Here is a 53,808-nt window from a genome sequence, read left to right as displayed (position 1 = left end):
GACGTTCCCCACCATCGCGGCCATCGCCGACGTCCTCGGCCTCTCCCTCGACGAGGTGTGGTCCGAGATCAACAGGTCCGACGGCGCGGTGCGTCTCGCGCCGTCCGAGCGGCGCCTGGCCTCGTAGGGCCGCCCTGCCGACCCGGGGAGCATACTCAGTATGCTCCCACGCATGCCACCCACACGTCGCACCGTCGCCCTCGTCGTTCCCGTCGCCGGTCTCCTGCTCGGCTTCGGAGACTTCGTCTGGATCAAGTGGGTGCCGTACCCGTTCGCCGAACTCGGCAACTCCACCGCCACCTGGGCGGTCGCCGCGTTCGCGCTGGGCTGGTGGATCCGGTCGGAGGCGGTACGCGCCGCCGTCGCGGCCAGCGTCCTGCTGATCGTCGCGGTGCCCAGCTACTACCTCGCGGCGACGCTGCTCCAGGGCGACGACCTCGCCGTGATCTGGTCGCCCACCTCGATCGTCTGGATGGCGCTCGGCGTGGTGGCGGGCGTGGTGTTCGGCGTCGCCGGAATCTGGGCGCGGACCGAGGGATGGCGACGCGTCGTGGGGACCGCGCTGCCGGTGGCCGTGTTCGTCGAGGAGGCGCTGCGGTTCGCGCTGAGGTCGCGGTCCGGCTATCCCGGCGCCTGGTGGAACGTGGCCATCGACCTCGGGCTCGCCGCGCTGCTGGTGGTGCTGATCGGCCGCTCCGCCCGGGTACGGCTGCTGGCCGCCGCGGTGGCTGTCCCGCTGGCCGCGGCGGGTGCGGTCACGTTCTCCGTCGTCGCGGGCTGACCCGCCCCGTCGGCCGGCGGACCACCGCGCCGGCCGAGGCGGCGGCCACCCGCTCGACCGGGATCGGCGACAATGATCCGAGAACGGTGCGGTCCGGACGACGGGGGAGGAAACGGGTGATCCGACGGCACGTGCTCGTGGCGGCGATGCTCACGACAACGGCTCTGGTGGCCGGCTGCACCGAGGACCGGCCCGAACCGGCAGCGCCCACGAGTGCCCCGGCCCCGTCCGCCGCTGAGGCGACGCCGAGCGCATCGCCGGTGCCACCGCCCGCGGAACTGGCGGCCCTGGAGCGGCGCTTCGGCGCCCGCATCGGCGTCTACGCCGTCGACACCGGCACCGGGCGCACCCTCGCGCACCGCGCCGACGAGCGGTTCGCGTACGCCTCGACGTGCAAGGCGCTCGCGGCGGGCGCGATGCTGGCCGCCACGTCCGACGCCGAGCGGGACCGGGTGGTCCGCTACCGGCGGGCGGACCTGGTGGCGCACTCCCCGGTGACCGAACGGCACGTGGCGACCGGGATGACGCTGCGGGACGCCGCCGAGGCGGCGGTGCGGTACAGCGACAACACCGCCGGCAACCTGCTGTTCGACGCGCTCGGCGGCCCGGCCGGCTTCGCGCGGGCGCTACGGGAGGTGGGCGACCGGGTCACCAGGCCGGCCCGTAACGAACCGGAGCTCAACGCGGCCACGCCCGGCGACGAGCGCGACACCAGCACGCCCCGCGCGCTGGCCGGCTCGCTGCGGGCGTACGCGCTGGGTAAGGCCCTGCGGCCCGCGGACCGCGACCTGCTGCTCGGCTGGATGCGGGCCAGCACCACCGGGAGCGGGCTGGTCCGGGCCGGCGTGCCGGCCGGCTGGCAGGTGGCGGACAAGTCCGGCACCGGCGGGTACGGCACCCGCAACGACATCGCCGTGGTGTGGCCGCCGGACCGGGCGCCGATCGTGCTCGCGGTCATGACCAGCCGCGACAGCCGCGACGCGGAGCCCGACGGCGCGCTGGTCGCCCAGGCGGCGCGGGCGACGGTGACCGCGTTGCGCTGACGGGAGGCCCGGCTCAGGGGATCGGCCACTCGTGCACGGGCCGGTTGCTGTGCATCAGGTCGACGTAGTGTCGGACCACCTCGCGCAGCGCCGCCGGCCGGTCCATGTGGTCGGCCGACTCCAGCCGGTGCAGCGTCTCCACCTGCCAGGTCGCGCCGTTGCGGCCGGTCAGGCAGCGCTGCTCGACGATGCCGAGCAGCCGGTCCCGTTCCGCCGGGTCCAGGCCCCACCGGTCCAGCCCGTGGTGGGCCATCGGCAGCAGCCGGCGCAGCACCAGCTCGGTCACCGGCAGGTAGCCCAGCCCGGGCCAGTACACCTGGGCGTCGATGCCGTGCCGGGCGCAGGCGTTGAAGTTCTCCTCGGCCGCGCTGAACGACATCTGCGACCACAACGGACGGTCGGACTCGGCGAGCGCCCGCACCAGGCCGAAGTAGAACGCGCCGTTGGTGACCGTGTCCAGCACCGTCGGCCCGGCCGGCAGCACCCGGTTCTCCACCCGCAGGTGCGGCCGGCCCTTGAGCACGTCGTAGACCGGCCGGTTCCACCGGTAGATGGTGCCGTTGTGCAGCCGCAGCTCGGCCAGCTTCGGCACCCCGCCGCTGTGCAGCGTGGCCGCCGGATCCTCCGGGTCGCAGACCGGCAGCAGCGCCGGGAAGTAGCGCACGTTCTCCTCGAACAGGTCGAACACCGACGTGATCCAGCGCTCGCCGAACCACACCCGCGGGCGTACGCCCTGGGCCTTGATCTCCTCCGCCCGGGTGTCGGTGGCCTGCTGGAACAGCGGCACCCGGGTCTCGCGCCACAGCTCCCGGCCGAAGAACAGCGGGGAGTTCGCGCCGAGCGCCACCTGGATGCCGGCGATGGCCTGGGCCGCGTTCCAGTAGTCGGCGAACTGCGCCGGGCTGACCTGGAGGTGGAACTGGGTGCTGGTGCAGGCGGCCTCCGGCGTGATGGTGTCGGCCGTGGTGGCCAGCCGCTCCACCCCGCTGATCGCGATCGGCAGGTCCTCGCCCCGGGCGGCGAAGATCTGCTCGTTGAGCAGCGCGTACCGGGGATTCGCCGACAGCGTCTCGGCGGTCAGGTGCTCCGGGCGCAGCGTCGGCAGGATCCCGACCATCACCATGTGCGCGCCCACCGTCCGGGCCTTCTCCTCGGCGGCGTTCAGGCTGGCCCGGACGTGCTCCTCGAACGCGGCGGTGCCGGTGCCGGCGAGCCGCCGCGGCTCGACGTTGATCTCCACGTTGAACTGGCCCAGCTCGGTCTGGAACGCCGGGTCGGCGATCGCCTCCAGCACGTCGGCGTTGCGCATGGCCGGGTCGAAGCCGTCGTCGACCAGGTTCAGCTCGATCTCCAGGCCGGTCATCGGCCGCTCCACGTCGAACCGGGACTCGCGCAGCATCTCGGCGAACACGTCCAGGCACCGCCGGACCTTCTCGCGATAGCGGGCCCGGTCCTCCCGGCTGAAGGTACGCACGCCGACGTCCTCGCCCATGGTCACCACCCTGTCACCGTTGGTTCTCCCCAACCTCGCACGGAGTGGCGGGTCAGGAAAGGCCCGGAGGCCCTTTTCTGTACCCCGTGGCGGCCCCGGTGATCCCCGTCGCGGGGCGGCGGGTTCCGTCCGGGCGGCCCGGCCCGGGCGGCTAGCATGGCCGCCGACGGCGAAGGGGAGTGGCTGATGCGCGACGGGTGGATCCGGGCGTTCGTGGCGGCGGCGTTCGCCGAGGGATGCTCGTGGGCGGCGCTGCTGGCCGGCATGGCGGTCAAGTACGGCCCGCCCGGCAACGAGATCGGCGTGAAGATCTTCGGCCCGATCCACGGCGCGCTGTTCGTGGTCTACGGCGTGCTCACGCTCGTGGTGGCCGTGCGGCGCCGCTGGACGCTCGTGCAGACCGGGCTGGCCCTGGCCAGCGCGGTGCCCCCGTTCGCCACCGTGCTGTTCGAGCGCTGGGCGAACCGCCGGGGCCTGCTCGACGCGCCGGCGGAGGCGCAGCGGCCGCTCACCCCCGCGGGTCGCTGACCGCGGCGACCTCCTCCACGAGGAGGCCGGCCGGCACCTCGGGGCGGCGGACCGGGCGTCGCAGCGGTGCCCGCCGGCGGCCGGACCCGCCCTACGTCAGTGCCGAGCAGGCGGCCACGCCGAGCAGCAGCACGGCGCCGAGCATCGCCTGCAGCAGCAGCGCCGGACCCAGGTGCGACCAGAGCGTCGCAGTACGCGGCGTGAGCAACTGACCGGTGGTCAGGTTGACGATCCGCTCGATCCGCGGCGGCAGCTCCTCGTCGCGTTGCGCCCGCAGCGTGAGCTGGACGTGGTCGCCGGGGTGCAGGGCGCTCTGCGGCAGGTGGCCGTGCAGTTCGACCTCGACCAGCCGGCCGGTGGTGTCGCGTACCCGGACCGGGGTGACCAGGAACTCCGGCCCCTTCTTCAGCTCCTTGAAGCTGCGCCGGGCCCCGCCGCCGCCACTGCTGAGCAACGCGCGTACCACCTTCAGCAGCAGCCCCACCACCCCCGCGGCGGTCAGCACCGCGACCAGCGCCGGCTGCCCGACCCGGACCTCCCGGGCGTAGCCGTCCATCAACCGGGCCAGACGCCCGGTGACGACGCGTTCCGTCGGGTGGACGACGCGTCGGGTGTACAGCTCCGTGTTCATGTTCACCACCGAGAGTTCCGTTCCGTGCACAGATGGTATCGGCCCTTCGGGTTGAACGACGTGAATGAACGGTGGTCACGCCCGGGGAGCCGGCAGGTGAACTCCGCCGGGGCGCGGGTATGCGTGCGGCCGAGCCGGAAAGGGGTCGAGCATGCAGCTGTCCTTCCTGCGCCCGCTCTACGACCGTCCCGGGCCCTGGTGCTCGGTGTACATGGACGCCTCCCGCGACACCCAGGACTCGCGACCGCAGGTCGACCTGCGCTGGCGGGCCCTCAAGGGCGACCTGCTGGGGCAGGGCGCCGACCCGGTCACCGTCGAGGCGGTGGAGGAGGTCGTCCGCCGGCACCGGCCGATGCCCGGCGACTACGGCATCGCCGTGTTCGCCAGCCGGGGCCGAGTGGTGCTCACCGAGTACCTCTCCGCGCCGCCGCTGCGCGACCTGGCGAGCTGGTCGGCGCTGCCGCACACCATGCCGCTGGTGGCCCAGCGGGGCGAGCAGGTGGCCTGGGTACGGGTGCTGGCCGACCGTACCGGCGCGGACGCGATGGCGGTCAGCGCCGGCGGGGTGCCCCGGCGGGCCCAGGTGAAGGGCGGGCAGAGCCGCCAGCTGCGCCGGGTGCAGCCGGGCGGCTGGTCGCAGTCCCGCTACCAGCGCGCCGCCATGGAGGCGTGGCACCAGAACGCCGGTGACGCCGCGGCGGCCACCGCCGACCTGGCCGAACGGGTCGGCGCGGACGTGGTGGTGGTGGCCGGCGACGTCCGGGCCACCGGCATGATCGCCGCCCAGCTCCCCGCGCGCTGGCAGGACGTGCTGGTGCGCACCGACGCCGGCTCCCGTGACGTGGGTGCCGACGACACGCTGATGGACGACATCACGGTGCAGACCATCGCCGAGGTCGCCGACCGGCGGGTCGCCGCCGCGCTGGACCGTTTCGGCGTCCAGGAGGACGTCGGCGCCGGACTCGACGCCGTGGTCTCCGCGCTGCAACGCAACCAGGTCGACACCATGCTCATCGTGGACGACCCGTCGGCCGACGGCGAGCTGTGGGTGGGCCCCGAGCCGACCGAGATCGCCACCGACCCGGCGCAGCTGGCCGGCATGTCGGTGGCCGACCCCCAGCGGGTACGCGCCGACGCGGCGCTGCTGCGGGCGCTGATCGGCACCGACGCGGACCTCACGGTGCTCGCGCCGGAGGAGGCGCCGGAGCTGACCGACGGGGTCGGCGCGGTGCTGCGCTACGTCGACGCGAGCACGCCGGGGCGGGGTAATGGCTGAGCGCATCGTCGCCGACCTGGTGGTCGAACGCCTGCGGGCCTGGCGGGTGCCGCGGGTCTTCGGCTGTCCGGGCGCGGCGATCGCCCCGCTCGTGGGCGCGCTCGACGACGCGGGCGGGGATCCGGCGTTCGTCCCCGCCCGGCACGAGGAGACCGCCTCGTACATGGCCACCGGGCACGCGAAGTTCACCGGCGGCGTCGGGGTGTGCCTGGCCACCCAGGGGCCCAGCGCGGTGCACCTGCTCAACGGGCTCTACGACGCCAAGCTCGACAGCAAGCCGGTGGTCGCGATCATCGGCGAGGACGTCACCGGCCCGCTCGGCGGCGCGCACGAGGAGATCGGACTGAGCCGGCTGTTCGGCGACGTGTGCAACCAGTTCGTCCGTTACGGCCGCAGCCCGGAACAGGTGCCCGCGCTGCTGGACCAGGCGTTCCGTACCGCCGCGGCGACCCGCAGCCCGACCTGCGTGGTGCTGCCGCGCGGGTTGCAGGTCACCGCCGTACCGGACCTGCTGCCGCAGACCGCCGGGGTGCTCACCGCGACGCCCGGTGAGCCGCTGGCCCGGGTGCTGCCGCACGACGCCGACCTGGACGCCGCCGCCTCGCTGCTCGGCAACGGGCGGCGGGTGGCGGTGCTCGTCGGGCAGGGCGCGCACGGCGCGGCCGAGGAGATCGTCGCGCTGGCCGACCGGCTCGGCGCCGGCGTCGCCACGTCGCTGCTGGGCAAGCCGGTGCTCGACGAGCGGCTGCCGTTCCACACCGGCGTGCTCGGCGAGGTCGGCACCACCGCCGCCGCGCAGCTCATGGGCGGCTGCGACACGCTGCTGATGATCGGCACCAACGATCCGTGGACCGACTGGTTCCCGTTGCCCGGACAGGTACGCACCATCCAGATCGACATCGACGGCCGGCGCATCGGCACCCGCTACCCGGTGGACGTGCCGCTGGTCGGCGACGCCGCCGAGACGCTGCGGGCGCTGCTGACCCGGGTGCCGGAGAATTCCCACCGCGAGTGGCGCGGCATGGTGGAGAAGATGGTGGACCGGTGGCGCGAGGCCGCCGCCGAGCGCGCCGCCACACCCGCCGAGCCGGTCGACCCACGGCTCGTGCTCCGCGAGCTGTCGACCCGGCTGCCCCGGCACGCCTCCGTCGCCGTCGATGTCGGGTCGGTCGTCTACTGGTACGCCCGGCACCTGGAACTGCCGCCGGGGGTGCAGGCGCGGCTGTGCGGCACGCTCGGCTCGATGGGCTGCGCGCTGCCGTACGCGGTCGCGGCCAAGCTGGCCCGCCCGGACGAGCCGGTGCTGGCGCTGCTCGGCGACGGCGCGATGCAGCTCAACGGCCTGGCCGAGCTGATCACGGTGGCGCACCACTGGACGCGGTGGCGCGATCCCCGGCTGATCGTGCTGGTGCTGAACAACCGGGACCGGTCCGGCGTCGGCGGTGGCCGGACGCCCGGGGAGCGGCGGCCCGAGGTGCCGTACGCCGGGTGGGCCCGCCTGCTCGGGCTGCACGGCGTACGGGTGGACCGGCCGGACCTGGTCGGACCCGCCTGGGACGAGGTGCTGGCGGCCGACCGGCCCGCCGTCCTGGAGGCGGTGGTGGACCCGGCCGTCCCGCTGGACGCGCCCGAACCGGCGCTGGCCGACCTGCGCGGCCTGGTGGCCGACGGGGACGCCGCCCGCCGGGTGCGGGAGCGGGTGATCCAGACCGAGGCCATCGCGGCGGACGAAGTCGTTTAGCGGCATCCGGGCGGGGCACTGCGACCGGGCGCAACCCGTCCCAGGAGGTCACATGTCCGTCGCCGCCGACCGTCGTCACGGCCCCGCTCCGCTGCCCGCGGCGCGCGGGCCGGTCTCCGCCGCGCTGCTGGCCGCGCTGCGCGACGCTCCCCGCGAGCTGCCGGCCGGCCTGGGCGCCGGGTTCGACGCGGTCGCCGCGCCGCTGACCGACGAGGATCTCCAGCTCACCCTGTTCCTCTGCTACGAGCTGCACTACCGGGGCTGGTCCGGCGTCGACGAGGCGTGGGAGTGGGAGCCGTCGCTGCTGGCGCTGCGCGCCCGCGCCGAGCGGCCGTTCGAGGCGGCGCTGCGCGAGCTGACCGGCCCGCCGCCGGCGGTGCTGCCGGCCGCCGTGCCGGGCGCGCTGGCCGGCCTGGTGGCCGCCGACGACGGCCCGCCGCTCGCCGCCGCGCTGCAACGCCGCGCCGACCTCGGCCGGTTCCGCGAGTTCGTCACCCACCGCTCGATCTACCACCTGCGCGAGGCCGACCCGCACAGCTGGGCGCTGCCCCGGCTCGGCGGGCCGGCGAAGGCGGCGCTCGTGGAGATCCAGACCGACGAGTACGGCAACGGCCGGCTGGACCGGATGCACGCCGAGTTGTTCCGCACCACGATGGACCGGCTCGGCCTGGACACCGGCTACGCCGCCCACCTGGACCGGGTGCCGGCGGTGACGCTGACGACGAACAACCTGATGTCGCTGTTCGGCCTGCACCGGCGGCTGCGCGGGGCGCTGCTCGGGCACCTGGCCGCGTACGAGATGACCTCGTCGCTGCCGAACCGCCGCTACGGCAACGGACTGCGCCGGCTCGGCTTCGACGCGGTCGCCACGCGCTTCTACGACGAGCACGTCGAGGCCGATGCCGTGCACGAGCAGATCGCCGCGTACGACATGTGTGGCGGGCTGGTCCGGGCCGAGCCGGCGCTCGCGTCCGACGTGCTGTTCGGGGCCGCCGCCGCGCTGGCCGTGGACGCCCTGTTCGCCGCGCACCTGCTCGACGCCTGGTCGGCCGGGGAGCCCTCGCTGCGCCCGCCCGCCCAGGTCCTGACCGCAGCCTGACCCCGCCCCCGCCCACCCCCCTTACCCCGCGATCTTGCGGTTCCGGCCCTCAGGGTGCCCGGTTCGCGAGGTTTGCGGGGTGCCGAAGTGCAAGATCGCGGGGGAGAGGGGCGGTGGGGGTCAGCCCTCGCGGTCGCTGCCGGCGTGGAAGCCCGCCACCTTGTGCGTGCCGTCGCAGAACGGCTTGATCGCGCTCTTGCCGCACCGGCACAGCGCCACGGTGCCCCGGCGCGTCTCGATCGGTGTGCCCTCGGGCGTGACCAGCGCGAAGTCGCCGCGTACCAGCAGTGGTCCGTCCTGGTACGGGGTGATGGTCGCCGCCGGGGTGCTCTCGTCGTCGGGCATGCGCGGTGCAGTGCCCGTCCCGGTCCGGCCCAAACCCGCACCCGAGCGCCGTTGCGCCCGCGACGGCGGGCACGCGGCGCGACGGCGTACCTGGGTGTCGCGGGCGGTGCCGTTACCGGGCGGGCCTTGGTCCTCACCCGTGGGGAGATGCCCCGTTTAGACCCCAGAGGGACGGGAAGCCGGGCCGCGTGGTGAGCGAACGAGTCGAACGGACGCCGGTCAGCGGCGCGGGGCTGCCCGTGGAGCGGGTGGTGGCGGCCGGCAGCGCCGCCCGGATCCTGGTCGCCGCGACCGCCCGGGCGCTGCGCGGCGACGACTGCGGCGACCTCGGCCACCCGGGCCCGCTGTCCCGCCTCACCGGCGCGCCCGAGCCGGTACGCCGCGCCGCCGCCGTCCGGGCCGCCGGGCGGGCCGCGCTCACCGCCGGCCAGATCGCCGCCGTGGACGCCGAGCGGGTGGCCGGATGGTTCGCCGGACAGTACCCGGACCGGCGCTGGCCCGGCGTGGTGCTCGGCTCGCCGCACGGCGCCGCCGCCCACCTCGCGGTGGCGCTCGGCGTGCCGTGGCTTCCGGCCGGGTTCGAGCTGGCCGGGCAGTGGGCCCGGGGGGCGGTGGACCGTCCGGACGCCGCGTACGCGCACGGGGCCGCGCTGGCCGCCCGGCTGCTCGACGGCAACCCGCGCGTGCACGTACGCCAGGTGCACTGCCCGGCCAGCCGGGGCGCGGCGGCCGGCGCGGCGGTGACGTTCGCGGTGCGCTGGCGCACGCTGCCGGCGGCGTACGCGCGCTTCCTGGCCGACCGGCTGGAACCGGCCGCGCCGGTGCTGCTGCTGCACGACGCCCGCACCTGGCCGGTACGCGACTGCGGCGACGGGCACAGCTTCCAGGCCGGCTGCCCGGCCGGCGGACTGGACCCGGTCGACTTCCACCCGGACGCCCGCGCGCTGGGCCAGGTGCTGCGCGCGGCGGGTGGCGAGGAGACGCGCTGGCTGGCGCCGGAGGTCACGGTGGCGGGCGCGTTCGCCGAACACGGCGTGGAGTCCGGTTTCGAGCACGACGCCCGCTCCTGGGGCGACCGGCACGGGCATCCGCTGCACCGGGTGGTCGTGCCGCAGCCGGACGCGCTGAGCGCGGTGACCGCCGACCTGTACCGGGGCTGGCTGCGGCGGGCCGGCAAGACCGGGAACCGGCTGGTGGTGGAGTGCGGCCGGCTGCTCGACCCGGGGCAGGTGCTGCGGGCCGGCCTGGTGCCCTACTGGTGCGAGAACGCCACCGCGCGCCGGATCGCCGGCGTCGAGTGGTGGCTGGCCGGCAGCGAGCCGTTCAGCTCGGTGGACGTACTGCCGGAGCCGCCCGGCCTGCGCTCGCCCGCGTACGCGGGGCTGCCCCAGTGGCTGGCGGTGGCCGGCTTCGGGCGCCGCAGGCGGGCCCTGGACCGGGGCGCCGCCCGCGGCTACCCGGTCGCCTCGGTACCCACCCGACGTGCCACGGAGGTGTTGCGCAACCAGCCCTGCGACCTGCCCGCGCCGCCGCCGCTGCGGATGGCCGAGGCTCTCACCGCGCTACGTGACGCGGGCGCGCACCAGGGTCTGCTGGTCTGCTGACCGCCGCCGGGACCGGCTGCCGGCCAACCTGGCGAAACTTCCTCGCGATCCTGCGGTCCGTGATTGAGTACCTACGGAGCGGGAAGACCGCTCGCCGCGAAACGGCCCACGACGCCGTGCGGCGGCAGCCACCGCTTTCGACGTATCCGTCACGTAACCCAACTTCCTCACCCGGTGCGTGGTCCGACCACGCGCACGACCGGTTCCGACCGGGCGGGGGCTCTTCGGCGAGGGGGCGCGGATGTTCGGACAGACCACCACAGCCACACCACCGACCACCGACCGGGGTCTGGAGGACCTGGACGCGGCGGCGCTCGCGTACGCGGCCCGGATCGAGGGCCTGCCACCGGAGCGGCGGCAGGAGGCGCGGGACGACCTGGTCCGGTTCGCGCTGCCGTTCGCCGGCCGGCTCGCCCGCCGCTACCGCGGGCGCGGTGAGCCGCTGGAGGATCTGGAGCAGGTGGCCCGTCTCGGCCTGGTCAACGCCGTCGACAGGTACGACCCGGAACGCGGCTCGTTCACCGCGTACGCGGCCATCACCATCGTCGGCGAGATCAAACGGCACTTCCGCGACCGCACCTGGGGCGTGCACGTGCCCCGCCGGCTGCGGGACCTGATCCTCGAGGTGGGACAGGCGACGGCGACGCTGACCAGCGAGCTGTCCCGCGCCCCCACGGTGGCCGAGCTGTCCGCCCGGCTGGAGACGCCGGAGGAGGAGATCCTCGCCGCGCTGGAGTCGGCCGCCGGGTACAGCCCGGCCTCGCTCAACGCGCCGGTGGGCGGGGAGAGCTCGGCCGAGTTCGGCGACCTGGTCGGCGAGTCCGACCACGCGCTGGAGTCGGTGGACGACCGGGTCACGGTCAGCGGCCTGCTGCACCGGCTGCCCTGGCGGGAGCGCCGCATCCTGGCGATGCGCTTCTACGGCAACCAGACCCAGGCGGAGATCGCCGCCCGGTTCGGCATCTCGCAGATGCACGTGTCCCGGCTGCTGTCGCGGGCGCTGACCTGGCTGCGTCAGGCGATGCTCGCCGACGCGCCGCCGCCCTGGCAGAACGGCGCGGCCGAGGCGGAAACGGGCAAGGCGCGGATCTCGGTGAAGCAGAACGGCGACCGGGTGGTCGTGGAGGTCGGCGGCGAAGTGGACCGGGCCGGCGCGGACCAGTTGCGCCGGGCGGTGCTCCAGGCGGTCACCGGGCAACCCCGCGAGGTGGTGGTCGACCTCGTCGGCGCCGGTGGCTTCGACGCCGGCGGGATCGCCGCGCTGATGGCCGGCCGGGAGGCCGCCGCGCGTACCGGGGTGCCGCTGCGGCTGACCCGGGTGCAGCCGGCGGTGCGCCGCTCGCTCACCGCGGCCGGACTGCCGGCCGCCGACTGACCCACCGCACGTACCGCGCCGGCGCCCCGCAACGGGGAGCCGGCGCGCGGCGTACGACGAGAGGGCCGGCGCCCGGCGGCGCCGGCCCTCGACCCGGTGTCTCAGTTCTCCGGGGTGTCCCCGTGCCCGCGCGGGTGCCGCCACCTGTCGTTCGGCTGCTCGCCGCGCTCGGCGTTGAGCGCGCTGCCCTCCGGCTCGTCGGTCTCCTCGAAACTGGGCCGGCGTACCTCCTCCGGCTCCGGCACCTCCACCGGCCGTGCGCCGGACTGCGGCGCCGGCTGGTAGTCCACCGCCTCCGGTGCGCCGTACGCGCCACCGGCCGACGGCGACTCCGGCACGTGCCGCTCGTGGTGCAGCTCCTCGCGGAAGGTCTGCGGCGGCTTGGTGGTGCGCTGCGGCAGGTCCCGGCCCAGGTCGGAGACGAGCGGGCCGTACTTGAGGTCGAAGGCCGGCCGCTCGGAGCGGATGCGCGGCATCCGGTCGAAGTTGCGCAGCGGCGGCGGGCAGGTGGTGGCCCACTCCAGCGAGTTGCCGAAGCCCCACGGGTCGTCCACGGTGACCATCGCGCCGTACCGCCACGACTTCCAGACGTTCCAGATCACGAACAGGGTGGACGCGCCGAGCACGAACGAGCCGATGCTGGAGACGGCGTTCAGCGTGGTGAAGCCGTCGCCGGGCAGGTAGTCGGCGTACCGGCGGGGCATGCCCTCGTTGCCCAGCCAGTGCTGCACCAGGAACGTGGCGTGGAAGCCGATGAACATGGTCCAGAAGTGCATCTTGCCGAGCCGCTCGTCGAGCAGCCGTCCGGTCATCTTCGGGAACCAGAAGTAGAGGCCGCCGAACGCGGCGAACACGATGGTGCCGAAGAGCACGTAGTGGAAGTGCGCCACCACGAAGTAGGTGTCGTGCACGTGGAAGTCCACCGGCGGGCTGGCCAGCAGCACCCCGGTCAGGCCGCCGAGCAGGAACGTCACCAGGAAGCCGATGGCGAACAGCATCGGCGTCTCGAACGTGATCTGCCCCTTCCACATGGTGCCGATCCAGTTGAAGAACTTCACGCCGGTGGGCACCGCGATCAGGTAGCTCAGGATGCTGAAGAACGGCAGCAGCACCTGCCCGGTGGCGAACATGTGGTGCGCCCAGACCGTCATCGACAGCACCGTGATGGCGATGGTGGCCAGCACCAGGCCGGTGTAGCCGAAGATCGGCTTGCGGGAGAACACCGGGATGATCTCGGTGATGATGCCGAAGAACGGCAGCGCGATGATGTACACCTCGGGGTGGCCGAAGAACCAGAACAGGTGCTGCCACAGCATCGGCCCGCCGGTCGTGGAATCGTAGACGTGCGAGTGCAGGATCCGGTCCGAGGCGAGCGCCATCAGCGCGGCGGCGAGCAGCGGGAACACGAAGATCACCAGGACGCTGGTGAGCAGCGCGTTCCAGGTGAAGATCGGCATCCGGAACATCGTCATGCCGGGCGCGCGCAGCGTCACGATCGTGGTGATCAGGTTGACCGCGCCGAGGATCGTGCCCAGACCGGACACGACCAGGCCGACGACCCAGAGGTTCCCGCCGACGCCGGGGGAGTGCTGCGCGGTGCTCAGCGGCGTGTACGCGGTCCAGCCGAAGTCCGCCGCGCCGCCCGGGGTCGCGAACCCACCCATGACCATCAGCGCGCCGAGGAAGTAGAGCCAGTACGCGAACCCGTTGAGCCGGGGGAACGCCACGTCGGCGGCGCCGATCTGCAGCGGCACCAGATAGTTCGCGAACCCGAGGAACATCGGTGTGGCGAACAGCAGCAGCATGATCGTGCCGTGCATGGTGAACATCTGGTTGTACTGCTCGGGGGAGACGAGCTGCATCCCGGGCTGGGCCAGCTCCACCCGGATGACCATCGCCATGATCCCGCCGACGATGAAGTATCCGAACGACGTGATCAGATAGAGCAGGCCGATCTGCTTGGCGTCGGTGGTCCGCAGCAGCCGCCACAGCGCGTTGCCCTTCACCGCCTCCCGCACGGGCCCGGGGTAGCCCCCGAACCGGGCCGGCGCGAGGATCGCGGGCCCCCGGTCTCGTGCCGGTTCCGTGACTACCCGCTTGGGCATGGCATCTCACCCCGTGTGACGACAGACAGGACGGGCGGGCGTACCCGGCCCTCTGCCCATGTAACCAGGCGAGAGCGGAGAATTCGGTCAGTTCGCCGGGAGCATGGCCCAGACGACCTTGCCGGCGCCGACCGGAGTGCTGCCCCAGCGCTGGGTCAGCTCGCGCACCAGCATCAGCCCGCGGCCGCCTTCGGCACGCGGATCGCGGCTGCTCGTGGCGCGGGCGTCGGCCGGGTTGCCGTCCATCACCGCGACCCGCAGGTACGGCCGGCGCAGCGTCAGCGTCACGTGCATCGGGGTGCCGGCATGCCGCACCACGTTGCCGACCAGCTCGGTGAGCACCAGCGAGGCCGGACCGGCCAGCTCCGGCACGTTCCACCTGCCGCACGCCTCGGTGACCAGCTCCCGGGCCCGCCGGCAGGCGCCGGCGACCGGCTCCAGCCGGACCCGCAGCCGGGGCGCGGCCGACGCGCCGGCGAGCGCCGTCGCCTCGGCGCAGTCCCGGCGCACCGGCACCACCCGGCAGGCGGTGGTCTCGTTCAGCCAGGCCGCCGTCTCGGCGCAGGGAGCGGCCAGCACCATCGGCACCGCCGGCCAGTCGGCGGCGCGCCGCGCGGCAGCGGCGAAGACGGACAGCGCCAGCGGCTCGCCGACCTCGATCTCCTCCAGGTCGACCACCAGTGCGTCCGGCTGCGCGGCGAGGCAGCGGTCGAGCACCTCGTGCACCGCGCGCATCGTGCCCAGGTCGAGCGCTCCGGCCAGCCGTACGACAGTGACCGGCGACTCGTCGCGGACCTCGCACCTGATCCGGGTCACCATCGCCGCCTCGTTTCCATCTCGTCGGGGAGGGTCGCCCGGCCGGAGCGCTCACCGCCTCCGCAGCCGGAGGACTACGGAGGTACCCGCCCTCCGGACCGGCGAAACCGGGCATCCGGGCCGCCGGGGCGCAGGTCAGCGGCGGTCCCCGCGCCGCGCCGCGGCCAGCCCCAGCGCCAGCATCGCGGCGCCCAGCAGCAGGTGCAGCCACGAGTCCGCGCGGTTGACCGCGAGCACGTTCGCCGCGTCGCGCCTGTCGACCGCCAGGCCGGCGAGCCACAGCGCCAGATAGACCGCGCCGGCGCCGACCAGGAACGCGCGGGCGCCGGCGACGGTGCGGGCCAGCACCAGTCCGGCCAGGCCGAGCACGAGGTGCACCAGGTTGTGCACCGCCGAGACCTGGAACACACCGAACAGCCGGGCGCCGGAGCCCGGCCCGGCGAAGCGCAGATCCGCGTAGTCGCTGGTGACGCCCGGCACGAAGCCCAGCGCGCCGAGCAGCAGCAGGAGGACGGCGAACCCGGAGGCGATCCGGCGTACCGGCGCCCGCCCGTCGGCCGGGTTGCGCCGCGCCCGGGAGTGCGCCATCGAGTTCGTCACGCCGGCCTCCTCGCCACCGCGGGAAGCGCCGGTTTCCCGCACCCGGCGGGGGCAAACGCCGGTCCGGCCGCGCGGGGCGGCCGGACCGGCGACGCTCAGGCGGGCTGCAACGGCTTCGCCACGCCCGCCCGGACCCGGTCGTACAGCTCCACGTACCGCTGCGCCATCCGGGCCGGGGTGAACCGCCCGGCCGCCTCCCGCCGGCACTCGGCCGGCTCCAGCCCGCCGGCGGCGTGCACCAGGTCACCCAGTTCCTGCTCGTCGCCGGTGAGCAGGCCGGTGCGCCCGTGCTCGATCAGCTCCGGCAGGCAGCCGCGGGCCGTGGCCACCACCGGCGTGCCGAGCGACAGCGACTCGACCACGGCCGTGCCGCCCGGTTCCTCCCAGCGCAGCGGGAACAGCGACGCCCGCGCCGAGGCGACCAGGTCGTCGCGCTCCCGCCCGGCCACCGTGCCGACCCAGCGCACCCGGTCGCCGTCGACGTACGGCGCCACCTGGTCGTAGAAGAAACGCACGTCCGGGTTCTGCCGGGCCTCGTCGCCGGCCGCGGCCAGATCCTCCGGCCGGTGGTACGGGCCGACCGGCCCGGCCAGCACCAGCCGGAACCCGGTCTCCTGCGCCAGCCGGGCACCCAGGTCCTGCCCCTTGCCCGGGTTGATCCGGCCGAGGATCACCACGTGGTCGCCCTTCGCCACCGGCGCGTGCCGGTCCGCGTCGACCGCGAGCGGGGTGGACAGGTGCACGTGCCCCACCGAGTGCGCGCGCAGCGCCTCCGGCGCGCGTGCCAGCTGCGACGCGGACACCCCGTTGACCCGTACCCGGTCGCCGCCGTCGAGGTTGCCGTACAGCTCCGGGTGCTTGGCCAGGTCCCAGTGCAGCGTGTGCAGCACCGGCGGGCCGTCCGGGCCCATCGCGGCGAGGGTGGCCAGCCCGACCGCCTCCACGTGGTCGTGCACCAGGTCGATGTCGTCGCGGGCGTGCAGCGCCCGCACCACCCCGGACAGGTGTGCCTGGGAGACGCCGCAGACCTGGTTGTACGGCCGCTGCAACGCGTGGAACTGGCCGTCGGGGAAGACCGCGATCCGCTCGTCGACCGGCAGCGTGCTGCTCTCCACCGAGGCGAGCACCACCCGTACGCCCAGCCGGCGCAGCTCCGGCACCAGCGTGGCGATCACGTTCTCGATCCCGCCGTAGCCCGGCGGCGGCACGGACAGCCACGGCCCGGCGTTCATCAGCACGGTGAGCGTCATGCGCTGTCCTCTCCGGTGGTCACGCCGCCACCCGCCGGCGCGGGAGGCGGTGCCGCATCTGCGCCAGCGGCGGGCGTTCCTGCACCGACACGTCGTTGACCACGATCTCGCGGTCCAGGTTGGGCAGCGTCTCCGAGCCGCCCCGGCGGAACTGGGTCAGCAGCGCGGTCGGCGCCACCCCCGGCGCCGCCCACCCGCGGCGTTGCAGCCGCGACCAGGCGGTCAGCATGATCTGCGCGGACATCCGGCCCAGCGCGGCGGTGTCCTGGTGCCGGTGCTTGCGCTCACCCAGGTCGACCTGGGCCAGCGCGTCCAGCCCGACCAGCTCCAGCAGGTCGATCAGCATGGCCGTCTCGACGCCGTACCCGGTGACGAACGGCACCCGTTCCAGCACCTCACGGCGGCCGGCGTACTCGCCCGCGAGCGGTTGCACGAAACCGGCCAGCTCCGGCCAGAACAGATTCAGCAGCGGCCGGGCCATCAGCTCCGTCACCCGCCCCCCGCCGTCGGGCTCCACACTCGTCGCACCGACCAGCGGCCGGTGGTAGAAGCCCTTCACGAACTCCACGCTGGGATCCGTCAGCAACGGCCCGAGCAGCCCGGTCACGAAGTGCGGCCGGAACTCGCGCAGGTCGGCGTCGACGAACGCGACGATGTCCCCCTCGGCCGCGGCCAGCCCGGCCCAGAGCGCGTCGCCCTTGCCGGTCAGCCGGGGCAGCCCGCGCGTCATCGCGTCCTGGCCGACCACCTCGGCGCCGGCCGCACGCGCCACCTGCGCGGTCCGGTCGGTGGACCGGGAGTCCACCACGATCAGCTCGTCGACGAGCGGTACGCGGTCCATCAGGTGTTCCCGGACGGTCGACACGATCGCGCCGACCGTGGCCTCCTCGTTGCGGGCCGGCAGCACCACGCTGACCCGGCTCGCGCCCTTGGCCCGTACCAGCCGTCGCGCCGGCCAGTCGGCGGCGGTGCTGGTGCGGTACGTGGCCCACGCCTCCACCACAGGTGAGACGGTCGAATCTGATTCCCGCACGGGCACCCCCCATTAGTGGTGGAATCGCGAACGATGGCTTTCCCAATTCCGCATCCGCGCTAACCGGATCTTGTCCAACAACCTGATCACCAGGTGCGTACCGGGCGGTTCCGGGCGGATGAACGTTGCGTTGCGCCCCCGGTGGCGTTTCGCGTGCGGCCGCACGGGGGAGTGGTGACCGCAGTCTTCCAGTCGTGGCGAGAGGGATGTCGGATGCGTACCTGCCGGGTGGGACTTGTCGGAGCCGGTGGGGTGGCGCAACGCCACGCCCGGGTGCTCACGGGCTTCGAGGACGTCGAGCTGCTCGGCGTGACCGACGTCGCGCCGGACGCGGCGGGGACGCTCGCCGGCACGTACGGCGGCCGGGTGTTCCGCGACGTGGACGAGCTGCTCGCGGCCGGCCCGGACGCCGTGTACGTCTGCGTGCCGCCGTTCGCGCACGGCCCGGTCGAGGAGGCGGTGGTCGCCGCCGGGGTGCCGATGTTCGTGGAGAAGCCGGTGGCGCTGGACCTGGAGACCGCCGAGCGGGTCGCGGCGCTGGTGCAGCAGCGAGGGCTGCTCACCGGCGTCGGGCACCACTGGCGCTACCTGCACGTGGTGGAGGAGGCCCGGCAGCTGCTCGCCGGCCGTCCGGTGCGGATGGTCAACGGCGCCTGGCTGGACAAGGTGCCGCCGGTGGCCTGGTGGGCGCGGCGGGACCGCTCCGGCGGCCCGGTGGTCGAGCAGGCCGCGCACGTGCTGGACCTGGTCCGGCTGCTGGCCGGCGAGGCGGTCGAGGTGACCGCGTACGGCGACGGCAACCCGCCGCTGGTCGACGGCGCGGACATCGACTCGGTGACCGCCGCCACGCTGCGCTTCGGCTCCGGCGCGGTCGGCACGCTCGCCGCGTCCTGCGTGCTCGGCTGGAAGCACCGGGCCGGCCTGGAGATCCTCGCCGACGGGCTGGCGCTGTGGCTGGCCGAGGACGGACTGACCGTCCGCGACGGCGACGGCGAGCGGCACCTGCCCGCCGACCCGGACGGCGCGCGGGTGGCCGTCGACCGGGCGTTCGTCGACGCGGTGTGCGGCCTCGGCGACGACGTCCGGGTACCGTACGCCGAGGCGCTGCGCACCCACCGGCTCGCGCTCGCGGTGGCCGAGTCGGCGCGTACCGGGCGGCCGGTGGCGCTGCCGACCGGGCCGGCGTCCCGGCTCACCGCGCCGGTCGCGGACGCGGCGGTGAGCGTCGATGCGTGACCGGGTGCTGGTGGTCGGCGGTCCCGGCCGGGTCGAGCTGGCCGAGATGGACGCGCCGGAGCTGCGTGAGGGCACGTTCCGGGTGGAGACGCTCTACAGCGGCGTGTCGGCCGGCACCGAACTGAGCTTCGTGAAGGGCACCAACCCCTACCTGCACGTCACCTGGGACGCCGCGCTCGGGCTGTTCCGGCCCGGGGAGGCGAGCACGCCGTACCCGGTGACCCGGCTCGGCTACATGCAGGTCGGGCGCGTGGTGGAGAGCCGCACCCCGGCCGTCGCGGTGGGCGAGGTCGGGGCCATGACGTACGGCCACCGCAGCGGCTGGGTCGCCGACCCGCTCACCGAGCGGTTCGTGCCGCTGCCCGACGACCTGGACCCGCTGCTCGGCGTGTACGTCGCGCACATGGGCCCGATCTGCGCCAACGGGCTGCTGCACGCCGCCGCCGACCTGTGCGGCGCCGACGTGCGCACGCTCGGCGACGGCGTACGCGGGCGCCGGGTGGCGGTGGTGGGCGGCGGCGTGGTGGCGCTGCTGACCGCCCTGTTCGCCCGCCGTCACGGCGCCGCCTCGGTGGTCGTGGTCGACCCGACGCCGGCCCGGCGGCAGGTCGCCGAGGCGCTCGGCCTGGACACGCTCGACCCGGACGCGGACGACCCGGCCGTGGTGCTCAAGACGCGGTGGAACCACGCCGCCGGGGACCGGGGCGCCGACGTGGTCTTCCAGTGCCGCGGGCAGGACTGGGCGCTGCAGCTCGCGCTGCGCCTGCTGCGCCCCCAGGGCACGGTGATCGACCTGGCGTTCTATCAGGGGGGCGCGGACGCGGTCCGGCTCGGTGAGGAGTTCCACCACAACGGGCTGTCGCTGCGCTGCGCGCAGATCGGCCGGGTGCCGCGCGGCCTGGCCCCCACCTGGGACCGGGAGCGGCTGTCCGCGGAGACGGTGGAGCTGCTGCGCCAGTACGGGGACGTGATCCGCAAGCACCTGGTCTCGGCGGTGGTCCCCCTGGACGAGGCCCCGGCCCTGCTGACCGACCTGGCCGAGCGCCGCCGCACAGAGCTCCAGGTGGTCCTGACCCCCTGACCCGCCTCCGCCCCCACCCCGTCGATCATGAAGTTGGCGGCGACAAAACGGACACGAAGTGCCGTCAACCTCATGATCGGCGGAAGCGGGCGGGAGGCGTGCGGGAGGCGCGCGGCGGGCGGGGGCCACAATCGGCTCCGGTTCGCGTACCGTTGCCGCTCATGGGTGTGTCGCAACGGTTGAAGACCAGGTTCCGCCGGTTCCTCCAGCGCCCGGGGACGACAGTCGACCTGGCGCCGCTGGAGAAGCTGCTGCCGGCGATCGAGGCGCGCGAGGCGGACCTGGAACAGCTCTCCGACGCCGAGCTGACCGAGGCCGCCGGCCGGGCCACGGGGTACGAGGAGATCTGCGCGATCGGCCGCGAGGCGGCCCGGCGCGGGCTCGACCAGCGCCCCTACGACGTGCAGCTGCTCGGCGCGATGGCGCTGCTGTCCGGCAAGGTCGCCGAGATGGCCACCGGTGAGGGCAAGACCCTCACCGCGACGGTCGCCGCGTACGGGCACGTGCGGCTGGGCAACGGCCCGGTGCACGTGCTCACCGTCAACGACTACCTGGCCCGCCGCGACGCCGAGTGGATGACGCCCGTCTACGACCTGCTCGGGCTGACCGTCGGCTGGGTCAACGAGGCGTCCACGCCCGAGGAGCGGCGCGCCGCGTACGCCTGCGACGTCACCTACGTCTCGGTCAGCGAGGCCGGCTTCGACTTCCTGCGCGACCAGCTCGTCACCGACCTGGCCGACCGGGTGCAGCCGCCGCTGAAGACCGCGATCGTGGACGAGGCCGACTCGATCCTGATCGACGAGGCCCGGGTGCCGATGGTGCTGGCCGGCGCGGTCGGCGGCGAGCAGGACCCGGTGCACGCGGCCGCCGCGCTGGTACGCGGGCTGCGCAAGGGCAAGCACTACACCGTCGCCGAGGACGGCCGCAGCGTCGCCTTCACCTCGGTCGGCCTGGCCACCGTCGAGGCGAAGCTCGGCGGCATCGACCTGTACGACGAGGAGCACGTCGGGCAGCTCTCCGCGGTGAACGTGGCGCTGCACGCGCACGCCCTGCTGCACCGCGACGTGGACTACATCGTCCGGGACGACTCGGTCGAGCTGATCGACGAGATGCGCGGCCGGGTCGCCCAGCGCCGCCGCTGGCCGGACGGGCTCCAGGCCGCGGTCGAGGCGAAGGAGGGCCTGGACGCCACCGCCGAGGGCGAGGTGCTGGGCACGATCACCGTGCAGGCGTACATCGCGCTCTACCCGACGGTCTGCGGCATGACCGCGACCGCGGTGCTCGTGGGCGACCAGCTCCGCGAGTTCTTCGGCCTCGAGGTCGCGGTGATCCCGCCGAACACCCCCTGCGTACGCGAGGACGAGCCGGACCGGATCTACGCCACCCGCGCCGAGAAGGAGGAGGCGCTGGTCGACGAGATCACGCGCTGCCACCAGGCGGGGCGGCCGGTGCTGGTCGGCACGCTCGACGTCAAGGAGTCCGAGGGGCTGGCCGCCGCGCTCAACGCCGCCGGCGTCTCCTGCGTGGTGCTCAACGCCAAGAACGACGACGAGGAGGCCGGCATCATCGCGGAGGCCGGCGCGTACGGCGCGGTGACGGTCTCCACCCAGATGGCCGGCCGGGGGGTGGACATCCGGCTGGGCGGCAGCGACCAGTCCGACCGGGACCGGGTGGCGGAGCTGGGCGGCCTGTACGTGATCGGCAGCGGCCGGCACGACAGCCGCCGGGTCGACGACCAGCTCCGCGGCCGGGCCGGCCGGCAGGGCGACCCGGGCGGGTCGGTGTTCTTCGTCAGCCTGGAGGACGACCTGGTGGTCCGGCACGCCGGCGACACCGTGCCGGCCTCGCCCCGGATGAACGCCGACGGCCTGGTCACCGACCCGCAGGTCGACTACGCGGTGGAGCACGCCCAGCGCGTCGCCGAGGGCGTCAACCACGAGATCCACCGCAACACGTGGCGCTACAGCCAGGTGATCGAGCAGCAGCGCAAGGCGCTCGCCGAGCGCCGGGAGCGGCTGCTGAACAGCGACATCGCGGCGCTGATGCTGCTGGAGCGGGTGCCGGAGAAGGCCGGCGAGATGGACGAGGACCTGCTCGCCGACGTGGCCCGCAAGATCGCCCTCTACCACCTGGACCGGCTCTGGGCCGACCACCTGGCCGAGCTGTCCGAGGTACGCGAGGGCGTGCACCTGCGGGCGCTGGGCCGGCTCGACCCGCTCGACGAGTTCCACCGCAGCGCGGTGCCGGCGTTCAACGCGCTGGTGCCCGAGATCGAGACGCGGACCGTGGCCACGTTCGAGGAGACCGAGTTCGACGAGGGCTGGGAGCCGGACTCGTCGAAGCTGGTGCGGCCGAGCGCCACCTGGACGTACCTGGTGCACGACAACCCGTTCGGCTCGGAGCTGGACCGGCTGATCGCCTCGGTGGGCCGGCGGCTCATCTCCGGGTCGCGCTGACCCGCGCCGAAGGCCCCTTCCGGTGCGACCGGGAGGGGCCTTTTTGCGCGGTTTCGCCCGCGGTCTGCGAGGGTAGTAGGCCGGGGCCCGGCCACAGGAGGGACGGACATGGGACAGGCAACGGTGCCGGACGGGGAGACCGCGTGGACGTACGCGGGGATGGTGGAGGCCCCGGCCCGGTGAACCTCGACACGCGCCAACCCATGATCGACAACCTCGGTGTGCTGGAGACGGCGGCGCTGCTGCGCGAGCTGACCGCCGGCCTGATCGGCGTGGCCGGGTTCGACGAGGCGCTCGACCGCCTCGTCCGGATCGCCCGCGACGCCGTGCCGGGCGTGGACTGCTGCGGCTTCACCGCGCTGCGCGCCGGTGAGCCCGCCGGGGTGGCCGCCTCCGACCCGGACCGGGCCGAGCTGGACGACCTGCGGCACGGCCCGGACACTCCGGCGTTGACAGCGATCCGCCGCCGGGAAATGGTCATCGCGGGCGGGCTCTCCGACGAGACGCGCTGGCCGGCCTGGAGCGGACGGGCCCGCATGCTCGGCGTGCACGGGGTGATCTCCGCGCCGGTCGACGTGGACGAGCAGGTCATCGGCGCGATCAACCTGTACGCCGAGTCGCCCGACGCGCTCACCCCCCGGCACCAGCTCACCGCGATGCTGCTCGCCGAGCACGCCGGGCTCCTGCTGGCCGCCGCGCGCGACCGCGAGCGGGCCGCCAGCCGGGCCGGTGAGATCGACGACTCGCTGCTGGCCGAGGGGGTGGTCGGGCAGGCCGTCGGCGTGATCATGACGCAGCGCGGCTGTCCCGCCCCGGAGGCGCTTCGGGTGCTGCGCAGCGCCGCCTCCTCGCTGGACATCCCGCTGCGCGAGGTGGCCGAGCGGCTCGTGCTGACCGTCTCCCGGCCCCGGGACAACTGAGCGACAGTCGTTTCGCCTCGCGGCGCCTCGGGTAGCACTCTGGACTGGTGAGCTGCGCCGACCTGGGGAGGAAGCGATGCAGAGCCGGCTGCGGGTGCAGGGGCATCCCATCCAACCGATGCTTGTCACGTTCCCGTTCGGCCTGTTCGTCTGCGCCGCGGTCTTCGACCTGGCCGACGTGGCGGGCGGCCCGGCGTTCCTCGGTGAGGTGGGCTACTGGACCGCAGTGGCCGCGCTCGTCGCCGCCGGGCTCACCACCGTCGCCGGTCTGGTCGACCTGTGGGACGTCCGTGCCGGGCGCACCAGCCGGACCGTCCTGACGTTCAACCTCGTCAACGCCGTGATGGCGGCGCTGTTCCTGCTGTCCTGCCTGATCCGGGCCAGCGCGCCGCAGCGGGGCGCGACGGGTGTCCTGCTCGCCGCCGAACTCGTCGCGCTCGCGGTCGGCGCGGTCGGCGTGGCGCTGGGCGCGCGGCTGATGCAGCAGTTCGACCGGGTCCGGGCCACCGAGCCGACCGCCTTCGAGACGTTCGGTGACGTGCCCGCCGGGTCCACCGTCGAGATCGCCAGCCCGCGCCCGTTCTGACCCCGGCCGACACCCGTTCGTCTCCTCATCGAGGCGCGCCGGGCGGGTGCGCCGCGGCGTGGTGCGCGGCCAGCACGTCGGCGCCGAAGTCACCGGCGGGGCGGCGCAGCACCGTGTGCGCGTGGTTGCCGTCCTCGGTGGTGTTGTCGTACTCGATCAGCAGATCCTCGCCCTGCACCCGGTAGTAGTGCCGCCGGCCCGGCTCGACCGGGCCGGCCCAGGCGAAGTGCAGCTCGCCGCCGTCGAGCCGGTCGGCCTCGCGGGCCGCCAGCTCCGGCGGCAGCCGGTCCAGGTAGAGCGCGACCAGCCGGTCGAGAAGCGCCCGGCCGGTCGGTCGCAGCCGCCCCCGGGGTACGCCGAGCGGGTCGAGCCGGTCCGGGGCGGCGGCCCGGGTGGCGCTGATGATGTCGGCGGGCGCCTCGTCGGCGATGATCGCGGCGGACCGGCCGCCCGGTCCGAGCGCGTCGAGCAGTTCGCGGGCCAGGTCCTCCTCCGGGCCCAGGGGCCGGGAGACCGGGCGCCCGGCGTGCCGGACGGTGGCCGGGTTGGCGCCGAGGAAGACCGGCGCGGGGGAGACCCGGTCGTCGGCGACGGTCATGCTCACCGACAGGTGGTGTCCCTCGAACCGCCAGGCCCAGTCGTCGTCGCGGGCCGGGTCGCCGAAGACGGCCACCCAGTAGTCGCCGCTGTGCCGGCCGCGCCGCCAGTCCTCGGCCCGGTCCAGCACCTCTTCGAGAGCCATCACGGCCATGGCCTGCGCGTACGCGGCCGGGCTGAGCGCGGTGGCGAGCAGCCGGTGCGCGGCCTTGCGGGCGGTGACGTCCAGGCCGGCGAGCGTGACGCCGGGCCGGGGCCGGGGCCGGTACTCCAGCCACCGCCGGGCCGGCTCGTCGTCGAAGGCGTGCCGGGCGGCGTCGCGGGCCGGCTCGTCCAGCGCCGCCAGGAACGCCTCGGCCGCCGCGCGCATCTGCTCGGGTACGGGATCCTCCACCGTCCCTGTATACCGCCCGCCGCTCATGCGCGGCCGAGCAGCGCCAGCATGTCGGGCAGCTCGAAGAACCGCGCGGTCTCGACCGCGGACGGGCCGCCGTGGTCCGGGTCGGCACCGGCGTCGAGCAACGCGCGGACCGCTGCCTCCTGGCGCCGGAACACCGCCGCGGCGAGCGCGGTCTGTCCCCGGTCGTTCACCCGGGCCGGGTCGGCGCCCCGGGCCAGCAGCGCGGCCACCGTGTCCGGGTGGGCGTGGTACGCGGCGAGGATCAGCAGCGTGTCGCCCTTGGCGTTGGTGAGGTTGACCGGCAGCCCGGCGTCCACGTTGGCCGCCAGCTCCTCGGTGGCGCCGGCCCGGGCCAGATCGAACATCCGGTGGGCGAAGGCGATGGTCTCGTCGTCGAGTTCGTCGGGCATCCGCCCAGGCTATGGCGTCGCGGCCGGACGCGCCTGGTAGCTTGCGCAGCCGGGCACGGGAGGCGCACGCATGGACGATCGGGTGTACGTGGGCAACGCGGCGGTGGACGGCGCGGCCGACGCGGGCTGGCTGCTGGGCCACTTCAAGCCGGCCGGGGACGTGCGGCACAGCACCGACGTGGAGGTGAAGTGGGGCGTGCACCCGGCGGGGGAGACCCGGTCCCGGTGGGCCACCGGCGAGCGGCGTACCGCCCTGCTGGTGCTGATCAGCGGCGCGTTCCGGATCGAGTTGCCGGACCGGACGGTGGTGCTGCGCGCGCCCGGTGACTACGTGGTGTGGGGCCGGGGCGTCGACCACTCCTGGTACGCCGAGCGGGAGTCCACGGTGCTCACCGTCCGCTGGCCGTCGGTGCCGGGTTACCGGGTGGATCCGCCGGTCCGCCGCTGAGCCGCGCCTGCTGGGCCCGCCGTCCCAGCATCCGGTATTACCTACCAAACCGATAGGCTTTACCGTCTAAGCTGTGCCGGTACATCCGCTCCGCACCGTGAGGACGCACCGCCGATGACCAGCACCGTTCCCGCCGACCTGCTCGCCGTCGCCGCCCGCTGGGCCGACCCGGACGGCTGGCCGGTGCCACTGCGGTTCGAGGCGTCCGAGCGGTGGTACGCCCGGCTGGACGCCGGCGACGCGCACGAGGTGTGGGCGCTGAGCTGGCTGCCCGGACAGGGCACCGACCTGCACGACCACGGCGGCTCGGCCGGCGCGTTCCTGGTGGTGGCCGGCGTGCTCACCGAGGAGACGGTCAGCGGCGGCCGGCTGCGCCCGCACCGGCTCGCGGCCGGCGCCGGCCGGCGCTTCGGCGTACGGCATGTGCACCAGGTCACCAACCGCGGTGACGAGCCCGCCGTCAGCGTGCACGTGTACCGGCCGGCGCTGACCCGGATGACCCGCTACCACCTCGTCGCCGGCCGGCTCCGGGTCGCCGAGGTGGCCCGAGCCGGTGTGGCCTGGTGAGCCGCCCCCGCAACCCCGACGAACGGAAGGACGCCACGATGGCGCAGACCCCCACCCGCACCGAGTGCTGTCCGGTCCCGCCGCCCGGCTCGCGGGGCATCGACGAGATCCTCGCCGCCGCCCGCGCCCGGCTGCGCCGCCTCGACCCGGAGCAGGCCCACCTGGCGTGCCGGGGCGGCGCGCTGCTGGTGGACATCCGCCCGGCCGCCCAACGCGCCGCGCAGGGCATTGTGCCCGGCTCGCTCGTGGTCGAGCGCAACGTGCTGGAGTGGCGCTTCGACCCGCGCTGCGCGGCACGGCTGCCGCAGGCGACCGGCTACGACGTCCCGGTGATCGTGCTCTGCCAGGAGGGCTACACCTCGTCGCTGGCCGCCGCCGCGCTCCAGGACATCGGCCTGCACCGGGCCACCGACGTCGTCGGCGGCTTCGCCGCCTGGCAGATCGCCGGCCTGCCCACCCTCGGTCCCACCCCGCCGACCCGACCCTCGTCCGCCGCGCCCCCGGTCACCGCCGGCGGGGCGCTCCGCTGACCGTCCCGCCGCATCCCCGGCGGGGCGGGGCGACCGCCCGCACAGGAGGCTCCCATGTCCGTCGTCGCCCTCACCACCCGTCCGGCCCGATCGGGCCGCCCCGACCGGGCCGTGCCGCCCCGGCCGCGTACCGCACCGACGCTCACCATCACGCTCGACCTGGGTACCGGGCCGCTGACGCCGGGCCTCGCGCGCCTGGTCGACCTGCTCGACGAACTCGCCGCATCCGGGGAAGGACTGGCCGGACCGGACGACCGCCCGGCCGCCCGTACCGTGCTCGACCTGCGCCGCGGCGACGCGCCCGGCCCCGCGGCGCCCGCCCCCGGCGGCGTGCGCATCCTCACCGGCACCCGGCGCGTCCGCCACGGCGGCGCCGAGATCCCGCTGACCCGCATCGAGTACGACCTGCTGCTGTTCCTCGCCGAACATCCCCGCCGGGTGTTCACCCGCCTGCAACTTCTCGCGAACGTCTGGGGCTACGAACACGCGGTGGCGCGCACCGTGGACGTGCACGTCCGCCGGCTGCGGGCCAAGTTCGGGCCGGACACGCCGCTGGTGACCACCGTGTACGGCGTGGGTTACCGCCTCGCCGACGACGCCGCGATCGTCGTGGACCGCGACGCCTGACCTGGCCCGGACGGCACGCGGTGCACCCGGTCCCGGAGGTGCGCCGCGTTCACGTTCGCGGCTGATCCGCCATTGTGAACCCCCGGGGAGACCCCCCGTACCATCTCGAATCGGTGCTCTGCTGTAATCAACGGGCCTCGCACGCAGAGCGAGCGCACGGCTGCGATGTGTTCGTCAAATGTCACATTCATGCAACGCGGCCGCCCCTTGACCCTCGCAGAGACGCCGGGAAGCATCGATGAAGCGGCGTCCCGGGCCGTGGGGAGATACCCGGACCAGCCCAAGGAGGACCATGTCGGTCAGCCCCGCCTCGTCGCGCGCCGGATGGCATACGTCCCAACCCGCGGTCCCCGGTCGTCCCCCCGGCGGCCAGCGTCGTCCCGCCAACACGGCCGCCGCGCCCATGCTCACCGTCACCCTCAACATCCCCCTGGCCTGCGAGGAGTCGCTCACCCCGGCCGCCCGCCGGCTGCTCGACGCCGCCCGCGAGATGCTCGAACGCGGCGACGCGGTGGTGAGCGCCGGCACCGTCCCGGCCGAGCGCCGGCCCGACGCCGTCCCGGCCGGCCGCGCTCCGGCGCGCCCGCTCGCCCCGACCATCCCGACCCTGCACATCCTCGCGTCGTCCCGGTCGGTGCTGCGGGACGGCGAGCCGCTGCCGCTGACCCGCCTGGAGTTCGACCTGCTGCTGCACCTGGTCGCCCACCCGCGCCGGGTGTTCACCCGGCTGCAACTGCTCAATGCGGTCTGGGGGTACGAGCACGCGGGCGTCCGCACCGTCGACGTGCACGTGCGCCGGCTGCGCGGCAAGGTCGGTGTGGACGTCCCGCTCGTCACCACCGTCTACGGCGTCGGCTACCGGCTCGCCGACGACGCCCGGGTCACCATCGACCGCACCGGCTGACCAGCGGGACCACCACCCGACGACCGCCGCCGGACGGAGCCCCGACCGCCCGGAGCGATCATGTGGTGACCCGCCCGCCCGCGCGGCACGATGGTCCGATGCGCGTGCGTCCGATCAGCCCCGACCTGCTCGTCTCCGAGCTGGCCGAGCGTCTCGCCCGCACCGGCACGCCCGGCCGGCTGCGGGTCGCCGTGGACGGCCCGCCCGCCGCCGGGCCGGACAGGCTCGCCGAGGCGCTCGTCGACCCGCTGCGCGCTGCCGGTCGGCCGGTGCTGCACGTCCGCGCCGACGACTTCCTCCGCCCCGCCTCGGTACGCCTGGAGCACGGCCGCACCAACCCGGATGCGTACTACGAGGGCTGGCTCGACGAGCCGGGGCTGCGCCGCGAGGTGCTCGACCCGGCCGGCCCGGACGGCTCCGGCCGGCTGCTGCCGTCGCTGTGGGACGCCGGCGCGGACCGGGCCAGCCGCGCCGCGTATGTGGATCTGCCGCCCGGCGGGGTGGTCCTGGTCAGCGGCGCGCTGCTGCTCGGCGGCGCCCTGCCGTTCGACGTCACCGTCCACCTCGTGCTCTCCCCGGCGGCGCTCGCGCGGCGCACCGATCCCGCGCTGCGCTGGACCCTGCCCGCCTTCGCCCGCTACGCCGGCGAGGTCGACCCCGCGTCCTTCGCCGACGTGGTGGTCCGGGCCGACGACCCGCGCCGTCCGGCGCTGGTCGAGGCCGCCTGACCAGCGGCTGCGGACTCACCGGAAACACTCAGGAAACAGCCGGTTTGACCCGCCGTGGGCGGGGGTAATCGCCCGGCTCACAGAGCACGGGTGATCTCGTCATCCGCGCTTCCACAGTCGGACCGGGTCCGGGGCGCTGGCCGCCCCGGTCCGGTATGAGGACGTAGGAAAGGCAGGCAGCGATGCTCGTCCACGACACGACAGCCACCGGCCGCTCCCAGGCGGAGGCCGACCAGATCCGGCAGTCCCTGCGGTCGCGGTACGACGAGCTGACCGCCGAGTACGAGCAGACCGTGGCGCAGAGCCAGGTGCTGCGGCTGGTGGAGGTCGGCGACACCGCCGGCGACGACCAGGCCGACAGCGGCACCAAGACCGCCGAGCGGGACACCGCGCAGTCGCTGCTGCGGACCATCCTGGACCGGCGGGCGCAGTTCGAGCACGCGCTGACCCGCCTGGACGAGGGCACCTACGGCTTCTGCGAGGGCTGCACCGCGCCCATCCCGGTGGAGCGGCTGGAGATCTTCCCGTCCGCCACCTCCTGTGTGGCCTGCAAGCAGACCCGGGAGCGGCGGGCGGCCTGAACGCCGTTCCGGTTGCCGGTCGGTTCCCGACGCGGTGGACTGCCCCCATGGGTGAGATAAAGGTGGGCACCGCCTCGTGGACCGACCGGACCCTGCTCGACTCCGGCTGGTACCCGGCGAGCGCCGACACGCCGGAGAAGCGGCTGTCCTACTACGCCCGGCAGTTCCCGCTGGTCGAGGTGGACGCCACCTACTACTCGCCGCCGGCCGAGCGGACCGCCCGGCTGTGGGCCGAGCGCACCCCGGCCGGGTTCACGTTCAACGTCAAGGCGTTCAGTCTGCTGACCGGCCACCCCACCCGCGTCTCCGCGCTCTACAAGGACCTGCGCCCCGAGACCGGCAAGCGCAACGTCTATCCGGACGACCTGCCCGCGCAGGCGTACGAGGAGGTCTGGACCCGGTTCCTGTCCGCCCTCGACCCGCTCGTCGAGGCCGGCAAGCTGGGCGCGCTGCTGTTCCAGTTCCCGCCCTGGTTCACCATCAAGCGGGCCAACAAGCAGTACCTGCTGGAGGTGGCGCGGCGGTGCGCGCCGCTGCGCCCGGTCTTCGAGTTCCGGCACGCGTCCTGGTTCGACGGCGACAACGCCGAGGAGACGCTCGGGTTCCTGCGCGAGCACGAGCTGCCGTTCGTCTGCGTGGACATGCCGCAGGGACACAAGTCGTCCGTCCCGCCGGTGCTGGCGGCCACCGCGGACCTCGCTGTGGTCCGGTTCCACGGGCACAGTGACAAGTGGACCAGCAAGGACATCCACGAGAAGTTCGGCTACGACTACTCCAAGCGGGAACTGCGCGACTGGGCGCCGAAGCTGCGCGAGCTGGCCGGCCAGACCGGGCAGACGCACGTGCTGATGAACAACTGCTACCAGGACTACGCGCAGCGCAACGCCACCACACTCGCCGGCCTGCTCGACGCCTGAGCGTCTCACCCGGTACGGGTGAGGTCCGCTCACCCGCCCCCGGCGCAGCATGGACCGTGGGCGCCGGTTCGGGCGCCGCGACGAGGAGGTGGGTCATGACGGTACGGGTGGTGGCGGACCGACGCCGCGGTGGCGTACTGCACGTGGTCGGCAGCTCCGAGGCGGCACGGCGGGGCGACCGGCCCGGCCGGTTCAGCCCGACCCGGCTGTGGCGGGGCCCCAGCGGTCCGCCGCGCCGCGCCGACGACCGACGCTGGGAGACCGAAGCACGGGGGTGAGCCCGATGGCCGAACAGTTGTTGTCCGCGTTCGAGTCCTCGCTGGACAAGACGAACGTGATCCTCAAGGAGATCGAGTCCGCGTACGGCTGGCCGAAGGAACGGCGCAATCAGTCCTACGCCGCGCTGCGTACCGTGCTGCACCTGTTGCGGGACCGGCTGCCGGTGCAGGAGAGCACCGAGTTCGCCCAGCAGTTGCCGGTGCTGGTGCGCGGGATCTACTTCGACGGCTGGCAGCCGGAGAACGTGCCGATCAAGCTCAACCGTGACGACTTCCTGTACGAGGTGCGCCAGGGCTTCCCGTACGACGTCGAAGGTGGCGCGCAGCGGGTGGTGCAGGTCGTGCTGGACACGCTGCGCCGGCACGTCACCCAGGGAGAGTGGGAGGACGTGAAGGCCACCATGCCGCGTGGCCTGCGTCAGATGATTCCCTGATCCGGCGCCGGACCGGCCCGTCCCGCCCCCTCGGCGGGGCGGGCCGCAGGCGTCCGCGACACCGGCAGCCCGGCCCGCCGGGCCAGCCCGGCGAACGCGACCGCGTCCACGATCGCCGCGCCGCCCGGGTCGTTGTTGAAGTAGACGTACGCCGGCTCGCCGCCGTCGAACGCCCCGGCCAGCCGGCGCACCCAGCCGGCCAGCGCGGCCCGCCCGTAGCGCGGCCACTGCTGCGCCCGGCCCTCGTGCAGCCGCAGGTAACCGAAGTCGGTGGTGCGCCACAGCGGGGTGACCGGCCGGCTGAGCCGGTCCGCCCAGACCAGCGCCGCCCGGTGCCGCTCCAGCACCCGCCGGGTGTCGTCGGTCCACCACGACCGATGCCGCGGCTCCACCGCCACCCGCACGTCGGCGGGGAACCGGCGCAACACGCCGGCCAGCGCGTCCGGGTCGGCGCGCAGCGTCGGCGGGAGCTGCACCAGTACCGGCCCCAGCCGGTCGCCCAGCCCGGAGGCCCGGTCCAGGAACCGGGCCACCGGCTCGGCCGGGTCGCGCAGCCGCTTCACGTGGGTCAGGTAGCGGCTCATCTTCACCGCCACGCAGAAGTCGCCGGGCGTACGCTCCCGCCACGCGGTGAACGTGTCCCGCTCGGGCAGCCGGTAGAACGCGTTGTTCACCTCGACCGTGGCGAACCGCGAGGCGAAGTGCTCCAGCCAGCGCCGCTGCGGCAGCCCGGCCGGGTAGAACCGCTCCCGCCAGTCCCGGTACTGCCAGCCCGACGTGCCGACCAGGAACATCGCCGCGCCCTACTGGAGGTTGATCTGGAAGACCTCGAACGTGGCGCCGAACCGCGCGCCGAGCCGGCTGCCGGCCGGCCGGGCCATGCCCTCCAGGAACTCCTCGGCGTCGAAGCCGCCGTCGCCGAGCCCGCTCAGGTACGCCCCGTGCGCCCGCAGCGACGCCACACCCCGGTCGAACGTGCCGGTCACGTCCACCCCGTGCCGGGCCATCGGCGACCCGGCCGCCCACACCTCACGCACCCGCGACCACGGCTGCGTGCCGTCGGTGAGCTGCTCCGGGAAGATCCACCGGTTGCCGGCGTCGCGGACGGCGTCCAGCGTGGCCCGGCCGCAGGCGATGTGGTCGGCCTGGTTCAACGCGTACGCCCCGTCCCAGGTCTCCCGGAAGTTGTTCGTCAGCACCACGTCCGGCCGGTGCCGGCGTACCACGGCGGCGATCGCCCGGCGCAGCGGCACGCCGTACTCCAGCAGCCCGTCGGGCAGGCCGAGGAACTCGACAGCGGACACCCCGACCACCGCGGCGGAGGCGCGCTGCTCCTCCTCGCGCAGCACCCGGGCGCGCTCCGGCGGCATCCCGTCGATGCCCGCCTCGCCGCTGGTGAGCAGGCAGTAGACGACCTCCTTGCCCTGCCCGGTCCAGCGGGCCACCGCGGCCGCGGCGCCGAACTCCAGGTCGTCCGGGTGGGCCACCACGGCGAGTGCCCGCTGCCAGTCCTCGGTCAGCGGGGTGAGCGGCTCCGGCTGCGTCACGTGCGTCTCCTCGCGTGTCGTCCTCCCGCCATCCTGGCATCCACCCGTCCCGGCCGCTTGCCCCGCGAACCGTCCGTACGGCGGCGTCCGGGCGTCTACGGTGTGGTTAGAGAAGATCGGGCGTGGGGTACCACCCGCTGCACACGGACCCCGGCACCACGCGGGGCGGCACACCGAGGGAGCACCCATGGCATTGAACGACGACGACATCCAGAGCAGCGGCGGCAGCGGCCTGGAGGGCCCGGCCGACGGCGGTGCCACCCCGGGTCAGCACGACGGTGGGGCGGACGGCGGCGCCGAGGGTCCGGCCGACGGCGGCGCGACCCCGGGTCAGCACGACGGTGGGGCGGACGGCAGCGCCGAGGGCCCCGCTGACGGCGGCGCGACCCCGGGTCAGCACGACGGTGGGGCGGACGGCAGCGCCGAGGGCCCGGCCGACGGCGGCGCGACCCCCGGCCAGCGCGACGGCGGCGCCGACGGCAGCGCCTGACACATGAGCACCACGCACGTCGACCCGCCGGGTGGCCACAGCCGCCCGGCGGTTCCGTTCTCCGCGACCGAGGCGCTGGCCCGGTGCGTGGCGGTGGAGCCGGCCAAGTTCGCCGCCGACCACTGGGGGCGCAGCCCGCTGCTGTCCCGCGCCGCCGAACTGCCCAACCCGGACGGCTTCACCGACCTGCTCAGCCCCGCCGGCGCCGACGAGCTGCTCAGCCGCCGCGGCCTGCGTACCCCGTTCCTGCGGGTGGCCAAGGACGGGCAGCTCGTGCCGGCGGCGCGGTTCACCGGCGGCGGTGGCGCGGGCGCCGAGATCGGCGACCAGGTCCTCGACGAGAAGGTGCTGGCGCTGTACGCCGACGGCGCGACGCTGGTGCTGCAGGGCCTGCACCGCACCTGGCCGGCGCTCGTCGACTTCGCCCGCGACCTCGGCACCGCGCTGGCCCAGCCGTTGCAGGTGAACGCCTACCTGACCCCGGCCGGCAGTCAGGGCTTCGCCACCCACTACGACACCCACGACGTGTTCGTGCTCCAGGTGGACGGGCGCAAGCACTGGCGGATCCACCCGCCGGTGCTGGCCGACCCGCTGGAGCGCCAGCCCTGGGGCGGCCGGGCCGACGAGGTCTCCGCGACCGCCGACGGGCGCCCGGCGCTGGACGTCGTGCTCGAACCGGGCGACGCGCTCTACCTGCCGCGCGGCTGGCTGCACAGCGCCCAGGCGCAGGAGTCCAGCTCGCTGCACCTGACCGTGGGCATCCGGGCGCTGACCCGGTACGCCGTGGTCGAGGAGCTGCTCGCGCTCGCCGCCGAGGACGCGCGGCTGCGCGCGAGCCTGCCGTTCGGGCTCGACCTGGCCGACCCGGACGCGATCGAGCCGGAGCTGACCGAGACCGTCGAGGCGCTGCGCGACTGGCTGCTGCGGGCCGACCCGGCGGCGGTGGCCGACCGGCTGCGCGCCCGGGTCTGGCCGGCCTCCCGCCCGGCGCCGATCCGGCCGCTGGCCCAGGCCGAGGCGCTGGCCCGGCTGACCCCGGACAGCGAGGTGGCGGTGCGCGGCGGCCTGCGCTGGCAGCTCTCCCCGGGCGCCGGCGGACGGGTCACGCTGCGCGTGCCCGACCGGACGCTCACACTGCCCGGCACCTGCGAGGCGGCGCTGCGCGCGCTGCTCACCGGCGAGGTGACCCGGGTCGGCGACCTGCCCGGCCTGGACGACGACGCCGACCGCCTGACCCTGACCCGCCGCCTGCTGAAGGAGGCGGTCCTGATCCCCGCCCGACCCGGGCGATCATGAGGGTGACCGGCGGCGCGACGGGCGTGTCGCGCCGCCAACCTCATGATCGACGGCGTGGGAGCCGGCCGGCGGGGCGGCGGTCAGCTCGTGTAGGTCACCGTCAGCAGGAGCAGGGTCGTGACCAGGCCGGAGGCGGCCACCAGGATCATCGGGCGCGGGGTCAGCACCGCGTGGCGGCGGTCGGCCAGCAGCCGGGCCGGCGCCAGCCCGATCACCGGACCGAGCAGCGTCACCACCAGCGCCAGCACCGGCAGGCCCACCGCCAGGTCGCCGCTGGAACCGGCGGCGAGCGCCCGCGCCCCCACCCCCAGCGCGTACGCCACCAGCGCCCCGCCGATGCCGCACGCGACCAGCAGCGGGTTCACCGAGCCGGGCAGCTCGCCCGGCGCCCCGGTGCGTTCCAGCAGCTCCCGGACCGCCCGCAGCAGCGGCACCGGGTCACCGGCGGCGCCGCGTACCGGGCCGGGCGGGTCACCGAGCCGCCGGGCGCCCATGCCCAGCCGGGCCCGCAACTGCGTCCACAGGTGAGTGACCTCGCCGTCGACGCGCTCCACCAGCCGCGACGCCTCGGCCACCTCCGCCTCGGCCTGCCGCACCTGCTCCTCCGCCTCGGCCACCGCCCGGTCGGCGGCGGCCACCTGCTGGGCGTACCAGGTGTGCGCCTCGGCCCGCTGGGCGGACACCCGGGCGGTCAGCTCGGCGAGCCGGCGGATCTGCGCGTGGTACGTGTCACTGGCAACCGGTTCGTTCATCGGGAGGGACCATAAGGGATGATCACCTGTCCGGTGCGGTGCACCGCCCGGTCGAAGTAGAGACCGCGCCACGGCCGGGGATACCAGTCCGGCCCGCCGCTGCCCGGATACAGCGACGAGCCCAGCTCACCGCCCTGCACGTCCAGCGCCACCCAGGCGCCGATCTGGTCCGTGCGCGCGCCCGCGCCGCCCAGGTCGACCCGCATCCGGGCCACCCCACGCCACCAGGCCAGCACGTGCGTACGACGTTCCGGCCCGTCGTGCAGGATCCGGCGCAACTGCTCCAGCCCGGTCCGCGTACCGGCCTTGCCGGCGAGCGCCGCGGCCGCCGCGTCCACCGCGTACAGCAGCAGGAAGTGCGGGGTACGCGCCGCACCCGGCGCGCCCAGCCCGTCACCTGCCTCGGCCATCAGCTCCGGCACCGTCTCCTCGTCGTACCAGGAGGCGTCGCCGGCCAGATCCTCGTACAGGGCGCGGGCGGCCGGGTCGGCGTCGGGGTCGAGGCAGGCGATGGAGAACCGGGCGGTGCCGGGCCGGTACTGCCGGGCCAGCGACCGGGCGGCGGCGTCGAGCACCGCGCACGCCTCGTCCACCCGGGTGCCCAGCACGGCCAGGTTGCGGCCCGGCGCCCGGGGCAGCCGCAGCGCCGCCGAGCGGGCCTGCACGTCGATGATCTCGCCGAGCAGCGCCACCGGGCTGCGCGGCACACCCTGCTCCGGCGCGGTCAGCGCGCGGAAGTCCGGCGCGTCGGCCAGCTTCGGGATCGCGTCGCCGTCGAACAGCCGGGCCGGCGCGGCGTCCTGCGGGCGCATCCGCCACAGCCGGTGCTGAAGCTCGCTCCACGTCTCCCAGTCGCTCGCCGACGGGATCCGGGCCACCTCGTTCCCCTCGGCCAGGCCCGACTCGGCGTTGACGACCGCGTGGTGGCGGGGCAGCGACTGCGCCGCGTCGTTGCGCTCGGCCAGGATGCGCAGCGCCTTCGGCAGCGCGATCCGCAGCGTGAACTGGGCGACGAGCGCGGGCCGCCCCCACAGCGCCTCGATGCCGCGCACGTCCTGCGAGGCGAGCACCAGGTGGATGCCCTGCGACCGGCCCCGCCGGGCCAGGTCCTCCAGCAGGTCGGCGGCCTCCCGGGCGACCACGTCCCGGCCGGCGAGCAGCGCCTGGAACTCGTCGACCACCGCGACGATGCGCGGCCAGTGCCCCTCCGGGTCCACCGCGCGCAGCTCGGCCAGCTTGGTGACCTCGTGCTTCTTCGCCGCGTCGGCGCGCCGGCGCAGCTCCTCGGCGAGGAAGCGCAGCAGCGCCAGGCCGAACTCCCGGTCGGTGTTCACGTTGATGCCGACCAGCCGCATGTGCGGCAGCCAGCTCGGGTCTCGGCGGCCCTGCGCGAACCGGGCGAAGGACACGCCCTCCTTGAAGTCCAGCAGATAGAACTCCAGCTCGGCGGGGGAGTAGCGGGCGGCGAGCGCGCCGATCCAGGCGAAGATCAGGTTCGTCTTGCCGGTGCCCGACGGGCCGCCGATCAACGCGTGCGGCGGGTAGTCGCCGAGCGTGAGCAGCACCTGCCGCCCGTGCGGGCCCTCGCCGATCGGGGCGCTGAGCCCGTGCGCGGAGTCCTCCCGCCAGTACTCGTCCGGCGGCGGGAGCAGGTCGGTGAACGGTGTCGGCGGCGGGCCGGCGGCCACCCGGGAGGCGACGGCGCGGCACGTCTCGGTGACCAGCGCGGGCGGCGGCGGCGCGTCGAGCACCACCGGTAGCCCGGCCACCCGGGCGTCGTCCGGCTCCACGGTGATCCGGGTGACGGTCGGGTCGTCCGGCAGCTCGATGCCGCGGACCACCAGGTGCACGCCGCAGGCGGCCCCGGTGCGTACCACCCGGTCGAGCTGGCCGCGCTCGTGGCGGGACAGCTCGTCGCCGCCGAGCAGCACCGCCACCCGCCACGGCTCCGGGCGGCGCCCGGTGGCGGCGGCCAGCTCGCGCAGCGAACCGTACTCACCGGCGAGCACCGTGGCGTTGATCCGGCGGATCTGCTCCACCAGGTCGTCCAGCAGCCGGCCCAGCCCGCCCGGCCCGACGGACGTGAGCAGCCCGGCCGTGCCCAGCGGCGCGAACCCGGCCAGGCCGCCGCCCAGGTGCTCCGGGTCGTACCCGTAGAGCCGCACCGCGCCCGGGTCGGCCCGCCCGACCGAGCGCAGCAGCAGCGCGGGCACCACGGCGGCGAGCCCGTCCCGGTCGCCGCCGGCCAGGTGCGCGTGCCCGGCGTCCAGGAGCGGGACCAGCGCCGGCACCGGTTCGGCGCCGTCGAGGCGTACCGTGCCGACGCGCAACGCGCCGGGCGGCTCGGACCGGCCGGCGGGCGTGGCCTGCCAGCGGTCCCAGGGCGCGGACGCCGCGCCGGGCGCCTCCCGCTGTGCCGCGGCGGCGGCCCGGCGGGCCAGCTCGGCGAGGCGGGCGGTGTGCCGGGCGTCGATCTCGGCCAGGCGCCGGTCGCGGGCGGCCCCCACCCGGGCGGGCACCGCCGCGGCGGCCCGGCGGGTACGGGCCAGCCGGTCCCGCCCGGCGGCCAGCTCGGCCTCGGCGGCGGTGAGCCGGGTACGGGTGGCGCCCAGGGCCTCGGAGAGCATTCCCCGGACCCGCGTCACCAGTCGAGCGCGGACGTCAGCCACGGGACGGCTCCCGATCGTCGGTGTCCTTGGGCAGGTCCCGGCCGAGCCGGTCGAGCAGTACGCCGGTGAGCACGCCCGCGGTGACCGCCGGGTCGGCCGCGTGCGGCTGCTCCGCGTCGTCGTCGCGGCGCGGCGGGGGCATCCGGCACACCCGGGTCAGCAGCGTGTCCAGCACCGGCCGCGGCAGCCCGGGCAGCAGGTCGCGGACCCGGGAGTCCAGCGCGCCGCGCAGCCGGGGCAGGTCGTCCGCGCGGGGCGGATGGCCGAGCAGCTCACCGGCCAGCTCGCGCAGCAGGGGCGGGGTGATCGCGGCCAGCCCCAGCCCCACGTCGGCGTGCGCCCGGCGCAGCTCGCGGTGCAGCCGGTCCCGGTCGCCGGAGCGGATCCCGGCGACCACCCGGCGCAGCAACTCGTGGGAGTCCTCGACGCGCTCGTCCGGCTCGTCCGGCGCGCCCTCACGGCCGCCGGTCAGCTCCGCCACCCGCACCGCCCACCAGCGCCGCACCGCCGGTTGCTCGCCCGGCTCGGCGGCCGCGCCCGGTGCGGGCGGGATCTCGCCGCGTGGCGTGTCGTGCCGGGGCGGCCGCTCGCCCGGCGGCGCCGGCCGCGCGCCGTCCGGTGCCAGCCCGATCGCGGCCAGGTACGCGGTGAGCTGTTCCTGCGCCACGCGCAGCGCGTAGCCCGCCGTCTCGGCGTGCTCGGTGGCCGAGGACAGCTCCGGCACCCCCATCGGGTCGGACGACTCCTGGCGCACCCAGCGCAGCCGCTCCTGCGCCTGGCCGAGCTTCTCCAGCGCGGCGGCGAGCTGCGCCAGCGGCAGTTCCTCGGCGGCGGCGCGCACCTGCGCGCCGATGTCCTCGACGATGGACACGGCCGGCCTCAGAGCGTCGCGACGTAGAGCTGTGCCTGCTCGACCGCGACCAGTGTCGCGGCCAGACACTCCTCCAGCTCCTGGCCCGCCTGTGTCAGCGAGGCCTGGGCCGCCTCGACCGTCTCGTGGCCGCTGCCCTCCAGCGCGCCGGCCAGCGTCTGCTGCGCCTCGGCCAGCTTCTCGCCGGCCGCCTGCACCGCTGTCTGGCCGTCACCGATCTGCTGGAGAGCGACATCGATGGCGGCCTTCAGCTCGGCGACGCTCGCCACGGGGACCTCCTGGGGGCGGAAGAGATCTCCATTACAACCCATCCCGGCGGGTGGGCGAACATCCACCCTCGCGGCGTTGCGGCCCCGGTGTCCGGTTCCGCCCCTGACGTGCGCGAAGACCCCGCCGCTGGTCCTGCCGGCGGACCCCGCGGTCCCGTCGGCGGGACCAGGTGATCTAACGGCCCAGCCAGCGCGGGCCGCGTACCTCCGCGCCGAGCGCGGTCACCCGCTCGCGCAGCTCCCGGTCGGCGGTGACCACCACCCGCCGCCGATCCGGCGCGGCGGCGACCAGCTCGACGATCGTGTCGTCGCCGGAGCCGGGCGCGGAGACGACCTCCACGCCGGGCGCGGGCGCCACGTGCCGGGCCGCGCCCTCCACCACCAGCACCACCTGCACCGGCGGCGGCAGCTCCGGTGGCACGCCCGTCTCCGCGACGGACACCAGCGCGTCGCGCAGCCGGACCGCCGCGCCGGCCCGGTCCCGCCACCAGCCGTCCGGGCGCGAGCCCACCACGTTCGCGCCGTCCACGATCAGCAGCGGTCTGCTCTCCATGCCCCCAGACTGCCATCCCGCCGCGTTTGTCGCGCCGACCGCCGGGTAGCCACCGCCGACCGTGCCGCGCGTGCCGGGTGCCGGTCGTGCCGACTGACTGCGGAGGACGAGATGACGGGACCGGGTGACTTCGGCAACGACCCCTGGGACGAGTTCCTGGCCCGATACTTCGGCCGGGGCGAGGGGGGACGCCGGCCGGCGCACCGGGTGGACATCACGCGCCTGATGACCGCGGACGCCCGGGAGATGCTCGCCGACGCGGCCCGCCGTGCCGCTCAGAAGCACAGCAACGACCTGGACACCGACCACCTGCTCTGGGCGGCGTTGCAACGCGAGCCGCTGCGCGACCTCGTACGCCGGGCCGGCGCCGACCCGGACGCGCTGCTGGGCGCGCTGGGTGGGCGCGGTGACGGCGCGCCGCACGGAGAGGTGCCGCCGAACCTGTCGCTGACCCCGGCCGCGAAGCGGGCGCTGCTCGACGCCCACCAGCTGTCCCGCGCGATGGGCGCCAACTACATCGGTCCCGAGCACATTCTGATGGCGCTGCCGCTGAACCCCGAGTCGCCGGCCGGCCGGATGCTCGCCGCCGGCCGGATCCAGCCGGAGTCGTTGCAGGCGGCCAGCGCCGAACGGGGAGCGATGAACGCCCCGCGCCCGGACCGGGGCACCCCGACGCTCGACCAGTACGGACAGGACCTCACCGATCTGGCCCGGATGGACCAGATCGACCCGGTGATCGGCCGGGCCGACGAGATCGAGCAGGCGGTGGAGATCCTGTCCCGGCGGACCAAGAACAACCCGGTGCTGATCGGCGAGGCCGGTGTCGGCAAGACCGCGATCGTGGAGGGCCTCGCCGAGCGGATCTGCGACGGCGACGTGCCGCAGACGCTGATCGGCAAGCGGGTGATCCAGCTCGACCTGGCCGGCCTGGTCGCCGGCACCCGCTACCGGGGTGACTTCGAGGAGCGCCTGAAGAAGGTGATCGACGAGATCCGCGCCCACCGCGAGGAGCTGATCATCTTCCTGGACGAGATCCACACGCTGGTCGGCGCGGGCGGCGCCGGCAGCGAGGGCGGGATGGACGCCTCGAACATGCTCAAGCCGGCCCTGGCGCGCGGCGAGCTGCGGGTGATCGGCGCGACCACGCTCGACGAGTACCGGCGCAGCATCGAGAAGGACGCCGCGCTGGCCCGCCGGTTTCAGCCGGTGCTGGTGCCCGAGCCGACCGTCGACGACACCATCGCGATCCTGCGCGGCCTGCGCGACAGGTACGAGGCGCACCATCAGGTCCGGTTCACCGACGAGGCACTGGTCGCCGCCGCTGAGCTGTCCGACCGGTACGTCACCGACCGGTTCCTGCCGGACAAGGCGATCGACCTGATCGACCAGGCCGGCGCCCGGGTGCGGCTGCGCACCCGTACCCCCGCCGAGGACGTGCGCGAACTGGAGCAGCAGCTCGACGAGATGCGCCGGGACAAGGAGCAGGCGGTCTCCGACGAGCAGTACGAGCGGGCCTCCGCGCTGCGCGACCGGCTCGCCGAACTGGAGGACCAGGTCCGCCGCGCCCGCGGCGACGAGGGGCCCAGCCACGTGCCCGAGGTGGGGCCGACGGAGATCGCCGAGGTGGTCTCCCGGGCCACCGGCATCCCGGTCACCCAGCTCACCGAGGAGGAACGCGACCGGCTGCTGCGCCTGGAGGGACACCTGCACGAGAAGGTGATCGGGCAGGACGACGCGGTCAGCGCCGTCGCCGAGGCGGTACGCCGGTCCCGTACCGGCCTGGCCGACCCGGACCGGCCGATGGGCAGCTTCCTGTTCCTCGGCCCGACCGGCGTCGGCAAGACCGAGCTGGCCCGGGCCCTGGCCGAGGCGCTGTTCGGCGAGGCGGACCGGATGGTCCGGGTGGACATGAGCGAGTTCCAGGAGCGGCACACGGTCAGCCGGCTCGTCGGCGCCCCGCCCGGGTACGTCGGCTACGAGGAGGCCGGCCAGCTCACCGAGGCGGTCCGCCGCCGCCCGTACGCGGTGGTGCTGCTCGACGAGATCGAGAAGGCGCACCCGGACGTGTTCAACATCCTGCTCCAGGTGCTCGACGACGGCCGGCTCACCGACAGCCAGGGCCGCACCGTCAACTTCAAGAACACCGTGCTGATCATGACCAGCAACCTCGGCTCGGAGCTGATCACCGGCACCCAGCGCACCGTCGGCTTCGCCACCGGCGCACCCGGCGAGCAGGAGAGCCACGAGCTGCGGGAGCGGCTGATGCGCCGGCTCCAGGAGAACTTCCGCCCGGAGTTCCTCAACCGCATCGACGAGGTGATCATCTTCCAGCGGCTGGAGGCCGAGCAGCTGCGCCAGATCACCGGGCTGCTGCTGGAGGAGACCCGCCGCCGCATGCACGCCCAGGACATCCAGGTCGAGTTCACCACCGCCGGCGTCGACTGGCTCGCCGAGCACGGCTACCAGCCCGAGTTCGGCGCCCGCCCGCTGCGCCGCGTGATCCAGCGGGAGGTCGACAACCGGCTGTCCCGGATGCTGCTGCAGCACGAGGTCTCACCGGGGCAGAAGGTCATCGTCGACGCCCGCGACGACCAGCTCGTCTTCGACGTCACCGCCGGTGAGCGGGGAGGCTACGCGCCGGCCACCACGTCCCATCCCCGATGACCGGCCGGGGCACGTCCCGGCCGGGCCGGGACGTGCCGTCACCGAAGGACCGGAGGGCGGACATGACCGAACCCGAGGAAGTCCCCGACGACGACACCGGGGCCGGTGGACCGATCGAGGCGGCACCGACGGCGAACCCGTCCCGGGTCCGGGTGCCGCCGGAGGGCCTGAAGCAGCACACACCGAACGAGGGCGAGCCGGCACCCGGGCCGCCGCCGGGAGAGGAGGCGTGATGGTACGCGAGGCGCGACTCGACCCCGAGGTCGAGGTGATCTGGGACGACTTCCACGCCGAGGTGAACGTGCCCTCCGAGACGCTGCGGCAGTGGCTGCTGACCCGCGGCTCGGGGGAGGAGGCGTTCGGCCCGGATCCGGACCTCGGCCTGCCCGAGCCCGGCCGGCAGATCCTCGCCGTGCTGCGCAAGCGCAAGGTCGACCTCACGCCGGAGGACATCGAGGTGATGCAGGAGGCGATCAGCCGGATCCGGGAGCTGACCGCGCAGCGGCCAAGCCGCGGCAACGCCGACGACGAGTGGCGCCACGCCCTGCTCGACCTCGGTCACGACGTCCTCGTCGAACGCTGAGCCGGCACGGCGGCGCCCGGGCGGACCACCCGCCCGGGCGCCGCCCGCTACTCCGACTCCAGGCTGGGCAGCCGCAGCCCGGCCGCGTCCGCCGCGGCCTGCCGGTCGGCCCGGGCGCGTTCCTCGCGGCTGAGCAGGTTGGCGTACTCGGTCACGTCGGCCGGGCCCGGCACCTCCGGCAACCGGCGCAGGAACGCCTCCACCTCGGCGGAGGCGGTGGTGTGCGCGGTGGCCGCCTGGCGCAGCAGCTCCCGCTGGTCGGCGGCCGGATACAGATCAGTCATGTCGCCGGTGATACCCGGGTTCAGGCGATTCGCACCCCGCCCGAGCCGTTCGGCTGCACGCCGAACTCCGGGTGCGCCAGCAGCCAGCCCAGGTATTCCGGATGGTTGGCCAGCGCGTCGGTGTACGACGCGACCGCCGCCGCCAGCACCGGCTCGGCCACCGCCGCGGCCGGCACGTCCGGGTGCCAGCCCAGCAGCAGCCGCCAGCGCAGCGGTGTGCCGGCCAGCCGGCGGGTGACCAGCCCGGCCACCGGACGGAACGTGGCCTGGCACAACGCCACCGCCTCGCCCGCGTCCACCAGGTCCAGCGCGGCCCGCACGTCCGCCTCGTACACCTTCTTCGGGGTGAAGCCGGCGCGGGCGCAGGCCGCGGCGAAGCAGTCGCCGAAGCAGCCGTCGCCCGGCGCGGCCACCCACCGCGCGCGCCGCAGGTCGACCAGGTCGACCTCGGCGCGGCCGGCCAGCGGGTGGGTCTGCGGCAGCAGCACGCAGATCGGCTCGACCGCCACCTCCCGCCAGCTCAGCCCGAACCCCGCCGACGGCGTCGAGTCGCCGCACACGCCGGTCAGCGCGAAGTCGAGCCGGCCGCCGGCGACCATCTGCGCCAGCTCGTCCACCGACCAGGAGCCGTACGTGGTGATCTGCGCGTCCGGCCGCTCGGCGGCGAGCCGGTGCACCAGCCGGCCCAGGATCGGGCTGTTCACCCCGCCGAAGCGGTACCGGCGCAGCGGATCGCCCGCACCGGCCATCCGGGCCGCCTCGTCCCGCAGGCCCTTCATCGCCGGCAGCAGCACCCGCGCCCGGTCCAGCACCAGCTCACCCAGCGCGGTGGGGCGGGCGCCGCGGCGGTCCCGCTCGAACAGCGGCCCGCCCAGCGCCCGTTCGATCCGCTGAAGCTGGGCGGTCAGCGCCGGCTGGGCCAGGCCGAGCGCCGAGGCGGCCTTGGTGACGCTCCCCGTCTCCGCGATCGCGCAGACCACACGCAGGTGTCGCAGCTCCAGATCCATACCGTGACGGTAGGACCACGAACCGATACACGGAAGGGTCGATCGGCTCACCCCTCGCGGCGATGCTCCAGGTCGCTCAGCCGGGTACGCCGTCCGGTGACCGCGTCGCGCACCTTGTCCAGCACCCCGACCGCCGGTTCGACGATCTTGTTCCAGGGCGGGGTGGCCGGCGTGCCGGGGTGCGGGCGGGTCGGCGCCGCCTCCTCCGCGATCTCCCACCGGTTGCCCAGCCGGATCAGCTCGGCGTCGCTGGCCACCTCGCGCAGCGGCGTGACCAGCGCCGCGACGCGGCTGACGTGCCGGCGTACCCGCTCGGCCACGTCCGCGACCGCCGGGTCGTCGGCGCCGGACAGCTCCTTGAGCGCGGTCAGCAGCCCGGCGTCGGCCTCGATCTCCCGCTCGACCAGCTCGGCGGCGTCCGGCATCGCGGCACGGGCCGCCGGGAACAGGTACTGCTCCTCGGCGGACAGGTGCCGGGACACCGCCGCGGTCAGGACGTCGAGCACCTCGCGCCGGCCGGCGGCGTCCAGCGCCGGATCGGTCACCCGGTCGGCCAGCCCCAGCAGCGCCCGGTGCTCGGTGTCCACGAGGTCGGCGACGCTGCGCCCACCCGGCCGGTACGCGTCGTCGGCGGCGGGCGGCAGCGGCGGCAGGGGGACGGTCATGGTGCCCTCCTCGTGACGGCGGGAGTCGATGTCCGGGCGGTCCGGCGGTACCCGTCCCGGCGATCCGCGAAACCGCCGCCCGCCACCGGCGGCCCGCGACCACCTCACCTGCTGGTATAAGGAAGCGATGACGAGCGACGCCACCCCTGCCCGACCCGACGCCACCGACGAGGTCGTCGACCTCTGCCGCGACCTGCTGCGCATCGACACCACCAACACCGGCGACAACGACACCAGCGTGGGGGAGCGGCGCGCCGCCGAGTACGTGGCGGAGAAACTCGCCGAGGTCGGCGTGGACGCCGAGATCCACGAATCAGCGCCCGGCCGGGCCAACCTGGTCGCCCGGATCCCCGGCACCGAGCCCGGCCGCGACGCGCTGCTCGTGCACGGCCACCTCGACGTGGTGCCCGCCGACCCGGACGAGTGGTCGGTGCACCCGTTCTCCGGCGAGATCCGCGACGGCTACCTGTGGGGCCGCGGCGCGATCGACATGAAGGACTTCGACGCGATGGTGCTCGCGGTGGTCCGCGACTGGCAGCACACCGGCGTCCGCCCCCGGCGCGACGTGGTGCTCGCCTTCACCGCCGACGAGGAGGCCGGCAGCGACTACGGTGCGCACTTCCTCACCCGGCGCCACCGCGACCTGTTCGACGGCTGCACCGAGGCGATCGGCGAGGTCGGCGGCTTCTCCTACTCGGTCGACGAGCAGCGCCGCCTCTACCTGATCGAGACCGCCGAGAAGGGCATCGACTGGCTGCGCCTGCACGCCAAGGGCCGGCCCGGCCACGGCTCGATGGTGCACGACGACAACGCCGTCACCGCGCTCGCCGAGGCGGTCGCCCGGATCGGCCGGCACCGCTTCCCGGTGGTGATGACCGACACCGTACGGGCGTTCCTGGCCGAGGTCGCAGACGTGCTCGGCATCGAGATCGACCCGGACGACCCGGAGACCGCGATCGCCAAGCTCGGCCCGATCGCCAACATCATCGGCGCGACCGTCCGCAACACCGCCAACCCGACCCGGCTGGCCGCCGGCTACAAGGACAACGTCATCCCCGGCCGGGCCACCGCCACCATCGACTGCCGCAGCCTGCCCGGGCAGAGCGAGGAACTGGAGCGGCAGCTGCGCGAGCTGGTCGGGCCGGACATCGCCATCGAGTACGTCCAGCGCCAGCCCGCCCTGGAGACCACGTTCGACGGTGACCTGGTGGCGCGGATGTCGGAGGCGCTGCGCGCCGAGGACCCGGGCGCGCACCCGGTGCCGTACATGCTCTCCGGCGGCACCGACGCCAAGGCGTTCTCCCAGCTCGGCATCCGCTGCTTCGGGTTCGCGCCGCTGCGGCTGCCCGCCGACCTCAATTTCTCCGGCCTGTTCCACGGCATCGACGAGCGGGTTCCACTGGACGGACTACAGTTCGGCGTGCGGGTTCTGGACCGCTTCCTCCGTACCTGCTGACCGCGCCCGCCGCGGCGCCGCCGGCGCGGACCCCCCATCGCGAAGGGACTGCCACACATGACCGACCAGCACGGTGAGCTGGACGCCGCCCTCGAGCGGGTGATCGACGCGGCCCGCGCCCACCTGGCCGCCGTCCGGGCCGCCCAGGGCCGGATCGACGACGACGCCGTCTGGCAGGCGTACGTCGCGTTGAACAACGCCTCGTTCGCCTACGACGAGCAGCTGCTCGACGCGTTCGGCGAGGTGACGCCCTGGGACGTGGAGTCGATCGACCCGGACGAGGCCGACGAGCGCTTCGGCGCCGTCGAGGGCGGCGAGCCCACCGACCCGCACCCGCGGGTCATCTCGGTGCGGCAGCGGCGCGACTACCGGGTGCCCAGCGTCGCCGCGCTGCTGCGCGCGGCCGAGGCGGCCCGCCGGGAGGGCACCCCGGAGGAGGACGAGCCGGCGCCGGTGGAGGGGGTCGGCGAGGCGGTGCTGGAGCTGCTGCAGAGCGGCGACGGCTCGCTGTCCGCGCTCGACGTGCCGGAGCTGGAGCCGCTGGACGGTGTGGTGATGGTCAGCGAGGTCGGCACCCCGGTCGACCTGGAGTCGTTCGACGACGACGACCCGGTCGGCCCGTTCCAGCCGGCCGCCGACGACCGGCTGGTCGGCCGGCTCGACGAGCACCCGTTCATGGAGCTCGACGAGGAGCACGACCACGCGCACTAGGCCGTACGCGTCCCCGGGGCGGCGCCGCGTCGCGCGGCCCCGGGGACGGGCCCCTCGTCAGTACGACAGGCCCGGCTGTGACTGGTTGACCAGGCGGCGCCGCAGCACCACCTGCCGCGTGCCGTCCCGGTAGAGCCGCACCCGGGCCAGCTCCCAGCCGGAGAACTCGGCCTGGATCGCCAGCTGCGCCGCGGCGGTCAGCCGATCGACGTTCGAGGGCAACCGCAGCGGCGCGTATTCGTAGTCCATGCCCCTATGCTGCCCAGCTCGCGGGCCCTCCGCCACCCCCTGCGGGTGACCCGGATCGCTCCGGCGCGGCTCAGCCGTCGCGCTCCGGGTAGCCCACCGGCACCGCCGACACGTCGTCCAGCGCCGTGACGATCTCCTCCGGCAGCGTCATCCGCTCCACCTGCAACGCGCCGAGCAGCTGCCCGACGGTGCGGGCGCCGAGGATCGGCGCGGTCACGCCCGGCCGGTCCCGCACCCAGGCCAGCGCCACCTCCAGCGGCGACACGCCGAGCCCGCCGGCCGCGATGGCGACCGCCTCCACGATGCTGGAGCAGCGCGGCTCCAGGTACGTCGCGACGAAACGCTCGAAGTGCGGCGACACCGCCCGCGAGTCGGCCGGGCGGCCGTTGCGGTACTTGCCGGTGAGCACACCCCGGCCCAGCGGCGACCAGGGCAGCACGCCGAGCCCCATCCCCGCGCAGGCGGGCAGCACCTCCCGCTCCACGCCGCGCTCCAGCAGCGAGTACTCCACCTGCGCGGCGACCACCGGGGCGCGCCCCGGCCAGGCGGCCTGCCAGGCGGCGGCCCGGGCGGTCTGCCAGCCGGAGAAGTTCGACACACCCACGTAGCGGGCCTTCCCGCTGGACACCGCGTGGTCCAGGGCCGAGAGCGTCTCCTCCAGCGGGGTGTCCGGGTCGTACCCGTGCACCTGCCACAGGTCGACGTGGTCGGTGCCCAGCCGGCGCAGCGAGGCGTCCAGCGTGCGCAGCAGGTGCCCGCGCGAGCCGTCCCGGCGGCGGCTGCCCGGCCGCAGGCCCGCCTTGGTGGCGATCAGCAGCTCGTCGCGGTCCACCAGGCTGCCCAGCAGCGAGCCGATCACCGACTCGGCGTCGCCGTCGGCGTACACGTCGGCGGTGTCGACGAGGTTGCCGCCCGCGTCGAGGTAACTCTTCAGCTGGGCGGCCGCGTCGTCGGCATCGGTGTCCCGTCCCCAGGTCATGGTGCCGAGCGCGAGCCGCGATACCGCCAGCCCGCTTCGGCCGAGCGGTCGCTGTTGCATGGGTGAACCTTATTTCGAACCCGGCGTCACGGATATCCTCGCCGCAGTCGACTTCCCGCGCGACCTCCACCCGGTGTGACATGTTCGGGGCGAGCCGGACGTCGAGGGTGCCACCCTCATTGCGTAACCTGATGCGACCTGTGGTGCGGACGGTGGGAGGATCAGTGCGACTCGGGCTCAACCTCGGATACCAGACGGCGTGGAGCACGCCCTTCGACCACCTGGCGTTGGCCCAGGAGGCGGACCGGCTCGGCTACTCGGTGGTCTGGGCCGCGGAGGCGTACGGCTCGGACTCGCCGAGCATGCTGGCCTGGATCGCCGGGCAGACGGAGCGCATCGACGTGGGCTCCGCGGTCATGCAGATCCCGGCCCGTACCCCGGCCATGACCGCGATGACCGCCGCGACCATCGACACGCTCTCCGGCGGCCGGTTCCGGCTCGGCCTGGGCGTGTCCGGCCCGCAGGTCTCCGAGGGCTGGCACGGCGTGCGGTTCGCCAAGCCGCTGGCCCGCACCCGGGAGTACGTCGACATCGTCAAGCTGGCGGTGGCCCGCAAGGAGGTCGCGTACGACGGCGAGCACTACACGCTGCCGCTGCCCGACGGCCCCGGCAAGGCGCTGCGGCTGGGCTTCCACCCGCCGCGCGAGCACATCCCGATCTACCTGGCCGCCGTCGGCCCGAAGAACCTGGAGCTGGCCGGCGAGATCGCCGACGGCTGGCTGGCCGTCTTCTACTCCCCGGAGTTCGCCGAGGAGCACCTCGCCTCGGTCCGGGCCGGCCGCGCGGCGGCGGGCAAGGAGCTGGCCGGCTTCGACGTGGTGCCGTCCGTGCCGGTCGTGGTCGGCGACGACATCGCCACCTGCGCCGAGCTGGTGCGCTGGTACGCCGCGCTGTACGTGGGCGGCATGGGCAGCCGCAAGCAGAACTTCTACAACCAGCTCGCCACCCGGATGGGCTACGGCGACGCGGCCCGCGAGGTGCAGGACCTCTACCTGGCCAAGCGGCAGCGCGACGCGGCCGCCGCCGTACCGATGGAGTTCATCGACCGCACCTCGCTGCTCGGCCCGAAGGAGCGCATCGCCGAGCGGATGCGGGAGTACGCCGCCGCGGGCGTGACCACGCTGTCGGTGTCGCTGTTCGTGGCCGACCGGGAGAGCGGGGTGCAGACCCTGCGTACCGTCGCCGAGGCGCTGGAGCTGTCCGGAGTCGGCGAGTGACCTGGATCGAGGCCGTCGTCCTGGGCCTGGTCCAGGGACTGACCGAGTTCCTTCCGGTCTCCTCGTCCGGGCACCTGCGGATCACCTCGGCCCTGTTCTTCGGCCGGGACGCGGGCGCGTCGTTCACCGCGGTGACCCAGCTCGGCACCGAGGCCGCCGTCCTGATCTACTTCGCCAAGGACATCTGGCGGATCGTCCGGACCTGGTTCGTCGGCCTGGTCGACCGCTCGGTGCGGTCCAGCCTCGACTACCGGATGGGCTGGTACGTCATCGTCGGCACCATCCCGATCGGCATCTTCGGGCTGATCTTCAAGGACCAGATCCGCACCGCCGGCCGTGACTTGCGGTTGGTGTCGACCACGCTGATCCTCGGCGCGATTGCGCTGGCCTTCGCCGAGTACTGGGGCCGGCAGACCCGCACGCTGGAGAACTTCCGGATGCGCGACGGCGTGGTGATGGGTTTCGCGCAGGCCGCGGCACTCATCCCGGGTGTGTCCCGCTCGGGCGGCACCCTCACCGCCGGCCTGCTGCTCAACCTCACCCGGGAGACCGCGGCCCGCTACTCGTTCCTGCTGGCCATCCCGGCCGTGGTGATCTCCGGCCTGTTCAGCCTGCCGGACGTCTTCGAACCGTCCGCGCCGGGCACCGCCGCGCCGAGCGTGGCGCAGATGGTGGTCGCGACGCTCATCGCGTTCGCCGTCGGGTACGCGGCCATCGCCTGGCTGCTGCGCTACGTCGCCCACCACACGCTGTACGTCTTCGTGCTGTACCGGGTGGCGCTGGGCAGCCTGGTCATCTGCCTGCTGGCGACCGGCACGATCAGCGCCACCTGACGCTGTCTCCTGGCACGCGAGAAGGCCGGCACCCCGTTGGTTCGGGGTGCCGGCCTTTCGTTTTGTCCTATCAGCTGTTCCAGTGCTGGGCGACGAGGTCGGCGGCCTGCTGTTCCCACTGGGCGTAGTGGTCGGGGTAGGCGGAGACCTGGACGGTCTGGGCGGCCTTGGTCAGGGGCATGTCGCGCCAGCCGTCGACCTGCTTGAGGCCCTTGAGGAACGCGGTGGTGGAGTATTCGGGGTCGGTGATCTGCTCGACCGTGCCCCAACCCGAGGAGGGGCGCTGCTGGAACAGGCCCTGCGAGTCGTGGTCGTTGCGGTCACCGAGGTGGCCGAGGTTCTCCAGCTTCGACTCCTGCAGGGCGGTGGCGATGGAGACGACCGCGGCGCGTTCGTCCATGCCGGCCTTCTTGGTGGCGGCGATGATCGCCTTCACGTTGGCGGTCTGCTCGTCGTTGAGGTCGATGTGGGACTGGGTGCCCTGCACGCCGTGCGGGATGAGCGCGGCGGTGTCGAGCTTCGCGGCCTGGGTGGTGACGGCGGCGTCCCGCACCGGGGTGGTGCTGGTGTCGTGGTTGAGGGGGCCGGCGGCGAGGCCACCGGCGACGGTCAGACCGGCGATACCGAGGATGCTCTTACGCAGAATGCTGTTCATGGGGGGCTCCGTTCGGGGGTCGACGCACCCGGGGGTGGGTGCGTGGGCACCGTCAGGCGCTCAAAAAGGTCTTCGGGGGATCCGGCGTCTGCTCACGCGGGCCGCGGACGCCGGGGATGGCGTGCGGGCTCACTGGTCGCGCCGGAGACATGTCCAACGACCGCCGCCCCGGGACCATTCCCGGGCGCTGCCGCCCGCGCCTCATCGGGTTGCGGGGGCGCTGCTGCGGTCGTGCACCAGGTATAACGCCCCGCCGCCGTCCCCGATTCCGCCACCCAGGTGTCCCCGACCACCGGAAACCCGACACCCCACGCATCCCCGCCCACCGCCCCGCCCCAGGCCCACCCGACCGCGCCCGGAAGCGTCGATCATGAGGTTGACCGCCCGTGGTGTCCGGTTTGTCGCCGCCAACCTCATGATCGACCGGGAAACCGGGGCCGCTGAGGGTGGACGCCGAAGCGAGCTGACCTCGAGCGAGATGCGCTAGCGATCTTGGTACGGACCGGCCCTCGGAGGGGCGGGAACGTACCAAGATCTCCATCCGCCGCCGGGCGGACGCGAGCGGCCCCGACGAACCCCACCCGGTCCCGGCACACCCACCACTACGGGAGATCTTGGAAGGAAACGGCCCTCGTGGGGGCCCATTCCTTCCAAGATCTCCGCCTGGAACGGGCCGCCGCTGCCTCGGGGCGCTGGTGTTGACCGGGTTGGTGTCCGGTTTGTTCGACCTACCTTCATGATCGACGCCGGCGGGTGGAGGTCGGGGACCGGTGTGCGGGGGCGGGGAGGCGGTGGGTGTCGTGGCGGGACGATCATCGGGGGACGTACCGCCTAGGGTGGTCAGCGTGGCGACCCTTCTGCTTCTGCGACACGGCCGGACCACCGCGAACGCCGACGGTGGCCTGGCCGGGCGGCAACCGGTCGAGCTGGACGACACCGGCCGGGCGCAGGCGACGGCGGTCGGCGGGCGCCTCGCCGGGCTGCCGCTGGCGGCGGTGGTGACCAGCCCGCTGATCCGCTGCCGGCAGACCCTGGAGCTGGCGCTGCCGGGCACCGAGCCCGTCGTCGACGAGGGGCTGATCGAGTGCGGGTACGGCGACTGGGAGGGGCAGTCGCTGAAGAAGCTGGCGAAGGAGCCGCTCTGGCCGGTGGTCCAGCAGCACCCGAGCGCCGCCGCGTTCCCGCGGGGGGAGTCGATGGCGGCGATGTCCGCGCGCGCGGTGGCCGCGGTACGGGCGTGGGACGCGCGGGTCACCGCCGAGCACGGGCCGGAGGCGGTCTGGCTCGCGTGCAGCCATGGTGATGTGATCAAGGCGATCGTGGCGGACGCGCTCGGCGTACACCTTGATCTTTTTCAGCGGATCGTGGCCGACCCGGCGTCGGTGACGGCGATCCGCTACACCCCGTTGCGGCCGTTCCTGGTCCGGCTCAACGACACCGGCGGTGACCTGTCGGCGCTGGTCCCGCCGCCGCGCAAGCGGCGCCGGCGCCCGGCGCGGGCGGCGGAGTCCGACGCGGCGGTCGGCGGAGGCGCGGGCGCGGCCGGGTGAGCCGGGCGCGCGCGGCGCGTTCGCTCTGGGCGGATTCGGCGTCGGTGGGCTGCGCGGTGCTTCCGCACGCCGGATAGGGTCGTGGGTATGACGCACCAGGTGCACGCCTTCGAGCCGCCGGAGCGGTTCGTCGCCGGTACGGTCGGCCCGCCGGGGGAGCGCACGTTCTTCCTCCAGGCGCGCGGCGGCGGCCGGCTGGTCAGCGTGTCGCTGGAGAAGGTCCAGGTGTCGTTGCTCGCCGAGAAGCTCGAGGAGCTGCTCGCCGAGGCGCAGCGCCGCTTCGGCGTGAAGCTGCCGGAGCCGGTCACCACCGTGACCGGTGACAACGAGCCGCTCGACACGCCTGTGGACGAGGAGTTCCGGGTCGGCACGCTGGGCCTGGCCTTCGACGTGGACACCGCGACCGTGGTGATCGAGGCGATCGCCGTCGGTGAGGCGGAGGTCGAGGTCGAGCTGGGCGACGCGGACGACGACGCCGACGAGGACCCGGACGAGCCGGACGACGACCTCGACCGCCTCCGGGTGCGGCTGACCCCGGAGGCGACCCGCGAGTTCATCGAACGCGCCAAGCGCGTCGTGAACGCCGGCCGGCCCCCCTGCCCGCTGTGCGGCCAGCCGCTCGACCCGGCCGGTCACCTCTGCCCCCGGCACAACGGCTATCACCGGTGACCTCGTCGGAACTGCAGCCCCGACAGGACGGCGCCGAGGCGCTGCGGCTGCTCGCCGACGGTGAGCTGACCCTGGAGGGGCGGCTCGTCGACGCCTCCAACGCGACGCTGCGCGGCGTCATCACGCTCGGCGACGTGTCGGCGCACTGCGTCTACAAGCCGGTACGCGGCGAGCGCCCGCTCTGGGACTTCCCGGACGGCACGCTCGCCGGCCGGGAGGTGTCCGCCTACCTGGTGTCCCGGGCCACCGGGTGGGATCTGGTGCCGCCCACCGTGCTGCGCGACGGGCCGTTCGGTCCCGGCTCGTGCCAGCTCTGGATCGACGAGCCGGACGACGCCGAGCCGCTGGTCGGCTTCGTGC

59 protein-coding genes (2 of these 59 running past the window's edge) are annotated in these 53,808 nt (G+C 74.6%); 36 read left to right on the top strand and 23 right to left on the bottom strand.

What is annotated here, in order from left to right; all coding sequences use genetic code 11:
* The 3 genes from ABIH81_RS25385 to bla form a co-directional block, all read left to right on the top strand.
* On the top strand, positions 1–127 hold the final stretch of the coding sequence (locus ABIH81_RS25385) for a helix-turn-helix transcriptional regulator (protein WP_349877384.1). Its footprint begins 164 nt before the window's first position; the window shows 127 of its 291 coding nt (coding positions 165–291); its start codon lies off the left edge, out of view; it ends in the stop codon at positions 125–127.
* 45 nt (positions 128–172) lie between these two features.
* Positions 173–781 carry a DUF6518 family protein gene (locus ABIH81_RS25380; protein ID WP_349877383.1) on the top strand — a complete coding sequence of 203 codons (609 nt, stop codon included), beginning with the start codon at positions 173–175 and terminating at the stop codon, positions 779–781.
* Positions 782–897: 116 nt separating this feature from the next.
* Positions 898–1,824, top strand: coding sequence for a class A beta-lactamase (gene bla / locus ABIH81_RS25375; RefSeq protein WP_349877382.1), 927 nt, complete (start codon positions 898–900; stop codon positions 1,822–1,824).
* 13 nt (positions 1,825–1,837) lie between these two features.
* On the opposite strand, the gene ABIH81_RS25370 is transcribed toward bla, so the two are convergent.
* Positions 1,838–3,316, bottom strand: coding sequence for a glutamate--cysteine ligase (locus tag ABIH81_RS25370; protein ID WP_349877381.1), 1,479 nt, complete (start codon positions 3,314–3,316; stop codon positions 1,838–1,840).
* Positions 3,317–3,502: 186 nt separating this feature from the next.
* Here ABIH81_RS25370 and ABIH81_RS25365 point away from each other — a divergent pair, with 186 nt between their 5' ends.
* Complete coding sequence (locus ABIH81_RS25365; RefSeq protein ID WP_349877380.1) at positions 3,503–3,844, top strand: DUF3817 domain-containing protein; 342 nt, start codon at positions 3,503–3,505, stop codon at positions 3,842–3,844.
* A 91-nt stretch (positions 3,845–3,935) separates the two neighbouring features.
* On the opposite strand, the gene ABIH81_RS25360 is transcribed toward ABIH81_RS25365, so the two are convergent.
* Positions 3,936–4,484: a hypothetical protein gene (locus tag ABIH81_RS25360; protein WP_349877379.1), complete on the bottom strand. Its 549-nt coding sequence runs from the start codon at positions 4,482–4,484 to the stop codon at positions 3,936–3,938.
* 142 nt (positions 4,485–4,626) lie between these two features.
* On the opposite strand from ABIH81_RS25360, the gene ABIH81_RS25355 reads away from it, so the two are divergent.
* Genes ABIH81_RS25355 through ABIH81_RS25345 form a run of 3 tightly spaced genes read left to right on the top strand, consistent with a single transcriptional unit; the run spans position 4,627 to position 8,591 of the window.
* The gene (locus ABIH81_RS25355) at positions 4,627–5,751 is read left to right on the top strand and encodes a Vms1/Ankzf1 family peptidyl-tRNA hydrolase (protein ID WP_349877378.1); all 1,125 of its coding nucleotides are present in this window, start codon (positions 4,627–4,629) and stop codon (positions 5,749–5,751) included.
* Positions 5,744–7,492, top strand: a complete 1,749-nt coding sequence (locus ABIH81_RS25350) for a thiamine pyrophosphate-binding protein (RefSeq protein WP_349877377.1) — start codon at positions 5,744–5,746, stop codon at positions 7,490–7,492. Before ABIH81_RS25355 ends, ABIH81_RS25350 begins: the two co-directional genes overlap by 8 nt.
* A gap of 52 nt (positions 7,493–7,544) precedes the next feature.
* Positions 7,545–8,591: an iron-containing redox enzyme family protein gene (locus ABIH81_RS25345; protein ID WP_349877376.1), complete on the top strand. Its 1,047-nt coding sequence runs from the start codon at positions 7,545–7,547 to the stop codon at positions 8,589–8,591.
* Positions 8,592–8,711: 120 nt separating this feature from the next.
* On the opposite strand, the gene ABIH81_RS25340 is transcribed toward ABIH81_RS25345, so the two are convergent.
* On the bottom strand, positions 8,712–8,936 hold the full coding sequence (locus ABIH81_RS25340) for a CDGSH iron-sulfur domain-containing protein (RefSeq protein ID WP_349877375.1): 225 nt from the start codon (positions 8,934–8,936) through the stop codon (positions 8,712–8,714).
* A 188-nt stretch (positions 8,937–9,124) separates the two neighbouring features.
* On the opposite strand from ABIH81_RS25340, the gene ABIH81_RS25335 reads away from it, so the two are divergent.
* Together ABIH81_RS25335 and ABIH81_RS25330 are read left to right on the top strand one after the other, a co-directional pair.
* Positions 9,125–10,540 (top strand): hypothetical protein, encoded by a 1,416-nt coding sequence (locus ABIH81_RS25335; protein WP_349877374.1) that lies wholly within the window; start codon positions 9,125–9,127, stop codon positions 10,538–10,540.
* A 241-nt stretch (positions 10,541–10,781) separates the two neighbouring features.
* A complete protein-coding gene (locus ABIH81_RS25330) occupies positions 10,782–11,915 on the top strand; it encodes a SigB/SigF/SigG family RNA polymerase sigma factor (protein WP_349877373.1) in 1,134 nt (377 codons plus the stop codon).
* 101 nt (positions 11,916–12,016) lie between these two features.
* Here the strand turns inward: ABIH81_RS25330 and ctaD are convergent, their stop codons facing one another.
* From ctaD to ABIH81_RS25305, 5 genes are all read right to left on the bottom strand, one after another.
* On the bottom strand, positions 12,017–14,020 hold the full coding sequence (gene ctaD, locus ABIH81_RS25325; RefSeq protein ID WP_349877372.1) for a cytochrome c oxidase subunit I: 2,004 nt from the start codon (positions 14,018–14,020) through the stop codon (positions 12,017–12,019).
* Between the two features lie 87 nt (positions 14,021–14,107).
* Positions 14,108–14,839: an ATP-binding protein gene (locus ABIH81_RS25320; protein ID WP_349877371.1), complete on the bottom strand. Its 732-nt coding sequence runs from the start codon at positions 14,837–14,839 to the stop codon at positions 14,108–14,110.
* Positions 14,840–14,971: 132 nt separating this feature from the next.
* On the bottom strand, positions 14,972–15,424 hold the full coding sequence (locus ABIH81_RS25315; protein WP_349881196.1) for a DUF4383 domain-containing protein: 453 nt from the start codon (positions 15,422–15,424) through the stop codon (positions 14,972–14,974).
* A gap of 107 nt (positions 15,425–15,531) precedes the next feature.
* Positions 15,532–16,686, bottom strand: a complete 1,155-nt coding sequence (locus tag ABIH81_RS25310; RefSeq protein WP_349877370.1) for a glycosyltransferase — start codon at positions 16,684–16,686, stop codon at positions 15,532–15,534.
* A gap of 19 nt (positions 16,687–16,705) precedes the next feature.
* Entirely contained in the window at positions 16,706–17,686 is a 981-nt protein-coding gene (locus tag ABIH81_RS25305) for a glucosyl-3-phosphoglycerate synthase (protein ID WP_349881195.1), read from the bottom strand.
* A gap of 246 nt (positions 17,687–17,932) precedes the next feature.
* On the opposite strand from ABIH81_RS25305, the gene ABIH81_RS25300 reads away from it, so the two are divergent.
* From ABIH81_RS25300 to ABIH81_RS25280, 5 genes are all read left to right on the top strand, one after another.
* Positions 17,933–18,955: a Gfo/Idh/MocA family oxidoreductase gene (locus ABIH81_RS25300; protein WP_349877369.1), complete on the top strand. Its 1,023-nt coding sequence runs from the start codon at positions 17,933–17,935 to the stop codon at positions 18,953–18,955.
* Positions 18,948–20,036 (top strand): zinc-binding dehydrogenase, encoded by a 1,089-nt coding sequence (locus ABIH81_RS25295; RefSeq protein ID WP_349877368.1) that lies wholly within the window; start codon positions 18,948–18,950, stop codon positions 20,034–20,036. The genes ABIH81_RS25300 and ABIH81_RS25295 overlap by 8 nt, the downstream gene beginning before the upstream one ends.
* Before the next feature lie 161 nt (positions 20,037–20,197).
* Positions 20,198–22,492 carry an accessory Sec system translocase SecA2 gene (gene secA2, locus ABIH81_RS25290; protein WP_349877367.1) on the top strand — a complete coding sequence of 765 codons (2,295 nt, stop codon included), beginning with the start codon at positions 20,198–20,200 and terminating at the stop codon, positions 22,490–22,492.
* 203 nt (positions 22,493–22,695) lie between these two features.
* Complete coding sequence (locus ABIH81_RS25285; RefSeq protein WP_349877366.1) at positions 22,696–23,412, top strand: GAF and ANTAR domain-containing protein; 717 nt, start codon at positions 22,696–22,698, stop codon at positions 23,410–23,412.
* Between the two features lie 118 nt (positions 23,413–23,530).
* Complete coding sequence (locus tag ABIH81_RS25280; protein ID WP_349877365.1) at positions 23,531–23,998, top strand: DUF2231 domain-containing protein; 468 nt, start codon at positions 23,531–23,533, stop codon at positions 23,996–23,998.
* A 25-nt stretch (positions 23,999–24,023) separates the two neighbouring features.
* On the opposite strand, the gene ABIH81_RS25275 is transcribed toward ABIH81_RS25280, so the two are convergent.
* The gene (locus ABIH81_RS25275) at positions 24,024–24,989 is read right to left on the bottom strand and encodes a DUF3500 domain-containing protein (protein WP_349877364.1); all 966 of its coding nucleotides are present in this window, start codon (positions 24,987–24,989) and stop codon (positions 24,024–24,026) included.
* 23 nt (positions 24,990–25,012) lie between these two features.
* Entirely contained in the window at positions 25,013–25,405 is a 393-nt protein-coding gene (locus tag ABIH81_RS25270) for an ankyrin repeat domain-containing protein (protein WP_013476997.1), read from the bottom strand.
* 70 nt (positions 25,406–25,475) lie between these two features.
* Between ABIH81_RS25270 and ABIH81_RS25265 the strand changes: the two genes are divergently transcribed.
* The 10 genes from ABIH81_RS25265 (at position 25,476) to ABIH81_RS25220 (ending at position 31,419) form a co-directional block, all read left to right on the top strand.
* Positions 25,476–25,853, top strand: a complete 378-nt coding sequence (locus ABIH81_RS25265) for a signal peptidase I (RefSeq protein WP_349877363.1) — start codon at positions 25,476–25,478, stop codon at positions 25,851–25,853.
* A 114-nt stretch (positions 25,854–25,967) separates the two neighbouring features.
* Positions 25,968–26,420: a cysteine dioxygenase family protein gene (locus tag ABIH81_RS25260; protein WP_349877362.1), complete on the top strand. Its 453-nt coding sequence runs from the start codon at positions 25,968–25,970 to the stop codon at positions 26,418–26,420.
* A 38-nt stretch (positions 26,421–26,458) separates the two neighbouring features.
* Entirely contained in the window at positions 26,459–26,950 is a 492-nt protein-coding gene (locus ABIH81_RS25255) for a rhodanese-like domain-containing protein (RefSeq protein WP_349877361.1), read from the top strand.
* Between the two features lie 54 nt (positions 26,951–27,004).
* Positions 27,005–27,577 (top strand): winged helix-turn-helix domain-containing protein, encoded by a 573-nt coding sequence (locus ABIH81_RS25250; RefSeq protein ID WP_349877360.1) that lies wholly within the window; start codon positions 27,005–27,007, stop codon positions 27,575–27,577.
* Positions 27,578–27,869: 292 nt separating this feature from the next.
* A complete protein-coding gene (locus ABIH81_RS25245) occupies positions 27,870–28,481 on the top strand; it encodes a winged helix-turn-helix domain-containing protein (protein ID WP_123110435.1) in 612 nt (203 codons plus the stop codon).
* A 98-nt stretch (positions 28,482–28,579) separates the two neighbouring features.
* A complete protein-coding gene (locus ABIH81_RS25240) occupies positions 28,580–29,209 on the top strand; it encodes a uridine kinase (RefSeq protein ID WP_349877359.1) in 630 nt (209 codons plus the stop codon).
* Between the two features lie 182 nt (positions 29,210–29,391).
* On the top strand, positions 29,392–29,790 hold the full coding sequence (locus ABIH81_RS25235; protein WP_349877358.1) for a TraR/DksA C4-type zinc finger protein: 399 nt from the start codon (positions 29,392–29,394) through the stop codon (positions 29,788–29,790).
* A gap of 47 nt (positions 29,791–29,837) precedes the next feature.
* The gene (locus tag ABIH81_RS25230) at positions 29,838–30,707 is read left to right on the top strand and encodes a DUF72 domain-containing protein (RefSeq protein WP_349877357.1); all 870 of its coding nucleotides are present in this window, start codon (positions 29,838–29,840) and stop codon (positions 30,705–30,707) included.
* 95 nt (positions 30,708–30,802) lie between these two features.
* The gene (locus ABIH81_RS25225) at positions 30,803–30,985 is read left to right on the top strand and encodes a hypothetical protein (RefSeq protein ID WP_349877356.1); all 183 of its coding nucleotides are present in this window, start codon (positions 30,803–30,805) and stop codon (positions 30,983–30,985) included.
* A gap of 5 nt (positions 30,986–30,990) precedes the next feature.
* A complete protein-coding gene (locus ABIH81_RS25220) occupies positions 30,991–31,419 on the top strand; it encodes a DUF2267 domain-containing protein (protein ID WP_349877355.1) in 429 nt (142 codons plus the stop codon).
* On the opposite strand, the gene ABIH81_RS25215 is transcribed toward ABIH81_RS25220, so the two are convergent.
* On the bottom strand, positions 31,404–32,213 hold the full coding sequence (locus ABIH81_RS25215; RefSeq protein WP_349877354.1) for a DUF72 domain-containing protein: 810 nt from the start codon (positions 32,211–32,213) through the stop codon (positions 31,404–31,406). The two genes, ABIH81_RS25220 and ABIH81_RS25215, sit on opposite strands and share 16 nt — an antisense overlap.
* 9 nt (positions 32,214–32,222) lie before the next feature.
* Complete coding sequence (locus ABIH81_RS25210; RefSeq protein ID WP_349877353.1) at positions 32,223–32,966, bottom strand: PIG-L deacetylase family protein; 744 nt, start codon at positions 32,964–32,966, stop codon at positions 32,223–32,225.
* A 187-nt stretch (positions 32,967–33,153) separates the two neighbouring features.
* Between ABIH81_RS25210 and ABIH81_RS25205 the strand changes: the two genes are divergently transcribed.
* Positions 33,154–33,456: a hypothetical protein gene (locus ABIH81_RS25205; protein WP_349877352.1), complete on the top strand. Its 303-nt coding sequence runs from the start codon at positions 33,154–33,156 to the stop codon at positions 33,454–33,456.
* A gap of 3 nt (positions 33,457–33,459) precedes the next feature.
* Positions 33,460–34,752, top strand: coding sequence for a cupin domain-containing protein (locus ABIH81_RS25200; RefSeq protein ID WP_349877351.1), 1,293 nt, complete (start codon positions 33,460–33,462; stop codon positions 34,750–34,752).
* A gap of 80 nt (positions 34,753–34,832) precedes the next feature.
* Here ABIH81_RS25200 and ABIH81_RS25195 read toward each other — a convergent pair whose 3' ends face one another.
* From ABIH81_RS25195 to ABIH81_RS25175, 5 genes are all read right to left on the bottom strand, one after another.
* Positions 34,833–35,504, bottom strand: coding sequence for a hypothetical protein (locus ABIH81_RS25195; protein WP_349877350.1), 672 nt, complete (start codon positions 35,502–35,504; stop codon positions 34,833–34,835).
* A complete protein-coding gene (locus tag ABIH81_RS25190) occupies positions 35,501–38,173 on the bottom strand; it encodes an FtsK/SpoIIIE domain-containing protein (RefSeq protein ID WP_349877349.1) in 2,673 nt (890 codons plus the stop codon). Before ABIH81_RS25190 ends, ABIH81_RS25195 begins: the two co-directional genes overlap by 4 nt.
* Positions 38,166–39,044, bottom strand: a complete 879-nt coding sequence (locus ABIH81_RS25185) for a hypothetical protein (RefSeq protein WP_349877348.1) — start codon at positions 39,042–39,044, stop codon at positions 38,166–38,168. Before ABIH81_RS25185 ends, ABIH81_RS25190 begins: the two co-directional genes overlap by 8 nt.
* 8 nt (positions 39,045–39,052) lie before the next feature.
* On the bottom strand, positions 39,053–39,313 hold the full coding sequence (locus tag ABIH81_RS25180; protein ID WP_013286060.1) for a hypothetical protein: 261 nt from the start codon (positions 39,311–39,313) through the stop codon (positions 39,053–39,055).
* A gap of 175 nt (positions 39,314–39,488) precedes the next feature.
* Positions 39,489–39,866 (bottom strand): hypothetical protein, encoded by a 378-nt coding sequence (locus tag ABIH81_RS25175; RefSeq protein WP_349877347.1) that lies wholly within the window; start codon positions 39,864–39,866, stop codon positions 39,489–39,491.
* A gap of 111 nt (positions 39,867–39,977) precedes the next feature.
* Between ABIH81_RS25175 and ABIH81_RS25170 the strand changes: the two genes are divergently transcribed.
* The 3 genes from ABIH81_RS25170 (at position 39,978) to ABIH81_RS25160 (ending at position 43,113) form a co-directional block, all read left to right on the top strand.
* Positions 39,978–42,530 (top strand): ATP-dependent Clp protease ATP-binding subunit, encoded by a 2,553-nt coding sequence (locus ABIH81_RS25170; protein ID WP_349877346.1) that lies wholly within the window; start codon positions 39,978–39,980, stop codon positions 42,528–42,530.
* Positions 42,531–42,592: 62 nt separating this feature from the next.
* Entirely contained in the window at positions 42,593–42,763 is a 171-nt protein-coding gene (locus ABIH81_RS25165) for a hypothetical protein (protein WP_349877345.1), read from the top strand.
* Entirely contained in the window at positions 42,763–43,113 is a 351-nt protein-coding gene (locus ABIH81_RS25160; protein ID WP_349881194.1) for a DUF3140 domain-containing protein, read from the top strand. The genes ABIH81_RS25165 and ABIH81_RS25160 overlap by 1 nt, the downstream gene beginning before the upstream one ends.
* A gap of 47 nt (positions 43,114–43,160) precedes the next feature.
* Here ABIH81_RS25160 and ABIH81_RS25155 read toward each other — a convergent pair whose 3' ends face one another.
* From ABIH81_RS25155 to ABIH81_RS25145, 3 genes are read right to left on the bottom strand one after another with little or no spacing between them, the layout of a single operon-like run.
* Positions 43,161–43,397 carry a hypothetical protein gene (locus tag ABIH81_RS25155; RefSeq protein ID WP_013476980.1) on the bottom strand — a complete coding sequence of 79 codons (237 nt, stop codon included), beginning with the start codon at positions 43,395–43,397 and terminating at the stop codon, positions 43,161–43,163.
* A gap of 20 nt (positions 43,398–43,417) precedes the next feature.
* A complete protein-coding gene (locus ABIH81_RS25150; protein ID WP_349877344.1) occupies positions 43,418–44,404 on the bottom strand; it encodes a LysR family transcriptional regulator in 987 nt (328 codons plus the stop codon).
* Between the two features lie 47 nt (positions 44,405–44,451).
* Positions 44,452–45,069, bottom strand: coding sequence for a hemerythrin domain-containing protein (locus ABIH81_RS25145; protein WP_349877343.1), 618 nt, complete (start codon positions 45,067–45,069; stop codon positions 44,452–44,454).
* Positions 45,070–45,196: 127 nt separating this feature from the next.
* On the opposite strand from ABIH81_RS25145, the gene ABIH81_RS25140 reads away from it, so the two are divergent.
* Both ABIH81_RS25140 and ABIH81_RS25135 read left to right on the top strand, forming a co-directional pair.
* Positions 45,197–46,525: a M20/M25/M40 family metallo-hydrolase gene (locus tag ABIH81_RS25140; RefSeq protein WP_349877342.1), complete on the top strand. Its 1,329-nt coding sequence runs from the start codon at positions 45,197–45,199 to the stop codon at positions 46,523–46,525.
* Positions 46,526–46,582: 57 nt separating this feature from the next.
* A complete protein-coding gene (locus ABIH81_RS25135) occupies positions 46,583–47,236 on the top strand; it encodes a hypothetical protein (RefSeq protein ID WP_013286069.1) in 654 nt (217 codons plus the stop codon).
* A 57-nt stretch (positions 47,237–47,293) separates the two neighbouring features.
* Here the strand turns inward: ABIH81_RS25135 and ABIH81_RS25130 are convergent, their stop codons facing one another.
* Both ABIH81_RS25130 and ABIH81_RS25125 read right to left on the bottom strand, forming a co-directional pair.
* Positions 47,294–47,485 (bottom strand): DUF5703 family protein, encoded by a 192-nt coding sequence (locus ABIH81_RS25130; RefSeq protein ID WP_030274256.1) that lies wholly within the window; start codon positions 47,483–47,485, stop codon positions 47,294–47,296.
* A 70-nt stretch (positions 47,486–47,555) separates the two neighbouring features.
* Positions 47,556–48,524, bottom strand: coding sequence for an aldo/keto reductase (locus ABIH81_RS25125; protein WP_013286071.1), 969 nt, complete (start codon positions 48,522–48,524; stop codon positions 47,556–47,558).
* Between the two features lie 164 nt (positions 48,525–48,688).
* On the opposite strand from ABIH81_RS25125, the gene ABIH81_RS25120 reads away from it, so the two are divergent.
* Together ABIH81_RS25120 and ABIH81_RS25115 are read left to right on the top strand one after the other, a co-directional pair.
* Complete coding sequence (locus ABIH81_RS25120) at positions 48,689–49,741, top strand: LLM class F420-dependent oxidoreductase (protein WP_135239927.1); 1,053 nt, start codon at positions 48,689–48,691, stop codon at positions 49,739–49,741.
* Positions 49,738–50,574, top strand: a complete 837-nt coding sequence (locus tag ABIH81_RS25115) for an undecaprenyl-diphosphate phosphatase (protein WP_349877340.1) — start codon at positions 49,738–49,740, stop codon at positions 50,572–50,574. The genes ABIH81_RS25120 and ABIH81_RS25115 overlap by 4 nt, the downstream gene beginning before the upstream one ends.
* A gap of 70 nt (positions 50,575–50,644) precedes the next feature.
* Here ABIH81_RS25115 and ABIH81_RS25110 read toward each other — a convergent pair whose 3' ends face one another.
* Positions 50,645–51,229, bottom strand: a complete 585-nt coding sequence (locus ABIH81_RS25110) for a hypothetical protein (RefSeq protein WP_349877339.1) — start codon at positions 51,227–51,229, stop codon at positions 50,645–50,647.
* 836 nt (positions 51,230–52,065) lie between these two features.
* On the opposite strand from ABIH81_RS25110, the gene ABIH81_RS25105 reads away from it, so the two are divergent.
* From ABIH81_RS25105 to ABIH81_RS25095, 3 genes are all read left to right on the top strand, one after another.
* Positions 52,066–52,779: a histidine phosphatase family protein gene (locus ABIH81_RS25105; protein WP_349877338.1), complete on the top strand. Its 714-nt coding sequence runs from the start codon at positions 52,066–52,068 to the stop codon at positions 52,777–52,779.
* Between the two features lie 87 nt (positions 52,780–52,866).
* Positions 52,867–53,448 (top strand): DUF3090 domain-containing protein, encoded by a 582-nt coding sequence (locus tag ABIH81_RS25100; protein ID WP_013286077.1) that lies wholly within the window; start codon positions 52,867–52,869, stop codon positions 53,446–53,448.
* A protein-coding gene (locus ABIH81_RS25095) for an SCO1664 family protein (protein WP_349877337.1) crosses the window boundary here: on the top strand, positions 53,445–53,808 show its start. It continues 455 nt past the right edge of the window; only the first 364 of its 819 coding nucleotides appear in the window; it begins with the start codon at positions 53,445–53,447; the stop codon falls past the right edge of the window. The genes ABIH81_RS25100 and ABIH81_RS25095 overlap by 4 nt, the downstream gene beginning before the upstream one ends.

Source organism: Micromonospora sp. HUAS YX12, assembly GCF_040215685.1.
In the GTDB taxonomy this organism is placed as follows: domain Bacteria; phylum Actinomycetota; class Actinomycetes; order Mycobacteriales; family Micromonosporaceae; genus Micromonospora; species Micromonospora tulbaghiae.
The sequence above is the reverse complement of the archived record's forward strand: the minus strand, read 5'-3'. Positions and strand labels throughout refer to the sequence as shown.

Bases quoted from the DNA above. Each gene is read 5' to 3' on its own strand.
- ABIH81_RS25380 (WP_349877383.1), top strand. From the start codon at position 173: ATGCCACCCACACGTCGCACCGTCGCCCTCGTCGTTCCCGTCGCCGGT.
- ABIH81_RS25370 (WP_349877381.1), bottom strand. From the start codon at position 3,316: ATGGGCGAGGACGTCGGCGTGCGTACCTTCAGCCGGGAGGACCGGGCC.
- ABIH81_RS25365 (WP_349877380.1), top strand. From the start codon at position 3,503: ATGCGCGACGGGTGGATCCGGGCGTTCGTGGCGGCGGCGTTCGCCGAG.
- ABIH81_RS25355 (WP_349877378.1), top strand. From the start codon at position 4,627: ATGCAGCTGTCCTTCCTGCGCCCGCTCTACGACCGTCCCGGGCCCTGG.
- ABIH81_RS25350 (WP_349877377.1), top strand. From the start codon at position 5,744: ATGGCTGAGCGCATCGTCGCCGACCTGGTGGTCGAACGCCTGCGGGCC.
- ABIH81_RS25345 (WP_349877376.1), top strand. From the start codon at position 7,545: ATGTCCGTCGCCGCCGACCGTCGTCACGGCCCCGCTCCGCTGCCCGCG.
- ABIH81_RS25340 (WP_349877375.1), bottom strand. From the start codon at position 8,936: ATGCCCGACGACGAGAGCACCCCGGCGGCGACCATCACCCCGTACCAG.
- ABIH81_RS25330 (WP_349877373.1), top strand. From the start codon at position 10,782: ATGTTCGGACAGACCACCACAGCCACACCACCGACCACCGACCGGGGT.
- ctaD (WP_349877372.1), bottom strand. From the start codon at position 14,020: ATGCCCAAGCGGGTAGTCACGGAACCGGCACGAGACCGGGGGCCCGCG.
- ABIH81_RS25320 (WP_349877371.1), bottom strand. From the start codon at position 14,839: ATGGTGACCCGGATCAGGTGCGAGGTCCGCGACGAGTCGCCGGTCACT.
- ABIH81_RS25315 (WP_349881196.1), bottom strand. From the start codon at position 15,424: ATGGCGCACTCCCGGGCGCGGCGCAACCCGGCCGACGGGCGGGCGCCG.
- ABIH81_RS25310 (WP_349877370.1), bottom strand. From the start codon at position 16,686: ATGACGCTCACCGTGCTGATGAACGCCGGGCCGTGGCTGTCCGTGCCG.
- ABIH81_RS25300 (WP_349877369.1), top strand. From the start codon at position 17,933: ATGCGTACCTGCCGGGTGGGACTTGTCGGAGCCGGTGGGGTGGCGCAA.
- ABIH81_RS25295 (WP_349877368.1), top strand. From the start codon at position 18,948: ATGCGTGACCGGGTGCTGGTGGTCGGCGGTCCCGGCCGGGTCGAGCTG.
- secA2 (WP_349877367.1), top strand. From the start codon at position 20,198: ATGGGTGTGTCGCAACGGTTGAAGACCAGGTTCCGCCGGTTCCTCCAG.
- ABIH81_RS25285 (WP_349877366.1), top strand. From the start codon at position 22,696: ATGATCGACAACCTCGGTGTGCTGGAGACGGCGGCGCTGCTGCGCGAG.
- ABIH81_RS25280 (WP_349877365.1), top strand. From the start codon at position 23,531: ATGCTTGTCACGTTCCCGTTCGGCCTGTTCGTCTGCGCCGCGGTCTTC.
- ABIH81_RS25270 (WP_013476997.1), bottom strand. From the start codon at position 25,405: ATGCCCGACGAACTCGACGACGAGACCATCGCCTTCGCCCACCGGATG.
- ABIH81_RS25265 (WP_349877363.1), top strand. From the start codon at position 25,476: ATGGACGATCGGGTGTACGTGGGCAACGCGGCGGTGGACGGCGCGGCC.
- ABIH81_RS25260 (WP_349877362.1), top strand. From the start codon at position 25,968: ATGACCAGCACCGTTCCCGCCGACCTGCTCGCCGTCGCCGCCCGCTGG.
- ABIH81_RS25255 (WP_349877361.1), top strand. From the start codon at position 26,459: ATGGCGCAGACCCCCACCCGCACCGAGTGCTGTCCGGTCCCGCCGCCC.
- ABIH81_RS25250 (WP_349877360.1), top strand. From the start codon at position 27,005: ATGTCCGTCGTCGCCCTCACCACCCGTCCGGCCCGATCGGGCCGCCCC.
- ABIH81_RS25245 (WP_123110435.1), top strand. From the start codon at position 27,870: ATGTCGGTCAGCCCCGCCTCGTCGCGCGCCGGATGGCATACGTCCCAA.
- ABIH81_RS25240 (WP_349877359.1), top strand. From the start codon at position 28,580: ATGCGCGTGCGTCCGATCAGCCCCGACCTGCTCGTCTCCGAGCTGGCC.
- ABIH81_RS25235 (WP_349877358.1), top strand. From the start codon at position 29,392: ATGCTCGTCCACGACACGACAGCCACCGGCCGCTCCCAGGCGGAGGCC.
- ABIH81_RS25230 (WP_349877357.1), top strand. From the start codon at position 29,838: ATGGGTGAGATAAAGGTGGGCACCGCCTCGTGGACCGACCGGACCCTG.
- ABIH81_RS25225 (WP_349877356.1), top strand. From the start codon at position 30,803: ATGACGGTACGGGTGGTGGCGGACCGACGCCGCGGTGGCGTACTGCAC.
- ABIH81_RS25220 (WP_349877355.1), top strand. From the start codon at position 30,991: ATGGCCGAACAGTTGTTGTCCGCGTTCGAGTCCTCGCTGGACAAGACG.
- ABIH81_RS25215 (WP_349877354.1), bottom strand. From the start codon at position 32,213: ATGTTCCTGGTCGGCACGTCGGGCTGGCAGTACCGGGACTGGCGGGAG.
- ABIH81_RS25205 (WP_349877352.1), top strand. From the start codon at position 33,154: ATGGCATTGAACGACGACGACATCCAGAGCAGCGGCGGCAGCGGCCTG.
- ABIH81_RS25200 (WP_349877351.1), top strand. From the start codon at position 33,460: ATGAGCACCACGCACGTCGACCCGCCGGGTGGCCACAGCCGCCCGGCG.
- ABIH81_RS25195 (WP_349877350.1), bottom strand. From the start codon at position 35,504: ATGAACGAACCGGTTGCCAGTGACACGTACCACGCGCAGATCCGCCGG.
- ABIH81_RS25175 (WP_349877347.1), bottom strand. From the start codon at position 39,866: ATGGAGAGCAGACCGCTGCTGATCGTGGACGGCGCGAACGTGGTGGGC.
- ABIH81_RS25170 (WP_349877346.1), top strand. From the start codon at position 39,978: ATGACGGGACCGGGTGACTTCGGCAACGACCCCTGGGACGAGTTCCTG.
- ABIH81_RS25165 (WP_349877345.1), top strand. From the start codon at position 42,593: ATGACCGAACCCGAGGAAGTCCCCGACGACGACACCGGGGCCGGTGGA.
- ABIH81_RS25160 (WP_349881194.1), top strand. From the start codon at position 42,763: ATGGTACGCGAGGCGCGACTCGACCCCGAGGTCGAGGTGATCTGGGAC.
- ABIH81_RS25155 (WP_013476980.1), bottom strand. From the start codon at position 43,397: ATGACTGATCTGTATCCGGCCGCCGACCAGCGGGAGCTGCTGCGCCAG.
- ABIH81_RS25150 (WP_349877344.1), bottom strand. From the start codon at position 44,404: ATGGATCTGGAGCTGCGACACCTGCGTGTGGTCTGCGCGATCGCGGAG.
- ABIH81_RS25145 (WP_349877343.1), bottom strand. From the start codon at position 45,069: ATGACCGTCCCCCTGCCGCCGCTGCCGCCCGCCGCCGACGACGCGTAC.
- ABIH81_RS25140 (WP_349877342.1), top strand. From the start codon at position 45,197: ATGACGAGCGACGCCACCCCTGCCCGACCCGACGCCACCGACGAGGTC.
- ABIH81_RS25135 (WP_013286069.1), top strand. From the start codon at position 46,583: ATGACCGACCAGCACGGTGAGCTGGACGCCGCCCTCGAGCGGGTGATC.
- ABIH81_RS25130 (WP_030274256.1), bottom strand. From the start codon at position 47,485: ATGGACTACGAATACGCGCCGCTGCGGTTGCCCTCGAACGTCGATCGG.
- ABIH81_RS25125 (WP_013286071.1), bottom strand. From the start codon at position 48,524: ATGCAACAGCGACCGCTCGGCCGAAGCGGGCTGGCGGTATCGCGGCTC.
- ABIH81_RS25110 (WP_349877339.1), bottom strand. From the start codon at position 51,229: ATGAACAGCATTCTGCGTAAGAGCATCCTCGGTATCGCCGGTCTGACC.
- ABIH81_RS25100 (WP_013286077.1), top strand. From the start codon at position 52,867: ATGACGCACCAGGTGCACGCCTTCGAGCCGCCGGAGCGGTTCGTCGCC.